Source organism: Bradyrhizobium sp. HKCCYLRH1034 (genome assembly GCF_051168375.1).
GTDB lineage: Bacteria > Pseudomonadota > Alphaproteobacteria > Rhizobiales > Xanthobacteraceae > Bradyrhizobium.
On record NZ_JBNPUW010000003.1, the window covers coordinates 340,458 to 398,128 of the forward strand.

Here is a 57,671-nt window from a genome sequence, read left to right on the forward strand (position 1 = left end):
CCGCTGGTGCGGGTCAGCGTGCCGCCGCAACAGCTGGTCGACGGCGGGACACTTCGCCTTGTTGTCATCGACGGCTTCATCGAAGCGATCGACGTCAATACGCTTCCTGAGCGCGTGCGAAACGTGGTCGCCGGCCGGACCAACTTGCTCCTGGGGCGGCCGCATCTCACGACCGAACAGATCGAGCGTGCGCTGCTGATCGCGGGCGACGTTCCCGGCTTGAGGCTGCGCAGCACCCTGGTGCGCGGCACGCGCGAAGGCGGGGTACGGCTCGTGCTCGAGGGCGAGCATCGGCTGATCTCGGGCTCGGCCGGAGCCGACGATCGCCTGTCGCGTTCGCTCGGCACTTGGCAGCTGCGCGGCACGCTGGCGCTCAACAGCGCGCTCGGCGCTGGCGAGCAGATCTACGGCACGGCCGGACTCAGCACGGATTTGCGTGCGGCCTCGGCAGGCGACGCGCCGGTCTCGCTCTACGGCGGCGGGGCCGTCGTGCCGATCGGAGCGGACGGCATCACGGTCAATCCGGAATACACGCATTCGCGGACGGTCACGAAGCAGACGCCCGGCGCCCCCGCTTCGCTCGGCAGCTTCGACCGGTTCGCGCTACGCCTGCGCGGGCCGATCGGGCTGTCGCGAAAGGCGTCGCTCTACGCCAACCTCGCCGTCGAGGATGTCGAGCAGCAGATCTCGGCGCCGGATTTCGGGGTGGCGCTCAGCCACGATCATTACCGCGTGCTTCGCGGCGGCATCGACTACGCCACGACGTTGCCGTCGCAGGCAGGGCTGCAGCTCGGAGCGCAGCTCTCGAAGGGGCTCGGCGGACGCAATGCCGAGGACGCGATCACCTCGCGCGTGCCGTTGTCGCGGATCGGCGCGACGCCCGACTTCGTCAAGCTTGCGGCCACCGCGCGCCTGTCGCAACCTTTGCCCGCCGGCTTCCGCTTCGATGTCATCGGCACCAGCCAGATCACCGGCGGCAAGGCCATGCTGCGCTCCGAGCAGCTGTCGCTCGACGGAAGCGACGCGCTGTCTGCCTTCGCGTCCGGCACGTTGAATGCCGATGAGGGCTTCACCTTGCGCGGAGAGCTGGCCTACCCGTTCGTGTTCAATGCGTTCGGCACGGGGGCCGCCGCATCGCCCTATCTGTTTGCAGCCGGCGGCCGGGGCTGGATCGCGAGTCCCTCGGCCGTCGAACAAGCCGCCCTCAACGCGGGAGCCGTGGGGACCGGCGTCCGCAGCAGCGTCAGCATTCCCGGCAGCTCCGCCGATGCGAGCCTTGCAGTCGAGATCGCGCGCGGCTTCACCGACGTCAGCGGCGTGCGGCAGGGCTGGCGGGCCAATGTCCTGGGCACGGTGAGCTTCTGATGCGCGCGTTCGACCACGCACGAAACGCGCGAGCGGCGAGCGGATGGCGCAGACGCGCTGCCCTCTTGCTCGGCTGCACCTCTCTGCTCGCCATATCATCGCGCGCGCTGGCGCAGGCCGGTCTGCCGCAGGGCGGCAGCGTCGTGTCAGGTCAGGCCACGATCGGCGCGCCGGCGGGCAATACCCTCACGATCAACCAGACATCCTCCAGGGCGATCGTCGACTGGAACAGCTTCTCTGTCAGTGCCGGAAACAGCGTCAACTTCGTCCAGCCGAACTCGAGCGCAGCCATCCTCAATCGGGTCACGGGGACGACGACCTCGACCATTGCCGGCCAGGTCAGCGCAAACGGGCAGGTGTTCCTGGTCAATCCCAACGGCATCGCAATCACGCCAACTGGGTCGGTGCAGGTTGGCGGCGGCTTCGTGGCCTCGACGCTCGACATCGGCAATGCCGATTTCAACGCCGGCCGCCTGATCTTCACCGGCAAGGGCGCTTCGGCCGCCGTCAGCAATGCCGGCGCGATTTCCGGCGCGAGCGGTGCATTTGTCGGGCTGATCGGCGGGACCGTGTCCAACAGCGGCACGATCACCGTGCCGCTCGGCCGCGTCGGGCTCGGCGCCGGAGAGGCGATCACGCTCAATCCGACAGGCGACGGCTTCCTGCAGGTCGCGCTTCCCACCAAGTCCACCACCGCCGATGGCAAGGCGATCATCGACATCGCCGGCAGGATCAAGGCGGCGGGCGGCGCGATCGAGATCAAGGCGGCGGCGGCCCAGCAGGCCGTGCGCGACGTGGTCAACGTGTCCGGCGTGCTCAGCGCCCGCTCGCTGTCGGGCCGCTCCGGCCGCATCGTGCTCGGCGGCGGAAGCGGCGCGGTGACCATATCAGGACGGCTTGCGGCCAATGGCGGCCGCAGCAATGCCGGCGGCACCATCGTGGTGACCGGGAAGAAGGTTGCGCTGACCGCGACCGCGAAGGTGAGCGCCGACGGCAAGAGCGGCGGCAAGGTGCTGATCGGCGGCGATATGCGCGGCGGCCGGGATCCGTCCGCGAAGCTGGTCGCCGATGACGTGCCGACGGCCGAGACCACTTCGGTCGCGCAGGGCGCGACCATCTCGGCGAAAGGCAGTGCCGGCGATGGCGGCAAGGTCGTGCTGTGGTCGGAGCAGACGACCGACTTCCGCGGCAGCGTCGTTGCGACCGGCGCTGATGGCGGCAATGGCGGCGGCGCCGAGGTCTCGAGCCACGGCCTGCTGGACTTCCGCGGCAGTGTCGACCTGACCGCCACGGGCGGCAAGACCGGCACGCTGCTGCTCGACCCCTATGACGTGACCATCTCGACCGCGGCCGATAGCAACATGTCGAGCAGCGGCAACACCTACTCGCCGACCGGCAACAGCTCGGTGCTGTCGGTCGCCACGCTGCAAGGCGCGCTGGCGACGGCAAATGTCACCGTCGACACCGGAAGCGGCGGGTCACAGAGCGGCGACATCACCGTGGCGAACGCCGTGACCTGGGCCAGCGGCCACTCGCTGACGTTGAACGCCGCGCGTGACGTCAACGTCAATGCGGGCATCAGCACCAGCGGCGGCGGGACATTCTCGGTGTCGGCCGGCCGCGACGTGAATGTCAGCAGCAGCATCACGGCCACCGGCGGAGCCCTCAACGTCAATCTGGCTGCGTCCGGAAGCTCGGGCTCGCTCGTTATCAACGGCGCAACCATCGACACGAATGGCGGCGCGCTGACCGGGTCCGCAGTTCAGGCGGGGAGCAACGCGGCTGTCTGGCTGGCCAATAGCACCCTCAACGTCGGCGCTCTGACGCTCACGGGCACCTCGGCCTCCGGCAACGGGGTCGTATTCGCCGGATCGAACGCCATCACCAACACCGGCGGCGGCACGTTGAGCATCAGCGGAAGCAGCCCCACGTTGCCGGCGTTCGTGTTGCAGGCCGGTGCGAGTCTGGATACCGCCGGCGCAGTCAGCATCACCGGAACGTCGAACAGCAGTGTCGGCGTCTATCTGCTGGGCAACAACACCATCACCGATCATTCCGGTGGTCTGACCCTGAGCGGGACGACGTCATCCAACGTCGGATTCTCGATCAACAGTGGCAACAACACCTTCACCAACTCTGGTGGCGGCACGCTCGCGCTGAACGGCACGGTCACGACCTCATCCGGATCCCAGGGCATCGCATTTAACTCAGGCGTGGGCCTGACCACGTCGGGCACGGTCACGCTCACCGGCACATCGATCACCTCCAACGGTGTCGAATTCCAAGGCTCGAACCTCGTCACCAACACCGCCGGAAACCTTACCGTCAGCGGAGCCAGTACCACCGGCATCGGCGTCTTCTTTACCGCCACACCAACAACGCTGACCAATTCCGGGACGGGAGCTCTTTCGATCTCAGGCAGTTCGGCTGCGGGCGCGGGAGGGGGATTTGGCGCGGCCATCAATTCCGACCTGACGACGTCGGGCAACATCTCGATCTCCGGCACCGACACCGGCACCTCCTACGGCCTGTACCTGAACGGCTCCGCGATCACCAGCAACTCGGGCAATCTCACGCTGAGCGGCTCCTCGACGGGTTCGAATGGCGTCTGGGATCAGGGCAACGGCACCTTGGCGCTGACCAACGCGGGGACCGGCACATTCCAGCTGATCGGCAGCACACCCAGCGCCAGTCGTGGCATCCGCTTCAATACCGGCAGCAATCTGACCACCCTGGGCTCCGTCTCACTGAACGGGTCGTCGGGAAGCGGTGAAGGCCTGTCGTTCAAAGGCAGCAACATCGTCACGATTCTGAACGGCACGCCGAGCTTTGCAGGCAGCTCGACCTCCGGCAGCGGCGTCTTCTTCCAGGGCGCCACGACCATCGATAACCAGGGGACCGGCACGGCGACGTTCTCGGGCACGTCAAACAGCGGCTTTGGCGTGAACTTCACCGGGACGAACACTGTGTCCGGCAACGTATCGTTCGCGGGCATCTCGACGGCGAGCGACGGCGTCAGCTTTGGATCAGCCTCGAGCCTCGCCGTAACGGGCGGGAACGTCGCCGTCAGCGGCATCTCCACCGCCACGAGCGGGTCGGGCTCGACGGTCGGCACTTACTTCTCCGGTGCGACGGTCAGTAACTCGGGCAGCGGATCGCTGACCATCACTGGAACCTCCAACGACACGGGGCCGACGAACAGCGGGAGCGCCGGCGTGCTCTTTGCCGGCACCGACGCCATCAGCAATTCCGGCGCTGGCACGCTGGCCATTTCGGGATTCAATCCGTCCGGCTACGGACTCCAGTTCCGGAATTTCTCTGCTGTAACTACATCTGGCACCATGTCGCTGGCTGGAACGTCGAGCACGGGTTATGGCGTGTTGGCATCGCTCGCCAGCTTCACCGCAACGGGAAGTGTGACGCTGACCGGCACCTCGAACAGCAATGTCGGCATGGTCGCCAACGGAGGCAACACGCTGACCGCGACGAGCGGCGCTTTGATCCTGCAAGGCACTTCGGTGTCCGCTGATGGCCTGCAACTGCGCGGGACGCTCGCCACCAGCGGCTCGGGGCTTGTGTCGATCAGCGGAACGAGTAGCGGCGGAAGCGGCGTCGCGGTCAACGCCAATGTGACCTCCTCCGGCACCACGTCGATCTCAGGCAGCTCGACCAGCGGCAACGGCATCTATTTGCGGGGCAGCACCACGATCGACAATCTGAGCGGAACCGCCGTGACGTTCGCCGGCACGAGCACCAGCGGGGCCGGAGTGACGATCGATCAAGGCAGCACGCTCACGACCTCAGGCGACCTGCAGCTGAGGGGGACGAGCAGCACCGCATCCGGCCTCGTCGCCAGCGGTAGCAACGCCATTACGGCCAACTCGGGCGCGGTCACCCTTGCAGGCAGCACCTCGTCCGCCTCGGCTGTCGGAATCGACACGTCTGCAGCCGGGGTTGCGATCACCAACAACGGCACCGGCACCCTCATCCTCGACGGTCGCGGCGGCGACCGGCTCGGCGCCACGATCACCTCAGGCGCGGCGCCGGTGGTGATCAGTGACACTGGTGCGGTGAGCCAGATCGGCGGCGCCATCGCTGCTACGGCGCTGCGGCTGTCGGGCGGAACGAGCTACGTGCTTGGCGCCAACAACACTGTCGGCACGCTTGCCGCCAGCGGCATCGGCGCGCTCACCTTCAACAACGCACAGAGTTTGACCATCGGTGCGGTACAGGGGATCAGCGGAATCAGCGCCAACGCCAACGCGACGATCCTCTCGGCCGGCGACCTGACGATCGCAAGCGGCAGCGCGGTGGTCGCCGCAAGCCCGGTCCTATCGGCAGCTCGTGCCTTCATCAACAATGCCGGCAGCGGCGCGGTGAGCGCGACGTCCGGCCGCTGGCTGATCTATTCGGCCGCACCCGGCGCCGACAGTTTCGGCGGATTGGACAGCGGCAATCCTGCGATCTGGAACGCGACCTACCAGTCGGTGCCGCCGGGGAGCGTGAGTGCGCCGGGCAATCGTTACCTGTTTGCGGCTGCCGCGCCCGGGACGGCCGGCAATGGCTCATCGTCCGCGAACACGGATCTCATTCCGGCCCCATCGACGCCCGCTCTGATTCCCCCCTCGCCGTCCTCCACGCCCGATTCCGGCGTCTTGAACGGCTTTGGAGCCGCAGCTGAGTCAGTGAACAATGGAAGGACCAGCGGCGGTGCTGGAGGTGGCCATGGCGGCTTGGGCGGTGCGGCCTCTGCCTCGAGCGCTTCCCAGGGTTCGGCAGGCCAAGGCCCTGCAGCCGGCCCGGCAAAGTCCGCAGCCGAGCATGCCGCTGCGGCTCCGCCGGCCGCCGCACCCGTGCCGCCGCCGAGCCAACCCGCCCAAGCTGCCCCCGAGCCACCGATCTTATCCGCGCCGCCCACCACGATCGCGCCTGCGCCAGCCCGAAGCATGGTCGATCTTGCGCTGTCGCGCCTCAATCGCGAAGCGCTCGCGACCACCATTGCCGAGGAAATTTCGCGTGTGGCCCGCTCCGCCGCGAGGTCATTGAGGGCCGCCGAATTCACCATTGCGGCCGCAAGCTCGGTCCTGACCGTCGGCTTCATCGCTTGGCTGCTGCGCGGCGGGACGCTGCTCGCCGCGTTCCTGGCCTCGGTCCCGCTGTGGCGCGGCTTCGATCCTTTGATGGTGGTGCTGCGGCCGCGGAGGACGGAAAGGACCCGCGCCACGTCCGAGGTTGATGCGATGTTCGAGGGCGGCCAGGGAGCCAGTCGATCGCTCGCGGACGTCACGTGATGAAGCGATGGCTGTCCCCCAAACTCCAGCTCAGCCTCGGTCTGGTATCCTTGACCGTCAGCCTAATTCTCGTCGCCGCCTCGCTTGGCTTGCTGCCAAACGAGGAGAGAGCCGAGCTGGAGCAGCGCGGCGTCACCGCAACCGCGATGGCGGTGCAACTCGCCGTCCTCGCCAGCCGCAATGACACGGCCGCGATCAAGGACACGATCGACGTCGTGGTCAGCCGCAGCCCAGCCATCCTCTCCATTGCCATCCGCGACGCGCATGGCAATATCCTCGCCGGATCCGATCGCCACCTGACCCACTGGCGCGAGCTGCCCGACGGCAAGTCGACCGCGACGCATATCCAGGTGCCGCTGTTCAATGATGACACGCCTGCCGGTCGGATCGAGATCGCCTTCAGGCCGCTCACCAGCGGAGCGAACCCGCTCGATCTGGGGCCGGCCCTGTTCGCGTTCGTGGGATTCATGGCGGTTACGGGCTTTGCCGGCTTCTACCTGGTGCTTGGCCGCGCCCTGCGCGAGCTCGATCCGAGTCGCACGATTCCGAAGCGGATTGAGGCGGCGTTCGATACCCTCGCTGAGGGCGTGCTGATCATTGACGACGACGAGCGCGTGCTGCTCGCAAACCGGGCCTTCAAACACAACGTTCTGACCGGTGGCGAACTTGAGCTCGGCTCTCCGGCCAGCGGATTGCCGTGGCTTTCGTCGGTGGCGGCTCCGGTTGCGCCAAGCGATCTGCCGTGGCGTGTCGCCCTGGATCATGAGCATCCGGTGCTCGGCGCGGAGCTGAGCATTCGCGATGCCGGCGGCGGCATGCACCGGCTCGTCGTCAACGCGACGCGCATCCTCGACGGCAGCGGGACGGCACGCGGCGCCATCGTCACGTTCACCGACGTGACGGCCTTGCATGAAACCAATATGCGGCTGAGCGCGTCGGTCGAGGAGCTGCGCAAGGCACAGCGGCATATCTCCGATCAGAATCTCGAGTTGCAATATCTTGCCTCGCGCGACCCACTGACCGGCTGTCTCAACCGTCGCACCTTTTTCGAACAGGCGGAAGCACTGCTGACCGAAGCAATCCGCACTCGGCGTCCGTTTGTCTTCATGATGGTCGACGCCGACCACTTCAAGCGGATCAACGATCGGTTCGGCCATGCCTTCGGCGACAAGGTGCTGGTCGGGCTCTCCGACCAGTTGCAGACATTCTGCGGCGCGCCGCATCTGGTCGGCCGTTACGGCGGTGAAGAGTTTTGCGTCGCGCTGATCGGCCTGAGCAAGACCTCGGCCGAACACGTGGCCGAGCAGGTGAGACGGTCGGTGTCGAACGTCGGGACTTGGCTGCCGGGCAGCGAACGCGTGACCGTCAGCATCGGGCTCGCGCCTCTCGACGATCCGCGCGACAAGCTCCTCGATCTGGTCAACCGCGCAGACAAGGCGCTCTACGCAGCCAAGACGGCGGGCCGAAATCGCGTGGTCGTGGAACGCACTAAGGATGCGGCGCCCACGTCGACCGTTGCGAGAGCGGCTTCCCGGGCCGGTTGGCGCTGTGATCCCTAACGAACGCCGCAGGCGGTCGGCCTTAGATGCCCTACCGTATCGGGGCGGACGCCGTCGCAGCGCTCGGCCAGCGGGCTCGCCGGACGACGGAATGCCAGCAATGGCTGATACGCAAGCCCTCGCGATCGCCGGTTCGTAGGTCGTGGGCCATGCTGCGCTCATCGGTACCCTTGATGGTGGTGACGCTCGGCGGAACGCCGACGCAGCGGGTCGGCATGGTCGACACCTCAACGACCCGATTTGCGAAATCAAGGTCGTCTTGGATGTTGCACGACGAGCAGTGACCGATGATCGTTCAGATCAAAGCGCTGGTTCTCAAAGAGCCGGGCCCGTCATGGATTAGGACGTTCCGGGATAACGTTCCCGTCCCGATACTACTTTCACATCCCGAGCGCACCAAGCAGGCGCGGCGGGGTCGCCGAAGAATATGCGAGCATGAGCGAGAACTGCAGCGCAAGCTTCGTCGTAAGGCGGACTGAGGTTGCCTCGACTGAAGGACCCTTGCGCCGGAGAGCTCCGTGCAAGCCTACGCCGCGCTTGCCACAACGACTCTCGGTCGAAGGAGTCGACGCAGTTAGTTCGGGTGGAGTTCTTGTAAGATGGCGTTACAGGGTCGTTCGTCAACATTGAACGGCACCAAGTTACGGTGGCCAGGACAGATTCTAGAAACACCGTCCCAATGGCGTTGGGCCGGCCCTGGAGCGCCTGGACCATCCCGAGATCGGCGGACGGCTCCTGAGCATCGTCTGCGCCAGGCGGCGCGCAGACGACTTGCCGATCTCAGCTCAGCCCGATCATCCGTGCGAAGCGGGTTGCTGTCCTCACCTCCGGCTGCTGTTCAATCTCCGGCTGTTCCGACCGGTTCAGCTCCGCCAGGGAGATCAGGACGATCTGGGCGACATATTCGATCACCATCGAGAACAGCTCACCGTCCGGGCTGTGATAGTCGATCCGCGTTGCCTGGCCATCCTGCACGGTCTTGACGACCGTCCAGCCCAGCGGATTGCTGGTATGTCGGATCAGTTCGCCGATGGTGTGAATCTGAAAACGTGATGGATCCGCAGGATCTCGCGCGCCTTTGCGTTCATCGTCAGGATGCGCGCGCTCTCGACCCTGTTCTGACCATCCATGACCGGCACGGCCGCGATGATCCCGAGCGGCGATCGGTCCGCAATCATCGCCGGTCAAGTCCACGACACGAGCCTTGACGACGAGGCCGCCGAGTTCAATGAGATGCCGCGTGCGCTTGCGGCGCTCGACCCGCCGCATATCATGCCGCACCCTTGCTGCCTGTTGACGGTTGCGCGCCGCCCGGTTGCGCCCGAGAGCCGCCAGCGAAGCGGTCGGCGCGGCGGCCCGAATCGATGCGCAGTTCGGTCTCGAGCTGGAGCGCGCGGCTGGCGCGGTTGACCCGGCTGCCAGCCGCTTCGCGGGCAAGCTCAGCGTTCTTGTAGGCGGCTTCGGCATCGAGCGAGCCATAAGGCCGCACCTCCTCGAATACCCGGCGGATCTTTTGGAGTTCATCAATACCGGCTTAGCTCCACTTCCTCATAGCGCTCCAGGGCCTGGATGCCCGGGACGCTGAGGTAGCCCTCAAACCGCGGCCGCTGCTCGTCGACCGTGAACGGTTCGAGCGCAACTATCAGGAGCGGCTCCTTGCGGTCGGCCGCACACGTCCGCAAACGTCGAGTTAGGTCGGCACGAGACTGCAGCTAAAGACCAGTTTGCCAGTCCACACGAACGCAAACGACCCACCAGCTCGATCGATGGCAACGATCGACCGTCGAACTTCGCGGGCGCCGTGAGTGCGAGACCACCAGGTGGGATGGTTCAGCCTGCAGCGGCGGCAATGGCCCAGCGCGATCTGGCCTCCCGTATCAATTCTGGCAAATTTGCGATCGTTCGGTGCATGTGGGCTTCCAGGCGCGCGCACGCGCGCGCGGCGTTCTGGCTGCGGACGCCGTCCGCGATATCAAGACAGTCACGGAGCTCGGAGTCCGGATCGGCGTCTTGGGAGATGACGAGGCATCGAATATACCGGCTGCGGTCGTTGAAGTTTTTTATCATTCGCAGCATCTCCTCGTTCCTCGATATCTGCGCGATCTGCTCGAACACACCCTCGATGGCGGCAGCATAATGCTTGGCGCGATTCCTTGCCGAATTCGCGGGCGGAAGCGCCGCCACTCCCATCGCGCTTCGGCCAAAGCGTACGGCCGACGACGACTCCAAAGCCTTCCTGAGATTATACGCGAGTACCAGCCGAGCAAACTCATAGAGGTCCTGCAGCTCCGCTGCGTCCGGGACCCTCGAGAAGAAGCCTCGCTTCGGAACGATATCAATCAGCCCCTCGCCATGAAGACGCTCGAGAGCTTGTCTCACCGGTGTCGCGCTCGCCCTGACATAGTCCGCAAGCTCGTCGATGCGCAGGTGCTCGCCTGGCAAAATGATCTTCGACTCCGACGTCAACTCGTAATGTGTGACCAATTCCTTGATTCGGGCGTAGGCAACATCGACTCGATTGAATTCGCTGTCCATATCGATACCTGCTGCGCGAGGATTGCTGATCCGGCGGGCTTGAGCCGAAGGCTGCGCGGCGCGTCGCGCGCTCATGCGACGCGCCGCTCATCTCGCTTTCTGCTCACGATCGATCGCCGAGTGCCGCCGGGTGTCGCGCATGGCGAGATAGACGACAAGAGAGGTCGCAATGCAGCCGGTGAGGTAGAAATAGAACCAGCTTTCGTGACCGATCGACTTGAACCAAAGCGCGATCGACTCTGCCGTGCCGCCGAAGATCGAGACGGTCAATGCATATGGCAAAGCTACGCCCGTTGCTCGAATTGCAGTTGGGAACAGTTCGGCCTTGACCACCGCATTGATCGAGGTATAGCCGGATACGATCAACCACGCCGCCGCGATCAGGAGGAATGCGGTAAACGGATCGTGGACTCCCTGCAGCGTGTTCAGAAGCGGAATCGTGAACAGAGTTCCGCCCAGTCCGAACCCGATCAACAGCCATTTGCGTCCGATGCGATCGGAAAGGGCGCCATAGAGCGGCTGCAGCACCATTGCGAAGATCAGGCTACAGGCCGTGACCATGGTCGTTTGATCATCGGTCAGCTTGACGGAGAGCTTCAAGTATTTCTGCATGTAGGTGGTATAGGTGTAGAAGGCCGCAGTTCCCCCCATTGTTAGTCCAACAACAAGCAGGACTTCACGTCGGAACTGCCCCAGCGCGCGCAGCGAACTCCCCTGTCTTGCCGACTTCGCGCGGGTGAATATATCCGTTTCGTGCAGGTTGCGGCGCATGACGGCGGCCACGACGGCCAGCAGCGCGCCGATGACGAACGGAATACGCCAGCCCCATCCCCGAAGCTGCTCCTCCGTCAGAAGCACCTTCTGCAAGACCAGGAGAACGACGATCGCGCAGAGCTGGCCTCCAATCAAAGTCACATACTGGAAGCTGGAATAGAATCCGCGGTTCTTTTCGTCCGCGACCTCGCTCAGGTAAGTTGCGCTGGCGCCATATTCACCGCCAAGGCTGATTCCCTGCACGATTCGCGCGAAACCGAGCAGGACCGGCGCCGCAAAGCCGATCGACGCATAGGTGGGCGTCACGGCGATGATCAGAGAGCCGAAGCACATCATCAAGACCGACAAGGTCAGGGCATTGCGGCGGCCATGATGATCGGCAAAATGGCCGAATAGCCAGCCTCCGAGCGGGCGGACAAGAAAGCCGGCGGCAAACAGCAGCGCGGCGTTCAACTGCTGCACCACCTCGTCGCCCTCAGGAAAGAACGATTTGGCGAAATACAACGCAAACGCAGCATAGGCGTAGAAGTCATACCATTCCACCAGATTTCCGATCGAGCCGACGAAGATCGCGCGCAAGCGGCTACCCATCCTAAGGCCGTCACGGCGTGCTTCATCGGCGGCCGCAACGAAGGTGGGGTTGATAGCTCGCTCAAAATTCATGGCGTCCTCCGAGTGCACGTTTTCTTAGGCTCTAAGGCCAATCGTGCTCATGCCTGAGCAACCCGCGTGCCAGCCGGCCGCGGCCGCCGACCGCGCCGGCAAACAAAGCCATTTCAGATGGTTGCATTGCGCCCCGCGTGAAACGGGCTCGCGGCGCTCAGCGGAATTCCGCCGATCCGCGTCGGCGTGTGAGCGGGAATCCGCCTCGTGCCTAGCAGGAGGTTCGGCTGGGTCGCAGCAAGCCGTACCTTGCCATTTTTTCGTTGAGCGTCCGCCGTGGCACGCCGAGACTTTCCATAACCGCCACAACCGACCAGTTGTGCTCCAGCAAAGACGCCTCGATCAGCATGCGCTCATAAGCTGCGACACGCTCGGAGAGCGAGCGCCTTGCGCCCGCTCCCTCGGCCCGCCGCAGAATTTCCGCGACGCGGCGACCCGTTGCGGCCAGGCCGAGCGCGTAGCGTTCAGCCACGTTCTTCAATTCCCGAACGTTGCCTGGCCAGTCATGGGTCAGCAGCGCATCGAAATCCTCGGCTCCGAGTGGGGTCAAGTCACGGCCGCTGCGCCGGGCGGCTTCCGCGGCGAAATGCTGGAATAGCAGCAGCACGTCGTTGCCCCGTTCGCGCAGCGGCGGCAGACGGATCTCCGCCGCGGCCAGGCGGAAGTAGAGATCGGCACGAAAGCGGCCGCTGCGGCTGTCGGCCGCGAGATCGGCCTTCGCGGCGGCGATCACACGGACGTCGATCGGGATCAGCCGGTTCGATCCCACCCGCTCGACCACGCGCTCCTGGAGAACGCGCAGGATCTTGACCTGAAACGCGTGTGGCATGCTTTCAATTTCATCGAGCAGGAGGGTTCCGCCGCTGGCATGTTCGAACTTCCCGATGCGAGCCCCGCGTGCGCCGGTGAACGCTCCCGCCTCGTGACCCAGCAACTCGCTCTCGAACAGCTCGGCGGGGACGGCCGCGCAATTCACCGCAACGAAAGGAGCTCGTGCCCGCGGACCAAGGTCGTGCAGTGCGCGAGCGACGACCTCCTTTCCCGTGCCGCTCTCGCCGAAGAGGATCACATCCCTGTCGTGCTCGGCGAGCTCGCCAACGGACTTTCGCAGCGTGGCCATCGCGGGCGATGTCCCGAGGAGACGTCGCTCCAGCTCACCTTCGGCGCCGAGCCGGCTCGTGAGTTGCCTGAGTTGACGCTTCAATCCTGACTGTTCTGCCGCCCGCGCCAGCACGGCAGACATATGATCCGGGTTGGCAGGCTTCTGCAAAAAGTCGTAGACGCCCTCGCGCATGGCCGCAACCGCGAGTGCAACGTCGCCGTGCGCAGTCAGCAGTATGACCGGAATGTCGGGATCGATGCGCTGCACGTCGCGCATCAGTTCGATGCCGGATCGATGCGGCATCCGGAAGTCGGTCAGTACCACGTCGGGCAGCTCGGCCTGAAGCATCGACAGCGCCTCGTCCGCATTTCGGGCGGTGCGCACGTCGAAGCCGCCCAGCTCCAGCCATTGTCTGATCGAGCTGCGAACGATCTCCTCGTCGTCGACGACAAGAATCGATTTGCTCATCCACATACCCCGATAGGTCTAGGTCGGCGCGGGCGGCGCCGGCAGGGTCACCCGAAACCGGCTTCCGATTTGCAGTTCACTCTCAACCGAAATCGTGCCTCCGAGCTCCCTCACGATTCCATAGCTGATTGAAAGACCGAGGCCGAGCCCTTCACCGATTTCCTTGGTGGTGAAGAACGGATCGAACAGCGACTTCATGTGATCCGCCGAGATTCCGCTGCCGGTGTCTGCGACCTCGATCGTAACCGTGCTCTCCGCACGCCGGATGCAAACGCTGAGAACTCGGCGCGGGCGGTCGCGCATCGACTGGACCGCGTTGGAGAGCAGGTTGACGAAGACCTGCTCGAGACGGATCGGGTTCGCTTCGACGTGAGCCGGCTCCGCGGGCAAGTCCAGGACAACCTCGATACCTTCATTTCTGATCCGGTACTGCAGAAGCCGCATCGCATTGCCAAGTGCCACACCGACATCGACTCTGCTGGTTGCCCCGGTCTCCTTGCGCGCGAACATGCGCAAGTGACCGATCAATGCCATCATTCGCTCGGCTATGGATGACATCAAGTCGAGGTTCAAGGCCGTCCGTTCGATCTCGTTGCGTTGCAACAAGACTCGGCTGCTTGCGATGTAAGTGGTGAGTGCCGCGAGTGGCTGGTTGATTTCATGCGCCACCCCCGCCAGCGCCTGTCCAAGACTGGCAAGCTTCGCACTCTGCACCAGGCTCTCGTGGGTTTGTCGCAGCTCCTGTTCGGTGCGCGTCCGTTCCAGGACTTCACTCGTCAGCTGACGATTGGCTTCGCGCAGCTCCATCGTGCGCTCCGCAACACTTCGTTCCAGCAGCTCGTTCGCTTCGCCCTTGGCTTTCATCGATTGCCGCCATTGATAGGCTACAAGTCCAAGCAGCTGTATTGTGAGAACGGCAAAACCGGCTGTGGCGGCGACCGTCATTGCATGCCGTCGCGCGTCTCCGATATCCGAGAAGATCAGGAGCTGCCACCCATGCGCCGGCAGATGCCGCGCACGCAGCGCATATTCGTGAACGTCATTGTCGTCGCCCAGTCCGACCGATACGTTGCCTGATGCCGCCGAGGAATGCAGGATCGGGGCATTCTCGATCGTGTCGCCGAACTGCCGGGACTTGTTGAGACGCGCGACCGCGCTCGAGGGCAGCGTTCGCAGCGGGTGATATTTCCACCGCGCGCGGCTGGCCAGGATCACCACACCTCCTTCATCTTCCATGGCCACCAGATCACCGGCCCTGACCCAATCGGCTTCCAGCGGCGTCAAATCGATCTTCACGACGGCGACCCCGATCGTAAGCTCGCCTTCCGTGATCCGTTGCGACAAGAAGTAACCAGGCAGGCCGGTCGTCACCCCGACGGCATAGAGCTGCCCTTCCCCGTCACGGATTGCGCTCTGGAAATAGGGGCGAAAGTCGTACGCATGCCCGACGAAGCTCTTTGCTCCATCATAATTGCTTGCTGCCAGCGCCACCCCTGCCGTGTCCAGCACGTAGAGCTCGGCCGATCCCGCGGCCTGATTTAGCGACTTGAGATACCGGTTGGCTGCTTCGACGACTGCCTCGTCGCCCGGTGTCCGGAACAGCCGGCGCACCGGGTCGGCGAGTGAAAGAACCGTGGGCAGATATCGGAAGCGGGCAACGGTTGCATCGAACGTGCTGCCGATCAACGTGAGCCGATCATCGGAATCGCGGCTCATCTGCGCGAGCCCAGCGCTCAGGGCCAATCGGTAGGACAGCAGCGCGACTCCCACGATTGCCAGGATGGCAATGGCCGCGATAACCGGCCAAGCCCTTGAGAGCTCACGCGGCAGTTCCAGTCGGCTCGAAAACCACGCCGACATTGATACACTCCCGCTCACGCCAGGGCTCGAATGATGGACCTGACCTACGCTTCGGTCACCTCGCGAATTCTCCCCGCGCATGCCGGATCCAGAGCTTCACCCGCAACCGGAGTCTTGGACCCTCTTACAGGTCGAAGGTCGATGTGCCCCAGGCATTACGGTCAAAATGAGATCTATATGGCCGCGGCCATCGTCCAGCGTGACCTAGCCTCCCTGATGAGCTCAGGCAGATCGACGATCATCCGGCACATGTGCGTTTCCAATTTGGCACACGCACCTTTCGGATCTTGATCGCGGAGCAATTCGATCAACTCGAGACATTCGCGTACCTGGGCGCCTTGATCCGGGCTTTGCAGGATCGAGAGGCATCGGACATACCGGCTGCGATCATTGAAGTTCCGCATCATTCTCAGCATCTGCTCGTTTCGCGACAGCTGCGTGATCTGTTCGAAAACGCTTTCGATGGTCATCGCATGATGTTTGACGCACTTCGTTGCCGAGTGGCCCACTGCAACGGCTTCCACTTTCATCAAACCCCGGCCGAGACGCGCGACCGAGGACGGATCGAGTGGCCTCGTGATATTGTGCTCAAGAACCAGCCGGGCAAATTCATACAGGTCCTGCAGCTCGGACGCGTTCGGAACCTTGGAAAAGAAGCCTCGCTTCGCGATGCTGTCGATCAGTCCCTCGCCTTGCAGGCGCTCCAGCGCTTGGCGCACAGGCGTTGCGCTCGCATTGACGCGATCCGCCAGATCGTCAATGTGCAGATGCTCTCCCGGAAGCACCCGGACCTTGCTGTCAGGGACCAGATCATAGTGGATGACGAGGTCCTTGAGCTTAGTGTAAGCGGTGTCTACCTTGCTGATATCCCCGTCTGTATCACGCATGCCACGTCCCCTTGAACCACCCTAGGCGGACGCAACTTGCCGGCCGCGGACGTAGCACCGGAGAGGCGTATGCCTTGTTCCCGGATTGCTCCGACCGCGCCGACGAGCACGCATGAACGGGTTCGGCGACGCCCGACGTCGAACCCTTGCCCTGCTACTCGTTGTCCGCCCATGACTGTCATTTTTTTACACACTGTAAGCTTACGCACTCATTGCAGCCGTCACCATCATAAAAACTATGCAATCGATGTGTACTGGTTCACTGGAGCATGCTGAGACGGTGTCTCATCGCGTAAGCGGTTGCAGCGGCGCGCGAGCTCACGCCGATCTTCATATATATGTTCGCAATGTGTCTGTTGACGGTCGGCACACTAAGGCGTAGTTCCGCGGCAATGGCCTTGGAGCGGCTGCCGGCAGCGAGCTTGCTGAGGATCTCCATTTCTCGCGGCGAAAGATCATCAGGGCCTCGCGCGTATAAGTTGCGCGGCCCGACCTCGACTCCCTCTATCCGTGCTCGATCGACACGCTCCTGCCAGCTTCGCATGCCGAGTGCTACGAACTGCTCGCGTCCCCGCTGCAGCAGCGCATGCGAGGACGGCTTGTCGCCTGAGGTTCCCGTCACGATCGCCTCGTCAAGATCGACGAGCGCTCGGAGGCAGACCTGGCCTGCCCGCTCAAGGTCGCCGCGGGCCTTTGCGAAGTGTGTGCATGCCGCAACCGTGTGACCCTGAAGGGCGGCCAGACGTCCGAGGATGAATTCACGGCATTCACCGGCTGCACCGATCGTGCTTCCGTGTTTTGGAGTGCGGACCAACGCTTCGAACCGGCGCGCGCGCTTGACGTCCTCACGCTGCCAGGCGGCGCAGACCCCGAGCCCAAGTGCATCATCCGACAGTTGTCTGTCGCAATTTGTGTTCTCCAAGGATCGGAGCAGCGCCTCGATGCGAACGTCATATTCGTTTTCGCCAGGCAAGAACGCTTCAGTCAGAGCGGCGAAGCCGAGCACGATCTGTCCAAGGCGCACCGGATGATCCTTGACGATCTGCAGCGCACGCGAAGCGATTCTGCCGATTGCCGTCCAGTCGCCACCATACAAATAGGCCCGCCATGCGACCGCGGAAAGCTCCAGGGCGAGATGCAACCGGTGCCACGGTCCCAGTCGGACAGCCAGCGCACGCGCGTCGCGCAGCGCCGCGTCGGAGCTTGTCAAATGGCCCAGGCTCGCCTCGGCAATCGCGAGAGAGGTTAAGGCCTCGATCTGGCCAGGAAGCGACCCGAAACACTTGGCATCCCGCAACAGGTCGTGCGCAGTTTCGACCCCCATGGCGAGTTGTCCATGCCGATAGATCCAATCATGGGTGACGACCTCTCGAGCCCGGATGATGGCCGCCGGACTCTGCCATTCGGCGGCCCAACGTTGCACCTGCTCTGTCTGTTCGATTGATCGAGGAGCATACAGGTCGAGCGCCGAGGCACGGTCCTCTTCGTCTCCAAGCTGATGAACGAGATCGAGCGCACGCGGATCCGGCGCGTGGTAGATCGTCTCAAACGTCCCGTCATTCCATCGGCATCGCCAGTGCTGTCGGAGCACCTCCAATCGGGCCCAGTGCAAATCTCGGCGAGCACCGCAGGCCTCCAGTCCGCGCTCCACCAGAGGCTGCCACATCTCGGTGGGAGCGCCGGCGTCGCGCAGCCTGCGGGCAATCGTCACCAAGAAACTCATGATCCATGATGGCTGCCGCTCCCAGCATCGGCCGAACAGAAGGCGCGACGTCGCGTCGGCGGCTTCGACATCGAGTGATGCGGCCTGGGCAAGCGCGAGATCACGAAGCATCTCGTCCGAGACAGCATCGCCTGCGAGATCGCAAGCGATCCGAAGGAATGCAGCTTCGTGCTCGCTGATATAGTTCGCTCGCGCGCGCTCGGCTGCCTTCAGTGCGAAGACCCGGCCGATCTCGGCACCCGCGATGCGCTGTGAAGCGTGATACTGATGTGCAATCTCTCCGGGATCGGCATCGAGCTCGGCGAGACGCGTCGCCGCGCGCCGATGCAAGATCGCTCGCCGGTCGGGGTTCAGTTCGTCGTACATGGCACGCCGCAGCAACGCATGCGCAAAGACGTAGCCATCACCTCGCACGACGAGGACCCCGGCCCTCATCGCCTCGTCGATATGGTCGAGAATCGTCTCTTCGGAATCCGATATCAGAAGCTGCAATCGGCCGAGATCGAAGCCTTCCGGAAATATCGCAGCGATCCGTAGCATCCCCAGGGTCGGCCCCGAGAGCCGCGCGAACCGTCGCGACAGCAGCGGACGCAATCCGGCCGGGATGCCGACACCGTTGGTCACGAGATCGGCGGGCCATTGGCCCTGGCGCCCCGGAAATCTTCCCTCCTCGACGAGGTGGTTGAAGAGCTCGCGCACATAGAACGGATTGCCGCCAGTCTCACGATGAATTGCCGTCGCAAGCGATGCGGGAAGCCGCTCGCCAGCCAACGACTCAAGCATGCGCATCGTGTCCGCAGGCTCGAGCGGCCGAACCGCGATCCGGTGAAGTTCGCTCTCACGCGCCATCGCACTGAGTTCCAGCGGCTCGCCACCGGTCTCGTCGGGACGGAGGGTCATGACGGTTAGCAAGGGGAGAGATCGCGTCGAGCGTAAGCAATGCAGCAACATCGACCAGGATTCGCGATCGGCCCAGTGCAAGTCCTCCAGCACGAGCAACAGTGGAGATTCGACTGCAACCGCATGAAGCAGATGAACGGCGGATTCGAACAGCCGAAACCGCTCGTCCGGTCCGGAGAGTCCTTTGAGAGCAGGAAGATCCGCAGCGGCCGCGAACGCCGGCACCAGGCGAGACAGCGGCCGAATCATATCATTGCGAGCATGGTTGAGGAGTGTCGGCTGCTCGCGAGCCCATTGGGAGAACGTGTCGGCGAACAATCCATAGGGCAGAGGTTCGGCCATCTCGTAGGCGGCCCCCCTCGCGACACAGAAACCGCGCTGCTTCGCAGTTAGGGCCAGTGCCTCGACCAGACGGCTCTTGCCGATACCAGCCTCTCCTATCAGGACCGCGCCGACAGCGCGTCCATTCGTGCTCGGGAGAAGCTCGCGAAGCCGGTTCGACTCCTGGTCCCTTCCTATAAGCGGAACACCGCTATCCTTCATGCGCTAACCAATGGCCAACCTACACGATACTCTTTCATGGCTGCGGCACGACGCACTGCCGCCCGTGCGATTCAACCGTCTTCGACAACTTAAGATTGCTTTGAGAAAATATCAGCTCGGCACGATAATACCAAGCGTCAAATCAATGTTGCGCTGCGCATATGGGACTCATCTCGCGAAGACTGTCGCGCAATCGCGACCGGCGAGACCCGAAGGACTCAGATCGATCACGATCTCCATGGCCAGTTCAGCCAATGATTGCTTGCCCTAAAAGACACACAACCATCATGAGGTGCAACTACAAAACTCAACCGAAGCATGAAGCATCATTGAGTCGTTTTCTTGACGAAATTCCCCTGGCCCAACGAGCTGGCGATCGAGGAATCGCGGCGACGCCGTTCTCGACTACTCGGCGTCGGAGGCGACGCACACATGGGCCAAGCATCTGCTGCAACGCCGGAGAGAACCATGCGTTCGCATACAGGCTCAGGAGATAGCGATGGCCTCAGGAGATCGCGGGTCCTTCATATCGTCCAACAACGCACCTTCAGCATTCGGCGGCTTGGTGCCGAACCCCGACGCGCGAATCATTTCGGAGCGTCGGATTGCGCGCATCGGAGCCGCGGCAAACCAGTGACGAGTGCGGCTTGGCACATGACATCCGGCACGCAGATCTACTGAACCGAATGTCAGAACCGTTCCTTAGGGCCGGAACGATTCGATGTACTTGATCAAACCCTTGGCGCCGAAAGAAAGTCCGGAGGTCCACGCGTCGCGGGGACGGGCCCTCGCCCATTTCTTTGCTGCACCACTCTTCGCAACGGACCCGACCGCTGAACGCGTTGCAGCAAGGCCGACCCCGACAGCGACACCGACATCGGGACCAATGAGCGCCCAGTTCCCCGCGTGAGCGTGTACATCAGCCGCTACCAGATTGCCCGGAACGAGCCCGATCGCGCCGACAAATTGAAGGCCTTTTCCGGATTTGGTTGATGTTTCCCAACTTGACTTGGTGGGAATATTTACAGTTGGAGGAGCCAAGTCCTTCTTGTTTGCAGAGCTGGCCTTATTGTAGCTCATCAATTCTTTCGTCGTGCGCCCCGTTCTCCGCGCCACCTGCACCCATGTCAGCCTGCCCTTCGACGGATCTTGGACGTCACGATTATCGTAGACGCGGTCGACCGAGAGCTTGTCACCGACCCAAGCCCCGGCCCGCGGAAGCTCGTAAGTCTGGGGGATCCAAGTCCGGTTCTCGGACACGATCTTTCTGACTGTTGTGCCATGCTCCTTTGCGAGATCTCTCAGAGATTGTCCCGGCTGGAGATCGACGGCTTGCTTTTGCCCGGGAACGTGCAGATTCTGGCCGCTCATCGACAACAGACGTCGGAGAGGCACACCGGTTTTTTTGGCGATCTGTTCCCATGTCACGGCTGTTGGGTTGCTGGCCGACGAGGCTTGGCCCGGAACGTCAATCCGCAAAGGTGCACGACTGTCCTTGTTTGCCGTGATCAGCTTCTTGATCCCGACACCATGCCTGCGAGCGAAACTCTCCAGTGACTCGCCTGGTTGCAAGCGATCGGTCGTTGCCCCGCGAAGCACGCGGCCACCGCTCGCTGCATCATAAACCCGTCGTGGTGGGATGGACAAACCACGGTGCCCGTTCGCCTCCAACAGCCGCTTCAGGCTGAGTCCCTGATCGGTTGCAAATTCCCCGTAGGTCACGCCATTCGTGACCTGACGAAGCCGCTGAGGAACCAGGATCTCGGCGGGCGCTACATTCTTGGCGTTGGCCTTGGCGATCGATCGCAGCGAGGTGCTGTGGCTGTCGAGAAACTCCTGCGGGCTTTGACCGGCTTGCACGCGTGCGTCATCGACTGCCGGAACGGATGCGCCTGCGGAATCCTTCCGAGCGGGGATCGACCATCCATGCCGATCCAGGTTCAGCGCCACGAGCGTCTTGACATCGACCCCCTCGCGCTTCGCAATCTCGGCCCATGTCGCACCAGAACTGTTGAGAGCGGTAACTGTCGGATTGATGTCTTGAACGCTAGGATTGCTTCGCGTGAGGTCGCGCGGTATGAGGCCAAGCCTTTGGGCAATGCTGACCATCGTATCGCCTGGCAGAACGTCGACTTTCGTCCCGCGCGAGCGCATCAGCGCTTGGGAGCTCACACCATTGCGCAAGGCGAAAGCTGCCTGCCCAAGACCGAGCAAACCGTCCGATATGGCGGCGGCCCTGTCTGTATGCCATCCACTCGCAGCCTTCATGAAATTGATCGAGGCGTTGGTCCCGAAACTCGAGGCGACGACGGCGCGAGCCGCCGCTTCACGAGACGACCCGAGCCACGTCCTAACCCGCGCATGCGCCAGGGGACTGTTGAAAAACGCGCGACCTACTGGATTAAGATCAGCGATGGCCTCGCCCAATGCCGGCGCACCATGCGTGGCCAACACCAGTTCGCCGGCAACGGCTGCCGATGCTGCGGCGGGCGGAGCGGCAGCGACCCATTCTCTCAATCGATTCGCGATGCGCTTGGCGCCGCCTCCCGCCTGAGGTGTCGTCGAGGCGGCCAGAGCCCAATCGGCCGCGTGATCTTGGCTGATTGGCGTATCCTGCAACCCCAAAGCGGTCTGCCGGAACGATGCGAGTGCCGCTGGATCGCCTCCGAAAACCGCCTTGTGGAAGTCGGTCTCCCCCATCCGGTCGCGAATGGCCTCCGCGATCTTTGCCTCCGTCGCATAGGGCGATGTGCCGCGGCGCGGCACGACCTGCGAGGCGAGAAACTCGGTCACACCTTCGTTCAAGTTCGAATGCGGCCGGCTTGAATCAACGACCAAGGTGCTTGCGAGCTTCTTGAACGATTCCGAGGTCAGTGCATGCACGGCCTCGTGTGCGACCACGTCCGGGCTCAATCTGTCGGTCCGCACATAGACGCGATGCCCCTGATCCGATGCGATGCTGAAAGCATCGACGGCCGCCGGATCGTGCTGGCCGCCGGCTTTTTGATATGCACGGGCGAAATCGGCAGGATCCATGGCCTGCAGCCGGATGCCATTCGGCGCTGAGCCGCTCGTCCGACCTTGATAGGCGTCAAACACCTTCCTTCCCGCGTCGAGCGCAGCGGGCTGTCCGGCAAGGCCCGCTTCGGTCGCGGTGCGGGATCTGCTCTGCTGATAGTGATGAGAAGCCACACCGGAAACTGTATTGAGTCCGATGGACAGATAGTCTTGCGTGGTCGGCGCCTTGCCTGACAGGAGGCCGGGACCCGCAGTCAGCATGGTGTTCGCGCCCAGCTGGGAGGCTGTCTGATAAAGCGGGTTCGACACGAGGCCATTCGGCCGTGCCGCGCTTGCGGTCCGCACGGCGACCTTGCCGTCGACGAACTTCGTCAGACCGCCAGTCACCCCGGCCATCGCGACATTCTTGAAGTATCCCGAGAACGCATCCTTCATCTGCGCGTTGGCTTCGTCCTGCGTGAGCCGTCCCTCGGAGAGCTGATACTGGGACTCGACATAGGTCCCCGCGACGTTGCCGAGGCCCATGACCCCCTGATTGGCGACCATGACCGTTGATCCGGTTGCCAGCTTCGAGACGACCGAGCTTGCGGCCTGGTCGAGGCCGCGCGTAATGAAGGCCTCCGTCGCTCCGCCCGTCAACGCCCCGCCTGCTGCGCCCAGGGACTGCACGCCCGATACGGTCGCATCGACGCCCGCCTGCTTCACCTCATCCCAGCTGCCGCCACCCTTGAAGAAGTTGTTGGTCAGCGCCGCATCGAGTGAGATGTGAGAATTGCTGTGAATGTCGCCGCCACCGAACACAGTTGCTGCATTCTGGGCCGTGTCGATGGCTTCGGCCGTTCCCGTTCCCACCAATGTGCCCGCCGCGAGGGCGGCCAAGACCGGCGCGCCGGCTCCGGCCGTGGCCATCGTAACCGCGGTCGCAGCCGCGGCGATCGCGACGTCGCGCACGACTTCCTGTGCACTCGACCAATTGGCGTCGGTCTTGCGCTCGTTCTCGAACATCCGGTCATTCTGGGTGGCCAGATTACCCATGATGTTCAGATACTGGGCATTGACCTCCTGGGCAGTCATCCCTCCCTGATTTTTCTGCAGGGCCGTGAGCGCCTCTTTTTTGTCCTGCAGATCCGACTCGAGCTCAGACCGGTTGGCACCGAACAGTCCCCCGACCCAATCGCCGCCCTTCTGCAGAAGGCTGCGGTTGCCGAGCGCTTTGTCTTCCCTGTCGATGGCATCCTGCAGCTCATGCAGCCCTTGACCGATATCCACTCGCGCGTTCGCGTCCTTGAGGCTCGCAAGCTGCTCAGCGACCGCGCCATCGCTCAAGGCGCCCGGATGCTGCGCAAAGAATGTATTGTACGCATGCGAGAGCGCGCTCTGGTCAGCGGCCGTTTGCGGATCGAGTAGATTTTGCGGCAACGTCAGCCGAAACTGAGAGTCCAGCAGCTGATATTGAGCCAGCTTCTGTTGAAGCTGTGCATATTGAAGCGATTGCTGAGCCGTCGTCAGGGCGCTGCCCGCTTTGGTGAAACCTACAGCCTGTACATTGCCAGCTTGTACCAAATCAGTGTTGGCGGACTGCTGCGCGGTCGCGACCGCCGCCTCGCTCTGTGTGACACGATAATCCTGAACCAGCCTGTTGGTCGTTGCAGCCAGCTCTTTCGTGATCAGGCCGGCCGATGCCGCATCAGTTCTTGCCTGCGCTATCTGCTGCAACACCGGCGAGTTTGAGGGCAAGGGAACATGGCTATAGGTCTGCTCCAGATTAGCCAATGTCGTATTGCGCCGGTCGGCGTAGGCAAGCCCGGTTGCCGACTTGAAGCCCGCCGTCGCAATGTCGGACATTGTCGAGAGCTCGCGCAACTGATGCTGCGCTTGGTTCAGCTTGAGCTCCGTGGCGGCCGTCGGATTCTTGATATAGGCGGCCTGCGCATCCGAGACGGCCTGGTGGCCCTTGATCAGGGCGAGGTCGGTCCCGACTTTGTTCTGATAGGCGCTTGCCTGATCGTAGTCGATCTTCGCCGTGGTAGCGGTCTGCCGGGCTTGCGGGGACAATTTGGCAAGATCGGAGTCCTGCGCTGCCTCAAGATCGGTCTGCGCTGCCGCCGCAAATGCCACTCGGTGCTGAGCCGCGGCCCAGCCTGCATTCTGGTAATCAGCATTCCCGTTCGCGAGCTTGAGATCGAGCGATGCCTGCTGCGGATCGCTGCCGCGCGTTGCACGTACGGTGTACCCCAATGGATGCAGAGCGTCGTTCACCCGATCCTGGGCATCCTTCGCAACCGTCCCGTATTTCTCGTAATTCGAAGCATAATACTGGAGCTGGGCCTTGCCCTGCGCGACCATGCCGACATCGGCGTTGAGCTTGCTCCGCGCCACGGTGAAGTCGTCATAGGCGCGCAGCTGCGATGGCGTCAAATTCGCCTGGGTCGGATTTTCGTTCTGGTCGATCGTGACACCGGCTTTCTTCAGCGCTGTGGAAGCGCTCTCGAGCTCTTTCTTGTCCGCCGCGGCCTGCTGCCCGTAGACGACGCTTTTCCCTGCCGCAAGGTCGGCGCTCGCGGCATCAAGCTTGCGCTGGTCCGTCGCCAGCTTGTGTTGCTGCGCATCCTGCTGCTGATTCAGCAACGACAGACGGTGCAATGTTCCGGCGCTGATCCCCCGGTCCATCTCGGTGTCCAGACGGCCGAGCTGCGATTTGGTCTGCTCGAGAGCAGCCGTATCGGCGGTGACCTTGGCCTTTCCCGCGGAAACCTGGGCCGAGGCCGCGTCGACGAGCGGGGCAACTTTCCGCGCGACTGGATCTTTCACGGTGACCGGCGGCGGTGCCGGCTTGTAGTTCGCTGCGGCGGCGTCGATGCGTTGTGCAGCACTCAGATTGCTCTTGGCCGAACTCAACACCGCCTGGTCGGCGGTGACTTGCTGCTGAGCGGCCGCAACCTGCTTCTTCAGATCGCTGATATGGGCTTGATGCGCAGCCGCCGCGGCGCCCGCGCCGCGACCGTACCCGATCGGAGCCTTCGTTCCCTGTGCATCATTCAGTTCGGTCTGCAGTTTATGCAGCTTTCCAGCATCACCATCGAGTGTCGTCTGCGCCTTTGTCTGAACCGCTTTTGCCTGCGAAACGGCGTCTGGGACCGGCGCCGCCGACGCCGGGGCGGGGACCCCCGGACACGCGGCCACCGCCTTCGGCGGAACAGGGGGACCAAACAACACAGGCGTCGGTTGCAGAACCGGACCCATGAATGGCCGAGCGGGCTGAAAGAGCGGCAAAGGTGCCGTCGATGACGATCCAACGCTGTGCGTCGAATTGCGATCGAGCATGCCCGAAGACGACGCCGTGGACTTCGGCCGCGGAGGTGGCGGCGGCGGAGGAGGTGGTGGCGGGGGTGGCGGCGGAGGCGGAGGAGGCGGCGGGCTGGCGACGACCGAACCACCACCTGCGTCATCTATCCGCATTCGCGCGTCTCCCCGTCAATGGCGACAGTGCTGCTTTGGCCGGCGCATATCGTCAGCCGTGCAGCCCATTCGGTGAACTCCGAGCGGCATTGTAGGACGTCAGCCAGCCGCTGATCCGGAATATATTATGAAAATACTGTTGGGCGGCGCAGCGACAGTCAGGACATGCCGCTCGCGCGCAACGCCGACGCCACTGGCTGGAAAAACTCCTCAGTGATGTAATGGTCCTGGGCGATGCGGCGATCGAGTTCCGCTGCAAGGTCTGGATTGCGCAGACGAGGAATGCCGAGCTCAGTGGCAGCTTCGGTGAGGTTGTGCGCGCGGACGGAACGTCCCTTGCACACAAGCCTTGGGACCTGTGTCTCACCCGGAACATAGCGCAACCCGACCATCACATCGTCGCCCTCAATGACCAGTGTTGCGCTTTCGATTCCTCCCCGCCCTCCCCCGTGCGCCAGCGATTGACGCTGACGGCGTTGTGCGGAGCGCACCTCCGGCAGGCCCTCCTGGTCTCTCCGCTCGCGCTTCGCCTCGCTTCGTGTCATCCGCATCTCGCGCATGAACAGTCCGCGCTGCAAGAGAACGTCGATAAGGCCGCCCACCATCAGCACGACGATTGCCGCGACGACGAGCGGTGCCATCACCGCCCCGATCACCGGCGCGAGGCACGAAAGGCCGCATCCTGGCGTGTGAACCAAGGAGTTGAGCGACATCGCGAGGACGAAAACCGAGATCGTGACGAGCAGGGTCGTCTTGACCAGACTCTTCACCAGCTCGATCAGGCTCTTGAGCGCGAAAATTCGCTTCAAACCCTTTGCGGGATGCAAGCGCTCTGCGCGGGGCTTGATAGGGTCAAGGCTGAAGACGATCCCCTTGGTGACGGCGACGTTGACGACGAGGGACATTAGGACGACGATGGCCGCCCCCCTTGCAAGGTATGGCACGGCGGCTTCGTACATCATCGTTCCGATCGTGCCCGCAGCTTCCCGAAACGGTTGCCCGCCCGCATCGCCCACGAGCATCATGGCTCCCCGTAGCCGCGCGAAAAGCTCCGGCAAGATCAGCCAGAGATAGAGCAGCATGGACGACAGGCATGCACCGGCGACCATATCGGTGCTGCGAAAGACCTGTCCCTTTTCGCGCGCCTTACGTAACTTCCGCTCGCTCGGAGGCAGCGTCCGCTCCTCAGTGCCGCCATCCTCACTCATCGCAGGAACTGCCCTAGCTGGTCCAGGATTCCGGTCAACTCTCCAAGCTGAGTACCGAAGTGATCGAGCAGAACGGCCGCATAGGGCGGCAGAACCAGGAAATAGACCAAGTTGCGCGCCGCCATCGAAAGATCGAACACATTCAACTGCGGTGCGAAACGGGCGATCACCATCAGCGCGAACATCGCAACGAACATGGCCGCCAGCACTGGGAATGCCAGGATCAATGCCAACTGCAGCACGCGGACGAGCATTTCCAGCGCCAATAGGCCGCTCTCCGCGCGTAGCAACGGCGCGAGCTCAATGACCGGCCAGAGCCTGTAGCTGCCATAAAGGGCTTCGACGACGCTATGAAAGCCGTCGGCTGCGACGAACAGAACCACCGCAGCGAGCATAAAAAGCGTGCCAGACGCGGTGGACTCGGTCATGGCGTTGGGATCCTGAAGCTGGGCATCGGGGGCCTGACGTTCGTAGTCGAGCAGGTCGCCCGCGACCTCGGCGGCCCAGAACGGGATCCCAAGCAGCAGACCAAGGAGCCCTCCGATGATCGCTTCCTTGAACCCGACCGCGACCAATCGCAATGTTTGCGTGCCGATCGGAGGAAGCACCTCAACAAGTCCGGTCATGACCGGTAGCGAGATCGCGACCACGAAGGCACCACGAATCAAGCCGGTCAGCCCGAGGCGAACAAACACCGGAAAGGTCATGACGAAGGCGCTGGGACGCGCGATGGCGAGCGCCAACGAAAGAAGATGACGGAAGACGAGATTGGCCCCCGCCTCGATGCTGTCCAACGGCATGAGGTCAAGCCCCATCGCCACTCCGCGTCGCCCATGTCCCTCCGAGCGCTATGAAGGGAAGGCCCGTCAACGCGTCAGTGCAGGAAAATCCGCAAGGATCTGATCGGCATATTGGATCAGCGGTGCCGCCAACACTGCGCCGAACACCGCCAGCGTGGCCACGACGGCAATCAGTTTGATCGTCTGCGGCAGCACCTGATCCTGAATCTGGGTTGCGGCCTGAAGAATTGAGACGAAGAGGCCAACAACCATCGCCACACCCAGGGGAGGCATGGCAAATATGAGAACGACCGTCAGACCCCTGACCAGATGATCGACGATCGTTGCTTGGCCCATTGCTTCCCCTCCCCATCTCGCAGGCTATCCGTAACTCAACACCAGGCCATGCATCAGCTTGGACCAGCCCTCGACCATCACGAACAAGAGCAACTTGAATGGGACGGAGATCGTCGATGGCGGCACCATCGACATGCCCAGGGACATCAAAACCGCGGACACCACGAGATCAATCGCGATGAAGGGCAGATAGAGCAGGAATCCGATCTCGAAGGCGCGCTTGAGCTCCGAGCTCATGAAGGAGGGAACGAGGATAACGAGATCTTCGCTCGATAGCTTGGCCCTGCTGCTATCGGGCCATAAGCTGCCGGTGGCGGTGACGAAAAACTCTCGCTCCGCGACCGTCGTGAACCGGCTCAGATGTTCGCGAATTGGCTGGCCTGCCCGCTCAGCAGCATCTTTCCAGTCGGTAAAGGTTTGAAACTCGCTGGGACGATCATTGACGCGCTCATACACGGTCTCCACTAGCGGCGCGCTGACATAGGCCGTCAGAACCAGCGCAATGGCATAGAGCACGAGGTTTGGAGGCGTCTGCTGCACTCCCAGCGCGTTCCGGATCAGGAACAGGACCACGGCGATCTTGACGAACGATGTCATCGTCACGACGACAAAGATGACAAGGCCAAGTCCGGCGATGACCGCGAGAACAGCGAACAAATTGAACTGGGTCACGGCTTCAGCTCATTCGTGATTGAACAATCTGTTGATCCGCACGCCGATTGCCTCGCCGATCCTGACGATCTCGCCCTGCCCGATCCGCCGATTCCCCGCGTGTATCTCAATTGCATGTCGCGGATCCCGACCGAGATTGAAGACATAGCCGGGCGCAATCATGCGCAACTCGCCGAGAGGTATCTCGAGCTGGCCGATCTCAAATAGGAGCTTGATCTGGAGGTCGTCCAGGCTCACATCGTCTGCGCCTGTATCGACGCTTTCATGTGCCGTCATGTCCACAGCCGTCCAATGATGATGAAGATCGCCTCTGATCTGGTGCAACGTGTCCACCACTGTCGCGTCGCTTCCCTCGAAGCGGCATGAGGTGAGACGACGCTCGCCGAAGACGGCGGCGACGCGTCCATCCGGCATCGCGTGTTCGATGATCACGATGTCTCCCGGCCGTAAGCTCGCAAGCAAGCGGGCGCTAACGCGCGTAACACCAAGCCGGAAGGCCGCGCAGATCGGAACTCCGGCGGCGGCAGCCGGACCCAATGCTTGAACTTGATTTGCCAAACGGGATTCGTATGGCTCTGGTAAAGACAGGTAAGCACTGAACGATCGTTCGCCAAACCTGCCGCGACACAGGATTCCGATCGAGTCCGGAACGCTGCCATCGAAGGAAGCATGCGTGAGGATGACGGGGAGGCCGAGCGTCTCCTCGATTGCATCAAGTATGGCGGCGCAGGCGAACTCGATCAGAAGCAGCAGATCGGGCTCGGCGAGCGTAGTTCGAGGCGGACCATCAATCGCCTGCAGCGTTGCATCGATCACCTCGACAGGCAGACTTACGGCGCATGGATCACCGCCGATCGTAAAATGCAGACGACACGCCGGCCGGCTCCAAACGCCCGAGGAGGCGCCCGAGAAGGAAATCCGCAGCGGCAGACCCGCCAACTCGCAGGTGAGTTCAGCCAGTCGCCGACACCAACGACGGGCACGTAGAACATCAGCGATGGATAGCACGTCCGGATGAAATTCGGTGATCTCACCGTCAGGCGCTCCGCGCCTGCGAGCGGGGAATGGCGCGTTCATGCTTGCCGCCCCGCCGCCCTGCCGTCCGAATTAGCCATCTCCTCTAGCAACGTCTCACGGCCCTCGCGACGGCGACGTGATTGCTGCGATAACTCATCCCACTTGCGACGCCTCCGATGAGCCTTCACGAATTCGAGGCGTAGACCCTGAACTTCGTTACGCGCATGGTCGAGCGTACGGATGCTCGCAAGGCGCTGCTCGGCAAGCGCCATTGCCAGCGACTCGAGGCGCCTGAGTTGCGCGTCAAGTTGGGTGATCTCCCGCGCGGAAATTGGACGCCCTACCATCTGCTGGTAGATCTGACGTTCGCGTGCGCCACGCGCCGCTGCTTGCAACGCGAGCGCATGATTGATCTGCGTCAGTTCTGCAGCCGCTTCGACCTGTGCCTCCACGCCGCGCTGAAGCGCGGAATTCGCCCGCCGCTCCCTCTCTCCGAGAACGATCCGCATCCTGCGTATGCGCGTGAGCAGTGGATCGTACCTCATGACGCGAGCTGCTCGAGTTGATGGATCGTGCGATCCCACGGAACGACCTCGCCGAGGCCCTGCCGCAGAAAGGACTTGATAGCATCCTGCTTGGCGATCGCCTCATCGGCGATCGGATCGGATCCGGCCTTGTACTCCCCAACCTGCAGCAGGAACTCAAGCTCTGCATAGCGAGCTATGAGTTCACGCACCCTCCTGGCTGCAGAGCGATGACGGCTCGTCACGACCTGATCCATGACGCGGCTGAGGCTGGACACGACGTCAATCGCAGGGAAATGCGCCGACTGTGCGAGCTTAGGTGACAACGCGATGTGCCCGTCCAGAATGCTGCGCGTCTCCTCCGCGATCGGATCCGCGGTACCATCCCCCTCAACCAGCACGGTGTAAAATGCGGTGATTGAGCCGGCGACTCCGGGACCGGACCGCTCGAGCAACTCGGGCAATGCCGCAAACACCGACGGCGGAAAGCCCCGGCGCGTCGGCGGCTCGCCCGCGGCCAGTCCGATCTCACGCAATGCCCTCGCAAAGCGAGTGACACTGTCCTGCACTAGGAGCACGCGTGCGTTGCAATCCCGGAAGTACTCCGCGATCGTCACGGCGACATAGGCAGCCGTGACGCGCTCCGTCGGCGGCCGGTCGGAGGTTGCGACAATCACGACTGATCGCGCCCGAGCCGCTCCAGCCAGGCAGCGCTCGACCATTTCTCGAACTTCGCGCCCACGCTCGCCAATCAGTGCGACAACGCAGACGTCGACGTCCGCGTTCTGGACGATCTGGGCGACAAGCGACGATTTGCCCGCGCCGGGTTCGCCATAGATGCCGATCCGCTGCCCCTCGCCGCAGCTGAGCAGACCATCGATCGCCCGGATACCAAGTGACAAAGGGCCGTCAACGAGCCGCCGTGCCAAGGGCGCCGGCGCAGCTCCGCGGACTCGTCGAATCTGGTCGAACTCGGGCCATCCTCGTTCCTGAACGTCGAGAGGGCGCCCGAGCCCGTCGACGACGCGGCCGAGCAGCGCTGGCCCAACCATGATGCCGAGGGCCTGCCTTGTCGAGACGACTTCCGTTCTTGTTGAGAGACCCGCCACGTCTCCGAGAGGCGTCAGCAACGCGACTCCGCCTTCGATGCCCACGATCTCGGCCCGCAGATCAGCCGAGGCATGGGCAGAACGGAGCAAACAGATATCGCCAACACGCGCATCGGGAACGATCGCCCTGATGAGGGTCCCTGACACCTGAATCACGCGCCCGCGGATCGGGCGCAGTTGCGAACGGCCTGCAGCTTCACGCAACTGCGGCAGGATTCGCGCGAGTCGGTGCGTGGCAGAGCCTGCCGGCATCATGGCTCCACCCCCTCGAAACCGGCACGCAGCGCCAAGGCGAGCTGCTCCAGTTGGGCGTCAACGGAAACATCGATCTGCCCGAACTCGCTCCAAAGCATACAGCGCCCCGGCGCAAACTGCGGGTCCGACACGATGGTGAGCTGGTCGGCACCATCCTCCAGCAGCGTCGCCACTCGTACACGGATGGACTCCATCTCCTGCGGCGCAGTCATCAGCACGAGGGCCGTACCGGAACGCATCTCTTCGAGTGCTCTGGTGATGGCGCGCGCGGCGAGATCGTCCGGCTCAAAACTTCCGAGGATCTCCCTGATGATCTCGACGACGAGCGTGATAAGTTCGTCTTGCAGATCGGCGACGAAATCATCAACCGTGACCTTCGTTTCCGCAATCAGGCGGGCCGCCTCCTCAACTCCCGCGAGACGACCATCCTCGAAGCCTCTCATGCGCTGCTCTTCGAACGCGAGCCGGGCCTGCGCGGCGATCTGCTCGCATTGCCGCCGGGCGTCGGCAAGAGAGGCAGCCGCGGAAAACCAGGTCTCCGCCTCTTCGGCTCGAACCACGGGTCCGAGCGGATGGAACGTGCCGACAGGCTTGTCACTCTCGGGGGCTTTCACGGCACCATCCCATCGGCTAGAACGCGATCAACAATCTCCGGACCAAGCTGTTGGTGTCGCCGCGAGACCGAGGAGCCCAGCGGCGAGTTAATCGGAAATCGAAGAAGGATGCGGCTGCGCAAGGTGGCGGGGAGTCGCCAGATTGCGGCATTGAGACATTGCATCCCATCACCTCGGATGAGGTCCGCAAGCGCAGATGGATTCGGGGGGCGATCGGGTTTGGGCGACAGATCGATATTGGCGAGCGCGACCTTGTGGAGTCGGGAATCGAATTCTCCGAGATGCTCCCGGAGCGTAGTCTTGAGGACCGTGGAACGAATTGCGTGGGCATGCCAAACACCGCCGGCCAGCTCACCGACGCGGCATAGCTGCTCACAGTCGAGAAGCGCAATGCGACTGCGCGTGTCAGCGACGTCGGCTGCCGTGCAGCAATCAAGCTCATAATGCACAACGATCCGCTCTGAGATATCTCGGTGGAGTCGGTCGCAGGCGAGTATCCGTGCGGCAAGCCCGGGCGAAACGCCCGGTACGCACGCGAGAAATCGTTCAACGTGGATGTAGCGTGCCGGCAATCGACAAAACGTGTCCATATCGATCACCGGCCAATGCCCCACCGGCGCGCCGGGTTCGCAGCCACCGCCGACCTTCGGAGCACGCAAACCAAGGGATGCTCCAGGTTGCACAAGCCTACTCATTTGCCGGCCAAGCCCACTTCAATCGCACTAGGATACGACACGCAGCGGATCACGCGCCGGCCTTCGCGCCTCACGACGCGGCGCGTTGCGTTGCGCATATCCCACGCGTGCCCGGCGCCAGAGCTGGAAGATTCCGATCGATCCCAGCAGCCCCACCCCTACAGCGGCTGACACCTGCAGGATGAGCGGACCGTCACGCAGGGCAGATCCGTCGTGAGATAGAACGGATGCCGTCGTCTCGATCGACGTGGAGGGGCTGACTTCGACGGGATCCGAACTGCCACGCACGAAAACCACGGCCACCCTGTCGTACGTCAGTCCTTCGACACTGTTGGCAATGAGGGTCTTGATCTGCGGTAGGAGCACGGCGATTTCGGCGCGCGCGTCGTGCTTGATGAACACCGATGCCGCCGACGACGGAACCTGATCGTGACGCAACGGGTCTATCTTAGGCAGCACCACGTGGACTCGGGCAGAGATGACTCCGTCGATCTCCATGATCGTCCTTGCCAACTCTTGATTGAGCGCGTGAATCAACCTGACTCGCTCCTCTGTGGGTGACGACACCAGACCATTGCTTGAGAATATGCTGCCCATGTCTTCGAACTTCGCATGCGGCAACCCGGACGCATTCAGCAGCGTCACAGCGTCGGCAAATCGCTCCTGCTCGACCCTGACAGTATTGCTACCGTCCTTTGCCTGGAGTCGGTCGGCGGCGATGCCGTGGTGCAGCAGAAGGGCCACCATCAGATTAGCCTCCTTCTCGCTCAAGCGGCTATAGAGCTCACCCTTGCAACCGCTCAGCATGAACGCCAAGCCCAGCACCAGCGCCAAATTCAATCCGCGCCCTCGAGCGGCCAGCCATTGTTTGCCGCAACCGGCCATTCTCATTGTCCCTTCAAGAACGTGTTGAAGATCCGGGTCGACTCGGTCGAGATTTTCGACATCAGCGTCGCCTCAATGGCAAACGAGAATGCGTGCTCCAGCATTTGCAGGGCCTGACGGCCCGCGTCTGGCTTGTCCGCTCCCAGGGCCGTTCCGCCAATGTTGGAAGACGCTGGACCGGATGCTGCCGGCTCCGGCATGAGATTGAGCTCGGGCGCGACATTGCGCTGGACCCGCTCGTACGAACTCTCCATCCACTCCATCACCTTGCCGCCGAGTTGGTCGACGGCGTGCTCAGGCTCCATAGGCAGTTTAGTGACCGATCTATGCAGAGCGTCCTGAAACGACTGCTGGGCGGCCGCTCCGGGCTCAACGGCTCCGAAACTGACACCAACTGTTCCGGAAGCTGTGACGCCACCCAACGGCGCAATCGTCGTCATGTCACCGCTCCATGCCGTCTCAGGACCCCTCGTGCTCTCGCCATTGCTCACTCCAAACAAATAATGACTCACAAGGACAGCCGGACCATGGCTTGCACAACGGATCAGACAGAGCTTTGCACGGCGCCCAGCGGGGCAGAGCATAATATTTTCCTAATATATTCTCCGACGCACCCGCGACCGCTGTGATTGAATGAGATGAGCTGATAGCAACAAGTACATGTGAGTCTGCTCGTGGGTACGCGCGATCAACTACACGATTGCCACGATTGTTCCGCGACAAGGCCGCACGAAGGCCACGTTTTCCCATGCGACCCTTTGGCATCTCGGGTTCTGGTCCCATTGCGCAGCGGGGCTGCGATCGCGACCGTCTGCCTGACGCTCTCGGCGGCTGCAATCCACACCACGTCCGCAGACGCGGGTGAACCTGCTTGGCCGACCGAGTCCTACAGGTACACCATCGTCGACCAAGACCTTGGCAACGTTCTTCAGGAATTCGGACGAAATACCGGCCTGCGGTTAGAGGTGAGCCCGGAAGTACGGGGACGTGTGCGCGGGCCTCTGCCTGAACTCAAGGCCAGAGAATTCATCGAGCATCTATCCCGGAACTACGGACTCGACTGGTATTTCGACGGCTTCCGGATTTATGTCACTAGCAACAAGGAAGCTTCGAGCAGGCTCGTTCAACTCGGTGCCGTGCCGCTCCAGCGTCTCGAAGCCGCACTTCGCGATCTCGCGCTCTCCGACGCGCGATTCTCACTCAGATCCATCAAGCAGGGCGACATGGCCCTGGTCTCGGGTCCCCCGCAATACATCCAAGCGGTGGAGCGTACGCTCGCAGCACTGAAGCCTCGAGCTGACCAGCCATCGTCGGTCACCGTCTATCGCGGGGAGCACGTCCAAGTGGTCAAGCTCAACGCCCCAGGCGACGTGCCATGACGCAGATCAACGGGTTCGCAAGTCCTGCCAGATCGACCGGACGGATCAAAGGAGTGTCAGAATGGCCGTAGAAGCATCGAGCATGACGACCGCGATGGCAAGCGCCTCGAGCAGCAGCGAGGCAGTCTCGGCTGAGGATCAAGCAAAGTTCGAGGAGGCGTTTCTCAGCGCAATGCCGCAGGCGGCCGCGTTCATGCTCATGACTGTTGCTCAGGACGGTATTCAGGAGATGGCATCCGTTGGCGACGAGAATAGTGCAACCCGGGATCCGTGACGGAGCCTGCCGACTGACGCCTCGTTAGACCCTTTGCTCAGAACAAGACAGATAAGACATCGGATCGCAAACAAGGAGAGAGTTGCATGTCTAGGGTCAGCTCCCACGCATCATCCTCACGTGAAGCTCACACCGGTCACATGATGGGTCCGCACGGACACGCGTCGTCCTGGCCCGGCTTTGCAGGATTTCAGCCCACGCCCGGCGGGTCGTCAGCTCATCCAGCTCATCGCTGTGATACGGGGGATTGGTGGCAGTCGTCGATGCCGCCCGCTTCGCAGCAGCAAGATCCGCGGACGTCTTCCATAGCATCGGACGTTCTTGGATTGGTCGCGGACGCAAAGACACCTGCAGACAAGGCGGCTCTGATCTCGGCGGCCATCAGCATCCTGAGGGGCGGACCGAGCCAGTGCGACGCGCGGAACAACGGCCGCGTTGCCAAGATCCTTGGTGACCTGACCCATCAGATCACGAATTCCACTGGGCCCAGCGATCCCGCCAAAGGTCAGCTGCTCGACGGGATCGCGAAGATCCTGAAGCAACTCGTGTCCGGCCCATCCCATCAACCCGGCGCGAACAGCTCGATACTCAAGACGCTGAATCAGCTCGTCAGCCAAGTCTCAGAGGCAAAGGGCCTTGACCAAGCGACGAAGAACAACATCCTCGACAAGCTTTCCTCGATCATTCTGCAACTCGCGGATTCAAGCTCGGGATCGCCATGCGACCGCTCCGCGGGACACCTCTCGGCCGACAACCATATCACCGACAGAGCTGAGTAAAGCAACGAGGCCTCATTCTCGCAACGCGACGAGAGCGATGAGACCAGGACGTTGAAGGAAGCGCGAGAGGCGTACCTCACAAGGTGCGCCTCGGGACGGGATCCAAGCCGCCGCTTCAGCCGAGAGGTGATCAGCGTGGACAACGTGAACGATCACTTCCCGGCTGGAGGGCATTCCCCGACAGCCCAATCCTCAACGCAACACGAACATAGAGAGATAAAGCGATGTCCCATTCAACAGGCTCCGTTTCTTCGACGACGTCATCGAACTCGAGCATCGATAGCGCGATCGCGAAGATGAAGAGTGCCTTCGACGAAGCGATCAAGACGAATGCCGAGATCACGACCAAGAAGACGCACTGGGGATCGATCGAGACGGTCGCGCAGCAGCGCCCGAACGTCGGCTGATCCAGCGATCGCCCTCGGACAGCTACCAACCGCTTACGGCACGGGGCGTTCGTACCGAGCGCTCCGCTGCCAACATGGCTGCTAGGCCCTGATGGAGAGGCAGAGAATGCCGGCATCACCGTCCCCATTCGAACTCACAATCCGATCGGGCCTTCATGCCGGGGTCCGGCAAGAACTCGACGCCGGGACCTATCTGGTGGGTCACTCGATGGACGCCGATGTCGTTCTCATGGATGACTGTCTGGCTCCTTTGCACGCGCGGTTCGCGCTAGAGGCGGACTGTTGCGAAATCGAAGGCACCGCAGATAATGTTCTGCTGAACGGCACCCTGCTCGGTGCCGGAGAAGCACGGATCAGTCGTTATCCGGCCGATGTCGTTCTGAATGGAATTCGGCTCCGCTTCACCCGCAAGCGCAGAACGACCCGCTATACCTTCTTGAGGTATGGACTCGGCACCGCCGCGATCCTGGTCTGTCTAGCCCTGCTTCTGCAGGGATTTCCCGCTGGTGCGGACAAGGTGCCCGGCGATGGCGGCTATGCCACAGCTGAGCGGCTGAGATCCCCCCGCTGCGACTCCGACTGTTCGACGAAATATCCGAGCAGGCACGCGCCCAATTCGCCCGCCCCCACCCTTACCCCCGCACGACTGCCCGGCCAGGACAGAACGGGACGGGCCGGCGCGGAGCCCGGCGCGCCGGTGGCGGATTTGAACAGCGCGGCGGACGCGCTGCGCCAGCGATTGCTGACTGCGGGCCTCACGACCGTCGAGATTGTCAGCGACTCAAACGCCATCACGGCGAGAGGAAACATCGAACCCGCGGCGTTAGGCAGGTGGCGCGACATTGAGCGATGGTTCGACGGCACGTTCGGCATTGCCATCGTGTTGACGAGCCAGGTCGAGGCGAAATCTGTAAAGCGTAGCGCCCCTTTGACCGTTCAGGCGATTTGGGCCGGAAATGGGCCGTATGTCATTGATGGACGCGGTCAGAAGCTGTTCGCAGGCGCCGTTATCAGCGAAGGGTGGATCGTCGATCGAATCGAACAAGACCGGGTCGTATTGCGTCGCGGCGCAGACCTGCTCGCCGTGAGCTTGTAAGACCATGCCGCTCTGCGTTTCGATCAATGTGACGAAGGTTTCGATCCCGCTTGGATGGAACCGCAAACTATGACGGCCATTGTCGAGAGCTTGACCCGCTGGTCGAACGACAAGCGCGAGCTTCTCGTCGTCATCCTGATCGTCACCACGATCACGGCGATGATCCTGCCGATTCCGACGGCGCTCGTCGACGTCATGGTGTCCGTCAACATCGGCGCGTCGATTCTGCTGCTGATGGTGGCGTTCTACTTGAACGCCGCGGTCGAATTCTCCGCACTTCCGGCAATCATTCTCATATCCACGGTGTTCCGGCTCTCGATTTCCATCACCATTACGCGCCTAGTGCTCAGCCAGGCCGATGCCGGGTCCATCGTTCAGACCTTTGGCGAGTTCGTCGTTTCCAGCAATGTCGTGGTTGGGCTCGTGGTGTTCCTGATCATCACGATCGTCCAGTTCGTCGTCATCACCAAAGGATCTGAACGGGTCGCCGAAGTTGCTGCCCGATTCACGCTCGATGCGCTGCCGGGTAAGCAGATGAGCATCGATGCCGACCTTCGCAATGGCGACATCAACCAGGCCGAGGCCCGGCGCCGCCGACGCCGGCTGGAGCGCGAGAGCCAGCTCTACGGAGCGATGGACGGCGCCATGAAGTTCGTCAAAGGTGATGCGATCGCCGGTCTCATCATCATCGCCGTCAACCTCGTTGGCGGCATCGTTGTCGGCACCGTGCAGCATAGGCTGCGCATCAGCGAAGCGATCCAGCTCTACTCGTTGTTGACGATCGGCGACGGCTTGGTCTCCCAAGTCCCGGCGCTGTTCGTGTCGATGGCGGCGGGAACGGTCGTGACCCGGGTTGCGACAGAAGCGCCGAGCAATCTTGGTTCCGAGATCATGGAGCAGATCACGTCGCAGCCGCAATCCCTGCAGCTGGCCGGTCTCATGATGCTCGGGCTGGCGTTCGTACCGGGTTTTCCGGCGCCGATTTTCCTTTTTATGGCCACCGTGTTCGGCGGCTCCGGCGTTGCGATGCTCTTGGCTCGACGGCGAGCCCAACGAACCTCCGGCACGGCGCAACCGTCCGACCCGTCAGAGCCCACGAGAAGTTCGCGGATCGCTATCCCGGCGGCCAAGTCTGCACCGATCATGATCCTCGCGGAAGCCGCCTTGTGCGATGAACTGCGGAGAGCCGGCATTCATGATCGGATCAGGCGGACGCGACAGGACGTGGCAGACTGGCTCGGATGCGCCTGTCCAGGGGCGGCAGTCGACGAAAGCAGCGCCCTGGCGCCCGGTCATTTCAGGATCGAGCTGCATGGCGTGCCTCTTCTGCTCTCGTCCGGTGAACTGGATCAGCCGGCAACCCGAACGGCGGGGGGAGCGGCCATCTCCGCAGTCGATGCCGAGCTGCGGCGCGTTCTTGTCCGCTATGCGCCGGAGTTCCTCGGCATACAGGAGACCAAGCGCCTGCTCAACCAGTTAGAGGCTGACTACGCCGACTTGGTGCGCGAGGCCTTGCGTGTGGTCCCTACACAGCGCATCACCGATGTCCTTCGCCGGCTGCTCGACGAGCGGGTGTCCATCCGCAATCTGCGGCTGATTCTTGAGACGCTGGCCGAGTGGGGAATGCGGGAGCAGAGCAGCGTCATGCTGGTCGAGCACGTGCGGCTGGCGCTGCGCCGGCAGATCTGCTTCGAAAGCTCAGGATTTGATCGGACCTTGCGCTGCTTCGTGCTTGATCGACAGACAGAGGAAGCGATCCGAACGGCCGTGCACGCCCTCGATGAAAACGCTCAGACGTCTCTCGATCCTGCCGTCAGCACGCGCCTGCTTGATGCGTTGACCCGGCAGCTTGCCGACGTCGATCATCTTGCCGCATCGCCGAGTATTGTACTGGCCTCCGCCGACCTGCGCCGGGTGGTCTGGACGCTGCTTGCGCCGTCCGGTCTCGATGTGGTCGTGCTCTCCTATCAGGAAATCTCAAAGGACTTTCGGGTCGAGCCGATCGCCGTCCTTGGATTGGATGAATCACGCGAGCAGGCTGAACCGTCCCCGATCCCGGCGATGCAATGAACCAGTCAACCCGCGACGACACCTGCGAGGTTTCGAGACTTGAACTATAAGACAGTGCAATATCCGTAGGAAGTACATGCGTAGCTCTGAAGGCCGGGAAACCGCGTTCAACGACCATCTGAAACCAAGTGCCGGTGTTTGCAGGCGAATGGCGCTGGCTGGCAGCATCGCCGGTCTGCTCTGCGCCTGTTCGTCGCTGAGCCCAGACATTGGCGGACCGGTGCCGACGCCCACGACCGCACCCGCCTCGGTCGAGGGTCGCAATCTCCCGGCCTCCACGGCAGCCGCAGCAGCTCCCGCCAACCAAGTCGCCGGGATGGAAGACAAGGACGATCGAATCAGAAAAGCGCGAAGCGAGCTCGCCAAACATCAAGCCGAGCCCGCCCTGGCAATCTTCACCAGCGTGCTCACCTCGGACCCCGAGAACATTCCGGCGCTCAACGGCCTCGGAGTGGCTCTCGACATGCTCGGCCGCCATGACGAAGCTCAGACAGCCTATCGTCAGGTGCTCGCAATCGCTCCCGCCGACATGATCGCAAGCAACAATCTGGGCCTGTCGCTTACCTTGACGGGCCGGTACGCCGACGCGATGACGGTTCTGCGGCCGATCGCGCTCGGTGAGAGCGCCTCGCCTCGTGCACGCCAGAACCTCGTGATCGCTATGGCGCTGAGCGGAGATCGCGATGGCGCCGCCAAGCTTGCGCGGGTCGACCTTCGGGAAGAGGACGTGAGGCTCAATCTCGAGATGCTCTCGGCGATGCGGCGCTGACGATGGGACCGTTTCGAATTTCGCCATCCGCCTGGCTGACCTCGATCGTGGTGATCCTTACGATGCTGGTTCATTGCGCGCCGGCATCATCCAACGCGCGGCAACAGGTGCGGATCTACGCGTCTCAGGGCGAGATGCTGACCTTGCCCCGTCCGGCTTCCAAGGTCTTCGTCGCCGAGCCGGCTGTTGCGGACGTCCAGGTCGCGGCTGCCAACCGCGTCTTCGTTTTCGGCAAAAAGCCCGGCCGTACGACGCTCTTCGCGCTCGACGATTCCGGCGCGACCGTCGCGACGTTCCGGATTGCGATTGCCTATGACGAGAGTGATCTACGGCAGCTGCTGCGAGCTCAATTCGCAGACCTCGACGTCAGGCTCTCGCGGACGCCGCGCGGCGCGGTGCTGAGCGGGCTGGTGCCCAACGCCGACATCGCCGAGAAGGTCCGCTCCACCTGCGCGCAGTTCCTCGGCGAGGACGAGGTGCTGCTCAATCAGTTGAAGATCGGCGGTAGCACGCAGGTGAACCTGCGGGTCCGTATTGCCGAGGTCTCGCGCAACGCGGTGAAGCAACTCGGCGTCAACTGGGAGGCCGCAGGCTCGGCCGGTGGCTTCAGCTTTGGGCTCTCGTCGGCGGCCTCAGGGAGGATCAATACGCCGGCAAACGGCAGCTACAGTGTGACTGCCATCGTGGATGCGCTCGCTCAGGAGGGACTGGTTTCAATCCTGGCAGAACCGACGCTCACCGCTGTTTCGGGTCAGAAGGCGAACTTCCTGGCAGGCGGCGAATTTCCGATCCCCGTCGCCCAAGGGCTGGACCGCATCTCGATCGACTTTCGTCGCTACGGCGTGGGACTGGAGTTCACACCGACGGTACTCTCCGATCGTCTGGTCAACCTGCAGGTCAAGCCCGAGGTCAGCGAGCTCTCGAACGAAGGCGCCCTGATCATGAACGGCGCCCGCGTCCCGAGCCTGATTACCCGGCGGGCGGAGACCACAGTCGAGCTCGGCAGCGGGGAGAGCTTCGTAATCGCCGGACTGCTGCAGAACAAGTTCAACACCGGCCTGGACATGTTGCCGGGGCTGGGCGACCTACCGGTACTGGGGGCTCTGTTCAGGTCGACACAGTTCCGGAAGAACGAATCCGAACTGATCATCATCGTCACGCCGACAATCGTTCGCCCGATCAGCGAATCGGCACGCATACCGGTCCCGACCGACTTCGTCGGGCCGCCTTCCGAGCTTGAGCGCATCATATTCGGCCGTCTTGGAACGACCCGCCCCGGGGCAGGCCCGATCGAGGTGCCGGTGCCGGGCCGGAGATTGCGTGGCGATGCCGGCTTCCTGATCGAATGACGGTCCTCCAAGGAGCGATAAACATGGCACCGATCAGAAGCGGCCTCGCCATCGCCCTCGCGGTGCTGGCTGCAGGCTGCGCTGTGGACCGGACGGCACCGCCACCGCAGCTCGCAGGTGAGACCGTTCATTACGTCTACGATGTACCTGCAGGACGCTGTTCTGCGGCGAGCTCCGGCGTCGAACACTTCGTGGCCGCGACGGCGAATGGCCGCCCTGAAAGCGTCCGTGCCTGGATCGAAGGACCGCCGGGGCCATGCACGGCGGCGATCGAGCATTCCATCATCCGAGCCGGCGTGGATCGCTCCCACGTCAGGCACGACGTTGCCTCGGCAATGCACCACGCGACGCGTGTTCACATCGATCGCCTGCTCATCAGCTCCGTTCGCTGCCATCTGTCGGATGGCTTCAATCGCGGCATCTTCGCCGACAATGCTGCCGATCCGGCCCTCGGCTGCAGCACGGCTGCGGCCTTTGGCGGCATGGTTGCGGATCCGGAGGATCTTCAAGCCGGAAAAGGACGCAGCCGCGCCGAAGGGGAACCGGCCACCCGCGCGGTCGCGAATTTGCGCGGGGAGCAGCCAACCCGTGCCGAACCAACCGGCGAGGACCGCCCGCAGACCACGGCTCATCCCGCGCAATGATTGTTCAAGCCGAAGAGCTCAGCCGTCGCCATTCCGACCTGGAGAGACCTCAGCGTCGCACGTTGCTCAAGGATAAAGCGGAAGCGATGGTGCCGTTGATCCGCAGATTTCTTGATCGCAAGCCCTCGGAGAGCTCAAATATTTTCCTGCGAAAGAGGTCGGGAGCGAAGTATCCAGAGGAGGTACGCCTCCGACTTCCACTTGAAGACGCGGTCGGGTTCGAGACAGCGGATCTCGACGTCGCAGCGTCACGGCGCTGGCTCAGCTACCAAGTTGTCCGTGTTGGACTACGCGGCTAAGTCACTCTCTCCCTCGGTCTCTTCGAGTTCACTGCACGAAGACGTCGCTCCCCCCCAAAGGACTCTTTTTCGAGCCTGTCCGCGGCGACATAGATGACATCGGCTTTTGCAGCGGCCTGGATCGGGCTTTGACGCAGCGACCGCCGCGCCACGACATCGTCCCTTACAATCGCATGTGTTCGGACCGCTTCTTCTCTTTTCGGCCGGACGAGAGCGGCAGCGCACTGGGCAGCGTCGAGGTGAAGGAGGCACTGGTCTACGATCAGTACATGCGCGGCGACATCGACTTCACGGGCTTCAGGGTGACCATCTCGCTACGAGAGCAGGCCTACCAAGCCTATCTGAGTCACGTCGGCATGCGGCAACCTGAGCTGCGCGATCGCGAGTCCTGGGATGGCCGCCTTCTCTTCCGCATCCCCTCGCGTCCTTTCGCGTTTCCCATGCCGCGCGGAAACTCCGATCCGTGGACGTTCGGAAAACGGGTGGTCGCCCCATTGCAGGCGATCGCTCGGTTCGCCTTCGACGAGATCGAAATCCAACTGCTGCGTGACGACCGAGGCCGCCGCGTGACCATGGGCGAGGCTGCGTGCGACTGAGATCCCGGCTGGCAGGCGCCCTTGCGTCTGCGGGCCTGACGCGCAGCGCGCCTCAGCCACGCACCACGCCGGCCCGCGCCTTCAGGAACTCGCGCGCGACGATCAGCTTCTGCACTTCGGTCGCGCCTTCATAGATGCGCAGCGCGCGGATCTCGCGGTAGAGGCTCTCCACGATCTCGCCCTTGCGGACGCCGCGGCCGCCGAACATCTGCAGGGCACGGTCGATGACGCGCTGGGCGGTCTCGGTGGCCGTGAGCTTGGCCATCGCCGCCTCGCGCGTGGTCGGCAGCTTCTGCACGTCGCGGCGCCAGGCCGCGCGGTAGGTCAGGAGCGCGGCGGCGTCGGTCTCGGTCGCCATCTCGCCGAACGCCGCCTGCGTCATCTGCAAGTCCGACAACGTGGCGCCGAACATCTTGCGGCTCTGCGCATGCGCCTGCGCCTCGTCGAGCGCGCGACGGCCGAAGCCGAGGGCGGCGGCCGCCACCGAGGCGCGGAAGATGTCGAGCGTCTGCATCGCCAGCTTGAAGCCGCCGCCGGGCACGCCGAGCCGGCGGTTGGCCGGGATGCGGCAATTCTGCAGGCGGAGCGTCGCCAGGGGATGCGGTGCGATCACCTCGATGCGCTCGGCCACGGAGAACCCCGGATCGTCGGGAAACACGACGAAGGCGGAGATGCCGCGCGCGCCGGGCGCCTCGCCGGTGCGGGCGAACAGCGTGTAGACGTCGGCGATGCCGCCGTTGGAAATCCAGGTCTTCTCGCCATCGAGCACGTAAGTATCGCCGTCCAGCCGCGCCGCGCAGGCCATCGCGGCGACATCGGAGCCCGCCTCCTTCTCCGACAGCGCGAAGGCCGCGAGCCATTCGCCGGCGCGCACCTTGGGCAGCACACTGGCGCGCAGCTCCGGCGAGCCGCCGAGCGCGATGGCGCCGGAGCCCAGTCCCTGCATGGCGAAGGCGAAATCGGCGAGGCCGTCGGCATAAGCGAGCGTTTCGCGCGACAGGCAGATCGCGCGCGAGTCGATCGCGCCGGCATCCGCGTCGGGCGCCACGACGGCGCTGTCGAGCAAGCCTGCGGCACCAAGCGCGCGAACGATCTTGCGGCAGGCGGTGTCGACATCGCCGTGATCGACGTCGTCGAGAACGCCCGAGCCGACGAAGCGGTCGAGCTGGTCGCACAGAGCGCGGTGACGCGACTCGAAGAACGGCCAGTCGAGCCAGTCGCGGGGGATCACCTTCGCCGAAACACTCATGACAAGACCTGTCCGCCAATTATTTTAAGTATAAAATAATTGGCGGAGGATCGATCTGTCAAGCTTGCGGCGGCTGGGCGCGCCGCCGCATTCGCTCACTCCGCCGCCCTGCCGAGCTTGCCGAAGGCGCGTGTCGGGGCCGGGAAGCCGCAGGAGGTGCCGTCGGTGACCTTGACCTGGTCCTCCCACGGCAGCCGGTAGGTGCCGGCGACCATGTCGTGCATGAAGGTGTAGGGACAATCCATCGCGCCGCCCTTCACTGCGACATAGCCGCGATGCCAGAGCTGATAGATGTTGTTCTCGACGCCCCAGTTGATGCGGGCCTCGCGCACGAGATCGGGGCGCACCTCGGCGGTGATGATCTCGTCGGCGCGCCCCGTCGTGCCGTGCGCGATGATGCTGCCGTCGAAATTGACGATCATGCCCTCGCCCATCGAATCGAACGAGCCGTCGGAGCCGCACATGCAGACATTGGCCGTCACCATCAGGTTCTGGAACGCATTGGCTTGGTTGGTGAAGCGCCAGCTGTCGCGGATCGGCGCGGTGTAGCCGGCGGTGCGAATCATGATTTCGGCGCCCTTGTAGGCGCATTCCCGCGCCATCTCCGGGAACATGCCGTCATGGCAGATGATGAGCGCGATCTTGGCGCCGCGCGGTCCCTCGATCACGGGTATGCCGAGATCGCCGGGCTCCCACGGCTCGACCGGAATCCACGGATGCAGCTTGCGGTAATACAGCTTGATGTCGCCGTGGTCGTCGATGATCAGACCCGAATTGTAGGGGTTGCCGTCGGGGTTGTGCTCCATGATCGAGAAGCAGCCCCAGATCTTGTTGTCGATGCAGGCCTGCCTGAACGCGGCGACCTCCGGCCCGTCGAGCCGGCACATGATCTCGGGATTGGTGTCCATCGACAGCCCGTGTAGCGAGTATTCCGGGAACACCACGAGATCCATGGTGCCGAGATTCCGCCGGGCCTTGCCGACCATCCAGACGATCTTCTCGGTCTGCCGCGCGAGGTCGTCCTTGCTCACAACGACCGGCAGCTGCAGCTGCACCAGGCCGATGACCACGCCGTTGTCGGATTTATTGAGACCGCCTAACCCGTTCATGCCGGACCTCCCTGGATGTCGCCGCTGCTCGAGACGTTGCTCGAGACAACCACGATTTCACGAGGGCCGCGCGCCGATATTTCAGCCCGCCATTTGCCGCTTGCTGAGGCAGCGGTCGCCGGCGCTTCGGGAGTCAGACGCCGGATGATCGTTGCAGGCGCGCTTGGAACCGCGTCAGCGCGCGGCCGAAAACGGCCGCCTCACCGGTTGCGCGCGCCAGCACCAGTGCACCCTGGATGCCGAGCACCACCTCCTCGGCGCCGTCGGCGGCCTGTGCCGCCGGCCAGCCGTCGCGGATCAGCGCATCGCGCAAGGCCTCGATCCAGCGTGTGAAGTAGCTGGCGATGGCGGCGGCGAAGCGATCCCGCGTCTCGTCGAGCGCGAACGCCCCGACGAGGCAGACGCGTCGGCCGGAACGGAAGTAGTCGTCGACGCCACGCCACATCCGCGCGATCGACTGCTCCGGCGGATCATCGCGCAGCGGCGCATAGATCTCGCGCTCGAACCAGGCGTCGACATGCGCCAGCACCGCCCGCCCCATCTCGTCCTTCCCGCCTGGAAAGAAGTGATAGAGGCTGCCTTTGCCCAATCCCGTCATCTCGGTGATCCGGCTGAGCGAGGTGCCCTCGAAGCCGAACTCGCGGAACACCTCGGCAATCAGCGGGATGACGTCGGCGCGCTCGTTGAGCGTCCGCATGGCTCTCCCTGCGTCAAAGTCCCAAGTCGGTCAGTCCGGGATGATCGTCCGGCCGGCGCCCGAGAGGCCAGTGGAATTTGCGATCGACCGCCTTGATCGGCAGGTCATTGATGCAGGCGTAACGGCGCTGCATCAGCCCCTGCGCGTCGAACTCCCAGTTCTCGTTGCCGTAGGAGCGAAACCAGTTGCCGCTGTCGTCGTGCCACTCATAGGCGAAGCGCACCGCGATCCGGTCATCGCTGTGGGCCCAGATCTCCTTGATCAGGCGGTAGTCGAGCTCCTTGGCCCATTTGCGGGAGAGGAAGGCGACGATCTCGGCGCGGCCGGTGATGAACTCGGCCCGATTCCGCCACCGGCTGTCGGGGGTGTAGACCAGCGACACGCGCTCGGGGTCGCGGCTGTTCCAGCCATCCTCGGCCATGCGCACCTTCTGGGTGGCTGTCTGCAGCGTGAACGGCGGGGCGAGAGAGCTCACGGAACATCTCCTTGTGTACTGTATAGTACAGACTATACCGATCGGTACACATCGTCAAGCCTCAGATGTCGAGCGGAGCTCCAGGCACAGGCTCGGCCGTGCGCAATCCGCGTCGACGCGCGAGGGCCTACTATCCCTGCGGTGCCCCTCTACCAAATGTGCGCGTCGCGACAGTCAGGACCCTTGTGTGCTCAACGGAAATTCGATGATCTGCTAAGGGAACCGACCGCGCCGCGGGGGCGACACGGTCCGTCGGCCACACTTTTGGGGATATCGGACATGTCGATGCTCACGCCGCATGGCGAGTGCCTGCTGTGGACACCTGAGCTGATCTGGGTGAACACGGTGTCCGACATCCTCATCTCCTTCGCCTTCTTCACCATCGCGTTCGTGCTCGCCTTCATCGTCTATCGCCGCCGCGACTTTCAGTTCAGCTACATCTTCTGGGCCTTTGCGCTGTGGGTGTCCGTCTGCGGGCTGACACGGCTGATCGAGGTGCTCACGATCTGGGTTCCGGCCTACAGCCTGGAGGCGGCGACCAAGGGCTTCCTGGCCTTCCTGTCGGTCGGCATCGCCGCCGCGCTGTTGCTGCTGCTGCCGCGGGTGCTGACGATGCCGTCCCGCGCCGAGCTGCGGAACGCCTATGCGCAGCTCGAGGAGGAGACGCGGCAACGGCGCAGTGCGGAAGCCATGGTCCGGCGGTTCCAGGAGATCGAGGCCACCGAGGCGCAGGTGCGGCAGGCGCAGAAGATGGAGGCGATCGGCCAGCTCACCGGCGGCGTCGCCCACGACTTCAACAACATCCTCACCGTGATCACCGGCACCATCGAGATCCTGGCCGAGGCGGTGAAGGACCGGCCGCAGCTGGTGCAGATCACCAGCCTGATCAACTCGGCGGCGGCGCGCGGCGCCGACCTGACGAAACACCTGTTGGCGTTCGCCCGCCGCCAACCGCTGCAGCCGCGCAGCGTCGACATCAACGGCATGGTGGTCGACACCGCCCGCCTGCTGCGCCGGACGCTCGGCGAGCAGATCGAGATCGAATCCATGCTGGCGCACGATTCAGCACCGGCCATGATCGACCCCAGCCAGCTGTCGACCGCGATCCTGAACCTCGCGCTCAACGCGCGCGATGCCATGCCGAACGGCGGCAAGCTCACGCTGGAAACCAAGAACGTGCTGCTCGACGCCGCCTATGCGCGCATGAACCCGGAGGTGATCCCCGGCAACTACGTGATGATCGCGGTCAGCGACACCGGCGAGGGCATTCCCGCCAACCTGCTCGACAAGGTGTTCGAGCCGTTCTTCACCACCAAGGACGTCGGCAAGGGCGTCGGCCTCGGCCTCAGCATGGTCTACGGCTTCGTCAAGCAGTCCAACGGTCACATCAAGATCTACAGCGAGCCGGGGCACGGAACCTCGGTCAAGCTGTACCTGCCGCAGGCCAATGCCGATGCCGATGCGGCACTGTCGACCATCGGCGCCGAGGGCATGGAGCGCGGCGACGAGACGATCCTGATCGTCGAGGACGATTCGCTGGTGCGCGAATATGTCATCGCCCAGATCAAGCGGCTCGGTTACACGACGCTCGCGGCCAGCAAGGCCGACGAGGCGCTGGCGCTGATCGACAGCGCGACGCGGATCGATCTTTTGTTCACCGACATCATCATGCCTGGCGGAATGAACGGCCGCCAGCTCGCGATCGAGGCGCTGAAGCGGCGTCCCAGCCTCAAGGTGCTGTACACGTCGGGCTATACGGAGAACGCGATCGTTCACCACGGCCGCCTCGATGCCGGTGTGCTGCTGCTCACCAAGCCGTATCAGAGCGCCGATCTCGCACGCATGCTGCGGACCGCACTGAACTCTTGACCGTGCGATGCGCGACGCATGATCCGGCCTGCGGGCGCGCGCGTTTCCGGGCCGGTGATGCGCACCTTCTTGCGGAGCTGAGGGACTTGAATGGCTGAGATGTTTTCACGCGGGCTGGCCGCCGTGCAGGCCTATGCGTCGGCCGATGACCCGCAGTCCGACATCGCCGCCAAGGTCGCGCTGATCATCGTCTCCAACCAGCCGTTCTATCCGCTCTATCTCCATGCTATCGTGGGCGCGGCGGCGTGGCCGGCCTGGCTGACGCTGCTCACGACGCCATTGTTCGCCAGCGTGCCGATGCTCGCGCGGCGCAGTCCGTTCGCCGGCCGCGCCTTGATGGTCCTGACCGGCACGGCCAACACGGTGTTCTCCGTCAAGCTGTTCGGCGCGCAGAGCGGCGTCGAGCTGTTCCTGCTGCCTTGCGCCCTGCTCGGCGCGCTGCTGTTCCGGCCAGCGGAGCGCCTGATGTCGTTGCCTTTGCTGGGACTGCCATTCGTGTCCTATCTGCTGATCGATGCCCGCCTTGGCGCGCCGCTGATGAAGGTCGCCAACTCCAATTACGGGTCGCTCGTCGCAATCAACGCGACCAGCGTCGGCGCGCTGACGGCCCTGATCGGGATCCTCGCTGCCGGACGCATGGCGACGCAGTAAGGCGCAGCAGGCCCGCCTCGTCCCTGCTCAAGACTTCGACGCCCAGATCGGCCCTGGCGCGCCGCCGCTGCGGCGGCGGTGCCACATCTGGTCGTAGAGATCCTGCAGCGACCGGGCATAGGCGGCAGCGTCGAACAGCGGCGCGGCCAGCCGGTTGCGCCAGAGCCTGGCCTTGGCCGCCTGCAGCAGATCCGGCTCGGCGGCGAGCGTCAGCGCCACCGCCAGATAGTCGGCCTCGTCCGATGCAATGAGCTCGGGACATCCGACCGCATGTAACAGGCTGCCAGCCACCCGCGAGGCAAACGTATCCCCGGCGCAGCTCACGATCGGCACGCCGGCCCACAGCGCGTCGCTCGCCGTGGTGTGGGCGCCATAGGGCGCGGTGTCGAGCACGAGATCGGCGAGCTGGAGCCGGCGCAGATGCTCGCCTTGCGTCGTTTCCGGCGCGAACACCAGGCGACCGGGCGCCACGCCGCGCCGAAGCGCCTCGCCGCGCAGATTGCCCTCGGCCGGATCGGACGCCAGCAGCCACAGCACGCTGTCCGGCGTCGCGTCGAGCAGGCGGCACCACAGGTCGAACACCGCGGGCGTGAACTTGTAGGCCTGGTTGAAGCAGCAGAACACGATGCCGGCGTCCGGCAGGCCGACCTCGGCACGGGTCGGCGCCGGGCCCAGCGCCGCCCGGCCGTGCGGCTGGTACGAATGCGGCATGTAGGCAAAACTCTCCGAATAATCGGCCGCAACGGCCAGCGGCGTCATGAACGGATCGGTGATGATGTAGTCGCAGATGTCGCCGCCCAGCGTCCCGGGATAGCCGAGGAAATTCACCTGGACCGGCGCCGGATGCAGCATCAGGATTCCGGTCCGGGCGCCGCGCGTATAGCCCTTGAGGTCGACCAGAATATCGATCTGCGCGGCATGCACCGCGGCCGCGGCGGCGCTGTCGCTCAGCGCGGTCACATCATGGAAGCCGTCGAAGACGGCGTGCAGCCGGCCCCGCATGGCGCCGCGATCGTCGGCGCCGAACGAGAACGCATGCAGCTCGCAGCGATCGCGGTCATGCGCCTCGAGCGCTTCGATCAGCAGATGCGCCGTGGCGTGGTCGTGGAAGTCGTTTGAAAGGTATCCGACACGAAGCTTGTCGCGGAATGTCAGATCGAAGCCAAAATCCAGCCGCGCCCGCTCGGCGCTGCTGGCTGCGATCCGGTCGCGGGTCCACAGCTCGGAGCAAAGGCGATGCTCGCCGGCGCTCATGCCGGGTACCGATAGCAGCAGGAATGGCGGAATTTGCCCCGACCGCGCCTGCGCCAGCGACAGCCGGGCGTCGGTCGACGACCGGGCGAAATCGTCCCAGGCACACATGCCGCGGTCGCGCCCGAGCGATCTCATTCAGGTCCATCCATGGCGGAGCTGACATCAGACCCAGCAAGTCCTGCGCCAGACCCCGGCCTGCAGATGAAATGGAGACGCGCTGTGACAACTCCCTCACTGTCGCTCTGGCGCCGATCGCGCCGCGGGAATGACGCGCTGTGCCCGAAGAACTACGCGGCCGCCATCTGCCGGTGCGACGGCCGGTAGGAGGCCCCGTGATGGCCAATATTGTAGTTGATGTTCGCCGGCGGTTGCGACGGTGCCTGGCGAGCGACGAAATAATCCTCGAGCTCGGCGACCGCACGGCTTTCCCATTCGGCCGCCTGCGCCAGCAGCGAGTCGCGCTGATGTGGGCGAAATGCCGCAGTCTGGCGGTACAAGGAGGCGATGGTCCGATAGCGCCGCACGTTCTCGAGAACCGCTTCCCCATTCATCATCATGATGCTCTCCCCTCTCCGTCCCCCAGGACGCGCCGAAGGTGCACGCGCCCGATTTGCGAAATCGTTAGCGGGCAAGACCGCGTGCCCGGATGGTTGGCGAATCCTTGACTAACGCGGTGCGGCCGATTGTCCGCTTCGTCGAAACGGCTCGGTATCAGTTGACCGCCTCGTCGGATTTACAATGACTTAAGGTTAAGACCACACGCGCGGAAAGTGACGTCGTCACAGATACTTACGCTCACGAGTGTTGTAGTTGAACTACAGCCTAATCGGCCGAATTGTGAGAAAAGCTTGTCTCAATGTTGCTGATTTTGATTGAGGATTGTGACCGATGAAGACTCTTGCCTCAGCCGTCTCTTTGCTCCTCGCCAGCTCGCTCGGCGCATTCGCCGCGGATCTGCCGGCCCGCTACACCAAGGCTCCCCCTCCGGTCGCGATCTACAACTGGACCGGCTTCTACTTCGGCGGCAGCGTCGGCTACGGCTGGGGCCGGTCGAACTTGAACACGACGCTGGACCAGACCAGCAGCTGGGCGGTCGAGGGCGCCGCCTTCCAGAATGAGTTCGTCAACATCAGCAACAACCGGCTCAATCCGGCCGGCGTGCTCGGCGGTCTCCAGGCCGGCTACAACTGGCAGAGCGGCGCCGGCGTCTTCGGCATCGAGGCCGACATCAACGGATCGGACCTCAACAAGCGGACTGTCTACACGGCGGCCAACCCGCCCACGACCCGCACCTTCAACGAGAGCATCCGGAACGACTGGTTCATGACCCTGCGCGGCCGCGCCGGTTACGCGGTCGATACGACGCTGTTCTACGTCACTGGCGGTCTCGCGGTCGGCAATGTCAAGGGCAGCTGGGATCTGACCTCGGCAAACGGCTACACCAAGACCGCCTCGGCCAACGAGACCCGGGTCGGCTGGACCGTCGGCGCGGGTGTCGAGCATGCGTTCGCACCGAACTGGACCGTCAAGGCAGAGTATCTCTACACCGACCTCGGCAGCATCAACTACACCTCGGCCTACGTCCCGGGCAGCACCTTCGCCCCGCCCGGCTCGAACTACGTCGAGCGCCTGTCCCAGGACTTCTCATTCCACACGGTCCGGGTCGGCGTGAACTACAAGTTTGGCGGCCCGGCGGCCGCGCGCTACTGATCGCCGTCATCCATAGCGACGCCATTCAAGGAAGAGCCTCGGCCCAGTGCCGAGGCTTTTTTGTTAGGGTCGAGGGCGGGCTCAGGCCGCCGCGATCGCCGCCCGGAAGCGGCGCAAGGTCAACGCCAGGACCACCGCGCCGATCGCCGCCACCGCTACGAATTGCGGCCAGACGACATCGATGCCGGCGCCGCGATAGAGGATCGACTGGGCGAACGACACGAAATGCGTCGACGGCGACGCCTTCATGATGGTGGCGAGCCACACCGGCTGGCTTTCCACCGGCGTCATCCCGCCCGACAACAGGTTCATCGGCACGGCGACGAGGATATAGAGCAGACCGAGCTGGGGCATCGACCGCGCGATGGTGCCGAGAAACAGCCCGACGGCGGTCGCGAAGAACAGATACAGCACGGTGCCCACCATGAACAGCGGGATCGAGCCCATGATGGGCACGCGCAGATACCACCGCACGACGGCGTAGAGCGCGATGGCGACGGCGACCGCGATCACCAGCGCATTGGCCCAGATCTTCGACATCGCGATCTCGAAGGGCGACAGCGGCATGACCAGCAGATGATCCATGGTGCCATGTTCGCGCTCACGCACCAGCGCCGCGCCGGCCAGGATGATCGCGAGCATGGTGACGCTGTTGATGATGCCCATCACGCCTTCGAACCAGGCCGTCGTGACGTTGGGATTGAACGCGATCCGCGTCACCAGGTTGACCGGGGCGGACGAGGATGTCTCGGAGCGGGCGACGAACCAGGCGACCTCCGTATTGATGATCTGCAGCGCATAGCCGGATCCGATTCCCGCCTGGATCATCGCGGTCGCATCGACGTTCACCTGCACCGACGGCTTGCGCCCGGCAAGGACGTCACGCTGGAAATTCGGCGGGATGTCGAGCACGAACGTGAAGCGGCCGCTGTTCATGAGCCGCTCCACCTCGCCTTGGCTGATGTAGACAGGCGGCTGGAAGTAAGGCAGCTGGAATACGCTGGCGATCCGGCGCGACAGCTCGGAGCTGTCCTCGTCGACGACGGCGATCGAGGCGCGATGCAGCTCCTGCGAACTGCTCTGCGCCTGGCTGATCACCGCCACGGTGAACGAATAGATCACGAGCCCGATCAGCACGACGTCGCCGAACAGGCTACGCAGCTCCTTGGTTCCGAGCCAGAACACGTTGGAGAGCGAGCGCATCATGGCTCACGCCTCCTGCTTCGGCAGCATCGCCAGGCTGAACCCGGTCAGGACGGGAATGAAGATCAAAAGGATCAGGATGTCGGCGCCGACATCGGCAAAGCCCAGCCCCTTGGTGAAGGTGCCGACCGCGATCGGGCGGTAGTACGTCATCGGGAAGACCATGCCGATCAGCTTGGCCACGCCGGACAGCGACGACACCGGGACCAGCATGCCCGAGAATTGCGTGGCCGGCAGCACGGTCAGGATCGCGGTCCCGAACAGGGCCGCGATCTGGGTGCGGCAGAAGGTCGAGATCAGCATGCCGAAGCCGGTCGTGGTGACGACGTAGACCAAGGTGCCGACCATCAGCGGCAGAAAGGCGCCCTTGAGCGGGACTCGGAACAGGACCATCGCCATCACGTACATCAGCGCGAAATTCACCAGCGCGACGGCGATGTAAGGCAGCTGCTTGCCAAGCAGGAATTCGAGCCGCGTCACCGGCGTGACATAGAGATTGGTGATCGACCCCAGCTCCTTCTCGCGCACGACCGCGAGCGCCATCAGGATGGCCGGAAACAGCGCGAGCAGCAGTGCGATCGTGCTTGGGGCCATCGCGTAGATGCTGTCGAAGGACTGGTTGTACTTGAACCTGATCTCGACATTGACCGGCGAGGCCGGCAACGGCTGCGTCGTCTTGACGGCGGGATCGGAGAGATAGAGCTGATGCGTGCCTTCGAGGTAGCCTCGGATGGTCTCGGCGCGGAACGGCATCGCGCCGTCGATCCAGGCCGACACGAAGGCCGGCCGGCCGCGCTTGATGTCGACACCGAAGTTCGGCGGGATCTCGATCGAGGCCTTGATGTCGCCGCTCTTCATCCGCCGTTCGAGCTCGGCATAGTTGGCGAGCGGTGGCCTTTCGACGAAATAGCGCGAGCCTCTGAGCTCCGACAGATAGGCGCGACTCTCCGGCGACTGATCGCGGTCGAGCGCGGCGAAGGTCAGGTTGTTGACGTCCGTGGAGATGCCGAAGCCGATCACGATCATCAGGAACGCCGTTCCGAACAGCGCGAACATCAGCCGGATCGGGTCACGGATCAGCTCGAGACCTTCGCGGATCGTATAGGCGAGCAGCCGCCGCGGGCTGACGGCGGCCTGCCGTTGCTCGTCCCGCGGCCGATCGGCGGGGCGTGGATAGGGTCGCGCCTGGGTCAGCGTGACCGGCGGATCGGCGACGCCGGCATCCTGCTCGAGGAAGGCGATGAACGCCTGCTCCAGCGTCTGCGCGCCCTTGGCGCGGATCAGGCCGTCCGGCGTGTCGGTCGCCAGCACCCGCCCCTCATGCATCAGCGACAGCCGGTCGCAACGCGCCGCCTCGTTCATGAAATGCGTCGAGACGAAGATCGTCATCTCATCTTGACGCGAAAGTTCGATCAGCAGGCGCCAGAACTGATTGCGCGCGACCGGATCGACGCCCGACGTCGGCTCGTCCAGGATCAGCAGATCGGGTCCGTGGACGATCGCCACCGCGAGCGACAGGCGCTGGCGGATGCCGAGGGGAAGATCGGCCGCGAGGCTGTCGATATGGTCGGTGAGGTCGCAGCGCTCGACCAGTTCGGCAATCCGCTTCCCGGCAGCGGCCAGCGGCAGATGGAACAGCCGCGCATGCAGCACCAGGTTCTGCCGCACGGTGAGCTCGCCATACAGCGAGAACGCCTGCGACATGTAGCCGACGCGGCTGCGCGATTCATGATTGCCGGCCTCCATGGAGCGGCCGAAGATCAGCGCCTCGCCGGCGCTAGGAGGCAGCAGCCCCGTCAGCATCTTCATCGTCGTGGTCTTACCGCAGCCGTTGGAGCCGACGAAGCCGAAGATCTCGCCCTTGCGGATCTGGAAGTTCACGCCGTCGACCGCGGTGAAATCACCGAAGCGGCAGGTCAGGTCGCGCGCGACGATCACGGTCTCGTGGCTGCCGTCGAGCTCGGACTTGGCCGGCATCTCGGCGCGGTCGCGCGCCGGCCGGTCGGGCAGCAGCGCGACGAACGCGTCCTCGATCGACGCCGCGTGGGTCTGCGCCTTGAGCTCCGTCGGCGTGCCGGTCGCGAGGATGCGCCCGTCGTTCATCGCGATCAGCCAGTCGAAACGCTCCGCCTCCTCCATATAGGCGGTGGCGACGATGACGCTCATGCCCGCCGCGCTGCGCGCGCGCAGACGGTCGATCAGGTCCCAGAACTGCCGGCGCGACAGCGGATCGACGCCGGTGGTCGGCTCGTCGAGGATGAGCAGATCGGGATCATGGATCAGCGAGCAGCACAGGCCGAGCTTCTGCTTCATGCCGCCGGACAGCTTTTTTGCCGGCCGGTCGGCGAAATCGGACAGCGCCGTCGCCTCCATCAGCTCGGCGATGCGCCAGTCGCGCTCGGACCTCGACTGGCCGAACAGCCGGGCAAAGAACGCGATGTTCTCGCGCACGCTGAGATCGGGATAGAGATTCTTGCCGAGACCCTGCGGCATGTAGGCGATCCGCGGACACACCTGCGTGCGGGCGCGCCGGTCCGCCATGTCGGCCCCGAGCACGCGCGCCTGCCCGTCCTGGATCGCGCGCGCGCCGGCCAGGATCGACAGCAGCGACGACTTGCCGACGCCGTCCGGGCCGATGAGCCCGACCACGCGGCCGGCGGGAATGTCGATCGAGACGTTGTCGAGCGCGATCACGCCGCGATAGCGCTGCGAGACGTTCCTGACCATCGCGACCGGAGACGCATCGCCGATCATGTCGGCCATCATGGCGAGACTTGCAGACGCGCCGGCCATGCGACGTCGGGATTCCACCTGACATACGCCACGCCCGGCAATCCGCTCCTCACGGCATCGGCATGCGCAGCCAGTCTATCCGGATCGACGCGTACACGGATGCGAAACATCAGCTTGTCACGCTCGCTGCGGGTCTCGACCGTCTTCGGCGTGAACTGCGCCTGGCTCGCCACGAACGCAACTTTCGCCGGGATCGGACGATCCGGATAGGCATCGAGCACGATCCGCGCTTCGGTGCCGATCTTGACCTTGCCGACCTCCTCGGTCGGCAGGAACACGTCCATGTAGACATAGCCGATGTCCAGCATGGTGAAGACCTTGCCGCCGGCGGCGAGAACTTCGCCGACATTGGCGAGACGATATTGAATGCGGCCGGGCTTCGGCGCGATCAAGGAATTGTCGGCGATCTGAACGGTGTAGAGCGCCACGTCGTGACGAACCGCTTCGAGCCCGCGTTCGGCTTCGAAAATCCGCGCCTGCGCGCCGGCAAGGCCGGCGGTCGCATTGTCGAGCGCCTGCTGGCGCTGATCGGCCAGCTCACGCGTGGTCCAGCCGCTCTGCAGCAGGCTGCGGGTGCGCTCCATCTCCTGCTCGGCGAGCGTCTTCTGCGCCTGCAGTTGCGCGAGATTGGCACGGGCCTGGTCGACGACGTGCTGCGCCTGCTCGGCCTGGGCCTGCGCCTTCGACAGCGATTGCTGCAGCTCCTTCGTGTCCATCCGCGCCACGATCTGCCCGGC

Annotated in this window: 42 protein-coding genes and 2 pseudogenes (2 of these 44 cut by a window edge); 15 read left to right on the forward strand and 29 right to left on the reverse strand. The window is 63.6% G+C overall.

Features of this window, described 5'->3' with window-relative positions; translation table 11 throughout:
• The 3 genes in view from ACQR0W_RS08610 to ACQR0W_RS08620 are tightly spaced (each overlapping or abutting the next) and all read left to right on the forward strand, a layout consistent with a single transcriptional unit that may run on beyond the window.
• Nucleotides 1–1,365, forward strand: partial view of a ShlB/FhaC/HecB family hemolysin secretion/activation protein gene (locus tag ACQR0W_RS08610; RefSeq protein ID WP_316166307.1) — the 3' portion only. 183 nt of this gene lie to the left of the window's left edge; only the last 1,365 of its 1,548 coding nucleotides appear in the window; its start codon lies off the left edge, out of view; it ends in the stop codon at nucleotides 1,363–1,365.
• Complete coding sequence (locus ACQR0W_RS08615; RefSeq protein WP_316186540.1) at nucleotides 1,365–6,656, forward strand: filamentous hemagglutinin N-terminal domain-containing protein; 5,292 nt, start codon at nucleotides 1,365–1,367, stop codon at nucleotides 6,654–6,656. Before ACQR0W_RS08610 ends, ACQR0W_RS08615 begins: the two co-directional genes overlap by 1 nt.
• Nucleotides 6,656–8,215 (forward strand): sensor domain-containing diguanylate cyclase, encoded by a 1,560-nt coding sequence (locus ACQR0W_RS08620; RefSeq protein ID WP_316186539.1) that lies wholly within the window; start codon nucleotides 6,656–6,658, stop codon nucleotides 8,213–8,215. Before ACQR0W_RS08615 ends, ACQR0W_RS08620 begins: the two co-directional genes overlap by 1 nt.
• A 1,173-nt stretch (nucleotides 8,216–9,388) precedes the next feature.
• On the opposite strand, the pseudogene traD reads toward ACQR0W_RS08620, so the two are convergent.
• From traD to ACQR0W_RS08720, 20 genes and pseudogenes are all read right to left on the reverse strand, one after another.
• Nucleotides 9,389–9,484: pseudogene (gene traD / locus ACQR0W_RS08625) on the reverse strand (conjugal transfer protein TraD); the annotation flags it as partial.
• Between the two features lie 67 nt (nucleotides 9,485–9,551).
• Nucleotides 9,552–9,743 (reverse strand): annotated as a pseudogene (locus ACQR0W_RS08630) (conjugal transfer protein TraA); the annotation flags it as partial.
• A 302-nt stretch (nucleotides 9,744–10,045) separates the two neighbouring features.
• Nucleotides 10,046–10,825 carry a GntR family transcriptional regulator gene (locus ACQR0W_RS08635; protein ID WP_315825598.1) on the reverse strand — a complete coding sequence of 260 codons (780 nt, stop codon included), beginning with the start codon at nucleotides 10,823–10,825 and terminating at the stop codon, nucleotides 10,046–10,048.
• 12 nt (nucleotides 10,826–10,837) lie between these two features.
• Nucleotides 10,838–12,115 carry an MFS transporter gene (locus ACQR0W_RS08640; RefSeq protein ID WP_315751954.1) on the reverse strand — a complete coding sequence of 426 codons (1,278 nt, stop codon included), beginning with the start codon at nucleotides 12,113–12,115 and terminating at the stop codon, nucleotides 10,838–10,840.
• A 283-nt stretch (nucleotides 12,116–12,398) separates the two neighbouring features.
• On the reverse strand, nucleotides 12,399–13,757 hold the full coding sequence (locus ACQR0W_RS08645; RefSeq protein ID WP_315715081.1) for a sigma-54-dependent transcriptional regulator: 1,359 nt from the start codon (nucleotides 13,755–13,757) through the stop codon (nucleotides 12,399–12,401).
• 18 nt (nucleotides 13,758–13,775) lie between these two features.
• The gene (locus tag ACQR0W_RS08650; RefSeq protein ID WP_316186537.1) at nucleotides 13,776–15,617 is read right to left on the reverse strand and encodes an ATP-binding protein; all 1,842 of its coding nucleotides are present in this window, start codon (nucleotides 15,615–15,617) and stop codon (nucleotides 13,776–13,778) included.
• Between the two features lie 173 nt (nucleotides 15,618–15,790).
• Nucleotides 15,791–16,504 carry a GntR family transcriptional regulator gene (locus tag ACQR0W_RS08655; protein ID WP_315825600.1) on the reverse strand — a complete coding sequence of 238 codons (714 nt, stop codon included), beginning with the start codon at nucleotides 16,502–16,504 and terminating at the stop codon, nucleotides 15,791–15,793.
• A 259-nt stretch (nucleotides 16,505–16,763) separates the two neighbouring features.
• Nucleotides 16,764–19,670 (reverse strand): helix-turn-helix transcriptional regulator, encoded by a 2,907-nt coding sequence (locus tag ACQR0W_RS08660; protein ID WP_316170070.1) that lies wholly within the window; start codon nucleotides 19,668–19,670, stop codon nucleotides 16,764–16,766.
• Between the two features lie 702 nt (nucleotides 19,671–20,372).
• Nucleotides 20,373–26,012 (reverse strand): LysM peptidoglycan-binding domain-containing protein, encoded by a 5,640-nt coding sequence (locus ACQR0W_RS08665; RefSeq protein WP_316166310.1) that lies wholly within the window; start codon nucleotides 26,010–26,012, stop codon nucleotides 20,373–20,375.
• Nucleotides 26,013–26,305: 293 nt separating this feature from the next.
• On the reverse strand, nucleotides 26,306–27,355 hold the full coding sequence (locus tag ACQR0W_RS08670; protein ID WP_315715076.1) for an EscU/YscU/HrcU family type III secretion system export apparatus switch protein: 1,050 nt from the start codon (nucleotides 27,353–27,355) through the stop codon (nucleotides 26,306–26,308).
• Entirely contained in the window at nucleotides 27,352–28,170 is an 819-nt protein-coding gene (gene sctT / locus ACQR0W_RS08675; protein WP_315715075.1) for a type III secretion system export apparatus subunit SctT, read from the reverse strand. Before sctT ends, ACQR0W_RS08670 begins: the two co-directional genes overlap by 4 nt.
• A gap of 51 nt (nucleotides 28,171–28,221) precedes the next feature.
• Nucleotides 28,222–28,491 (reverse strand): type III secretion system export apparatus subunit SctS, encoded by a 270-nt coding sequence (sctS, locus tag ACQR0W_RS08680; RefSeq protein WP_315715074.1) that lies wholly within the window; start codon nucleotides 28,489–28,491, stop codon nucleotides 28,222–28,224.
• Between the two features lie 24 nt (nucleotides 28,492–28,515).
• Nucleotides 28,516–29,163: a type III secretion system export apparatus subunit SctR gene (sctR, locus tag ACQR0W_RS08685; protein ID WP_434840627.1), complete on the reverse strand. Its 648-nt coding sequence runs from the start codon at nucleotides 29,161–29,163 to the stop codon at nucleotides 28,516–28,518.
• A gap of 9 nt (nucleotides 29,164–29,172) precedes the next feature.
• Nucleotides 29,173–30,240 (reverse strand): type III secretion system cytoplasmic ring protein SctQ, encoded by a 1,068-nt coding sequence (gene sctQ, locus ACQR0W_RS08690; RefSeq protein WP_315825605.1) that lies wholly within the window; start codon nucleotides 30,238–30,240, stop codon nucleotides 29,173–29,175.
• Nucleotides 30,237–30,689 carry a hypothetical protein gene (locus ACQR0W_RS08695; protein ID WP_315825606.1) on the reverse strand — a complete coding sequence of 151 codons (453 nt, stop codon included), beginning with the start codon at nucleotides 30,687–30,689 and terminating at the stop codon, nucleotides 30,237–30,239. Before ACQR0W_RS08695 ends, sctQ begins: the two co-directional genes overlap by 4 nt.
• A gap of 32 nt (nucleotides 30,690–30,721) precedes the next feature.
• Complete coding sequence (locus tag ACQR0W_RS08700) at nucleotides 30,722–32,065, reverse strand: FliI/YscN family ATPase (RefSeq protein ID WP_410051221.1); 1,344 nt, start codon at nucleotides 32,063–32,065, stop codon at nucleotides 30,722–30,724.
• Entirely contained in the window at nucleotides 32,065–32,682 is a 618-nt protein-coding gene (gene sctL / locus ACQR0W_RS08705) for a type III secretion system stator protein SctL (RefSeq protein WP_315825608.1), read from the reverse strand. Before sctL ends, ACQR0W_RS08700 begins: the two co-directional genes overlap by 1 nt.
• On the reverse strand, nucleotides 32,679–33,272 hold the full coding sequence (locus tag ACQR0W_RS08710) for a SctK family type III secretion system sorting platform protein (RefSeq protein WP_316205700.1): 594 nt from the start codon (nucleotides 33,270–33,272) through the stop codon (nucleotides 32,679–32,681). Before ACQR0W_RS08710 ends, sctL begins: the two co-directional genes overlap by 4 nt.
• A 132-nt stretch (nucleotides 33,273–33,404) precedes the next feature.
• A complete protein-coding gene (sctJ, locus tag ACQR0W_RS08715) occupies nucleotides 33,405–34,262 on the reverse strand; it encodes a type III secretion system inner membrane ring lipoprotein SctJ (protein ID WP_316170068.1) in 858 nt (285 codons plus the stop codon).
• A gap of 2 nt (nucleotides 34,263–34,264) precedes the next feature.
• Nucleotides 34,265–34,702: a hypothetical protein gene (locus ACQR0W_RS08720; protein WP_315751845.1), complete on the reverse strand. Its 438-nt coding sequence runs from the start codon at nucleotides 34,700–34,702 to the stop codon at nucleotides 34,265–34,267.
• A 342-nt stretch (nucleotides 34,703–35,044) separates the two neighbouring features.
• Between ACQR0W_RS08720 and ACQR0W_RS08725 the strand changes: the two genes are divergently transcribed.
• The 9 genes from ACQR0W_RS08725 to ACQR0W_RS08765 all read left to right on the forward strand — a co-directional run bounded on the left by ACQR0W_RS08725 (nucleotide 35,045) and on the right by ACQR0W_RS08765 (nucleotide 43,924).
• The gene (locus ACQR0W_RS08725) at nucleotides 35,045–35,641 is read left to right on the forward strand and encodes a nodulation protein NolW (RefSeq protein ID WP_316170067.1); all 597 of its coding nucleotides are present in this window, start codon (nucleotides 35,045–35,047) and stop codon (nucleotides 35,639–35,641) included.
• Between the two features lie 61 nt (nucleotides 35,642–35,702).
• Complete coding sequence (locus ACQR0W_RS08730; RefSeq protein ID WP_316170066.1) at nucleotides 35,703–35,915, forward strand: hypothetical protein; 213 nt, start codon at nucleotides 35,703–35,705, stop codon at nucleotides 35,913–35,915.
• Nucleotides 35,916–36,178: 263 nt separating this feature from the next.
• Nucleotides 36,179–36,694, forward strand: coding sequence for a hypothetical protein (locus ACQR0W_RS08735; RefSeq protein WP_316186535.1), 516 nt, complete (start codon nucleotides 36,179–36,181; stop codon nucleotides 36,692–36,694).
• A gap of 513 nt (nucleotides 36,695–37,207) precedes the next feature.
• Complete coding sequence (locus ACQR0W_RS08740) at nucleotides 37,208–38,197, forward strand: SctD/MshK family protein (protein ID WP_410051825.1); 990 nt, start codon at nucleotides 37,208–37,210, stop codon at nucleotides 38,195–38,197.
• A gap of 69 nt (nucleotides 38,198–38,266) precedes the next feature.
• Nucleotides 38,267–40,267: a flagellar biosynthesis protein FlhA gene (locus tag ACQR0W_RS08745; RefSeq protein ID WP_316170064.1), complete on the forward strand. Its 2,001-nt coding sequence runs from the start codon at nucleotides 38,267–38,269 to the stop codon at nucleotides 40,265–40,267.
• Nucleotides 40,268–40,343: 76 nt separating this feature from the next.
• Nucleotides 40,344–41,036: a tetratricopeptide repeat protein gene (locus ACQR0W_RS08750; protein WP_316170063.1), complete on the forward strand. Its 693-nt coding sequence runs from the start codon at nucleotides 40,344–40,346 to the stop codon at nucleotides 41,034–41,036.
• Between the two features lie 62 nt (nucleotides 41,037–41,098).
• Nucleotides 41,099–42,385 (forward strand): type II and III secretion system protein family protein, encoded by a 1,287-nt coding sequence (locus tag ACQR0W_RS08755; RefSeq protein ID WP_316166315.1) that lies wholly within the window; start codon nucleotides 41,099–41,101, stop codon nucleotides 42,383–42,385.
• Nucleotides 42,382–43,029 carry a hypothetical protein gene (locus ACQR0W_RS08760; RefSeq protein ID WP_315751837.1) on the forward strand — a complete coding sequence of 216 codons (648 nt, stop codon included), beginning with the start codon at nucleotides 42,382–42,384 and terminating at the stop codon, nucleotides 43,027–43,029. The genes ACQR0W_RS08755 and ACQR0W_RS08760 overlap by 4 nt, the downstream gene beginning before the upstream one ends.
• Nucleotides 43,030–43,456: 427 nt before the next feature.
• A complete protein-coding gene (locus tag ACQR0W_RS08765) occupies nucleotides 43,457–43,924 on the forward strand; it encodes a hypothetical protein (RefSeq protein WP_315825616.1) in 468 nt (155 codons plus the stop codon).
• 52 nt (nucleotides 43,925–43,976) lie between these two features.
• Here ACQR0W_RS08765 and ACQR0W_RS08770 read toward each other — a convergent pair whose 3' ends face one another.
• The 4 genes from ACQR0W_RS08770 to ACQR0W_RS08785 all read right to left on the reverse strand — a co-directional run bounded on the left by ACQR0W_RS08770 (nucleotide 43,977) and on the right by ACQR0W_RS08785 (nucleotide 47,454).
• Nucleotides 43,977–45,173, reverse strand: coding sequence for an acyl-CoA dehydrogenase family protein (locus ACQR0W_RS08770; RefSeq protein WP_315825617.1), 1,197 nt, complete (start codon nucleotides 45,171–45,173; stop codon nucleotides 43,977–43,979).
• 95 nt (nucleotides 45,174–45,268) lie between these two features.
• Nucleotides 45,269–46,282 carry a formamidase gene (locus ACQR0W_RS08775; RefSeq protein WP_315751834.1) on the reverse strand — a complete coding sequence of 338 codons (1,014 nt, stop codon included), beginning with the start codon at nucleotides 46,280–46,282 and terminating at the stop codon, nucleotides 45,269–45,271.
• Between the two features lie 133 nt (nucleotides 46,283–46,415).
• Entirely contained in the window at nucleotides 46,416–46,979 is a 564-nt protein-coding gene (locus ACQR0W_RS08780) for a TetR/AcrR family transcriptional regulator (RefSeq protein ID WP_316170062.1), read from the reverse strand.
• Between the two features lie 13 nt (nucleotides 46,980–46,992).
• Nucleotides 46,993–47,454: a nuclear transport factor 2 family protein gene (locus tag ACQR0W_RS08785; protein ID WP_315715053.1), complete on the reverse strand. Its 462-nt coding sequence runs from the start codon at nucleotides 47,452–47,454 to the stop codon at nucleotides 46,993–46,995.
• Nucleotides 47,455–47,733: 279 nt separating this feature from the next.
• Between ACQR0W_RS08785 and ACQR0W_RS08790 the strand changes: the two genes are divergently transcribed.
• Together ACQR0W_RS08790 and ACQR0W_RS08795 are read left to right on the forward strand one after the other, a co-directional pair.
• Nucleotides 47,734–49,323: an ATP-binding protein gene (locus tag ACQR0W_RS08790; RefSeq protein WP_315715052.1), complete on the forward strand. Its 1,590-nt coding sequence runs from the start codon at nucleotides 47,734–47,736 to the stop codon at nucleotides 49,321–49,323.
• Between the two features lie 90 nt (nucleotides 49,324–49,413).
• On the forward strand, nucleotides 49,414–49,974 hold the full coding sequence (locus tag ACQR0W_RS08795) for a hypothetical protein (protein WP_315751831.1): 561 nt from the start codon (nucleotides 49,414–49,416) through the stop codon (nucleotides 49,972–49,974).
• 27 nt (nucleotides 49,975–50,001) lie between these two features.
• On the opposite strand, the gene ACQR0W_RS08800 is transcribed toward ACQR0W_RS08795, so the two are convergent.
• Together ACQR0W_RS08800 and ACQR0W_RS08805 are read right to left on the reverse strand one after the other, a co-directional pair.
• Complete coding sequence (locus ACQR0W_RS08800; RefSeq protein ID WP_316170061.1) at nucleotides 50,002–51,363, reverse strand: UDP-N-acetylglucosamine-peptide N-acetylglucosaminyltransferase; 1,362 nt, start codon at nucleotides 51,361–51,363, stop codon at nucleotides 50,002–50,004.
• A 152-nt stretch (nucleotides 51,364–51,515) separates the two neighbouring features.
• Nucleotides 51,516–51,785 carry a hypothetical protein gene (locus ACQR0W_RS08805; protein ID WP_316166325.1) on the reverse strand — a complete coding sequence of 90 codons (270 nt, stop codon included), beginning with the start codon at nucleotides 51,783–51,785 and terminating at the stop codon, nucleotides 51,516–51,518.
• Between the two features lie 331 nt (nucleotides 51,786–52,116).
• Between ACQR0W_RS08805 and ACQR0W_RS08810 the strand changes: the two genes are divergently transcribed.
• Nucleotides 52,117–52,938 (forward strand): outer membrane protein, encoded by an 822-nt coding sequence (locus tag ACQR0W_RS08810; RefSeq protein WP_315715048.1) that lies wholly within the window; start codon nucleotides 52,117–52,119, stop codon nucleotides 52,936–52,938.
• An 81-nt stretch (nucleotides 52,939–53,019) separates the two neighbouring features.
• Here ACQR0W_RS08810 and ACQR0W_RS08815 read toward each other — a convergent pair whose 3' ends face one another.
• The 3 genes in view from ACQR0W_RS08815 to ACQR0W_RS08825 are tightly spaced (at most 8 nt apart) and all read right to left on the reverse strand, a layout consistent with a single transcriptional unit that may run on beyond the window.
• Nucleotides 53,020–54,144 carry an ABC transporter permease gene (locus ACQR0W_RS08815; RefSeq protein WP_315751829.1) on the reverse strand — a complete coding sequence of 375 codons (1,125 nt, stop codon included), beginning with the start codon at nucleotides 54,142–54,144 and terminating at the stop codon, nucleotides 53,020–53,022.
• Between the two features lie 3 nt (nucleotides 54,145–54,147).
• Complete coding sequence (gene rbbA / locus ACQR0W_RS08820; protein ID WP_315825822.1) at nucleotides 54,148–56,895, reverse strand: ribosome-associated ATPase/putative transporter RbbA; 2,748 nt, start codon at nucleotides 56,893–56,895, stop codon at nucleotides 54,148–54,150.
• 8 nt (nucleotides 56,896–56,903) lie between these two features.
• Nucleotides 56,904–57,671: the 3' portion of an HlyD family secretion protein gene (locus ACQR0W_RS08825; RefSeq protein WP_316186534.1), read on the reverse strand. It continues 330 nt past the right edge of the window; the window shows 768 of its 1,098 coding nt (coding positions 331–1,098); its start codon lies off the right edge, out of view; the stop codon is at nucleotides 56,904–56,906.

Bases quoted from the DNA above. Each gene is read 5' to 3' on its own strand.
- ACQR0W_RS08615 (WP_316186540.1), top strand. From the start codon at position 1,365: ATGCGCGCGTTCGACCACGCACGAAACGCGCGAGCGGCGAGCGGATGG.
- ACQR0W_RS08620 (WP_316186539.1), top strand. From the start codon at position 6,656: ATGAAGCGATGGCTGTCCCCCAAACTCCAGCTCAGCCTCGGTCTGGTA.
- ACQR0W_RS08635 (WP_315825598.1), bottom strand. From the start codon at position 10,825: ATGAGCGCGCGACGCGCCGCGCAGCCTTCGGCTCAAGCCCGCCGGATC.
- ACQR0W_RS08640 (WP_315751954.1), bottom strand. From the start codon at position 12,115: ATGGGTAGCCGCTTGCGCGCGATCTTCGTCGGCTCGATCGGAAATCTG.
- ACQR0W_RS08645 (WP_315715081.1), bottom strand. From the start codon at position 13,757: ATGAGCAAATCGATTCTTGTCGTCGACGACGAGGAGATCGTTCGCAGC.
- ACQR0W_RS08650 (WP_316186537.1), bottom strand. From the start codon at position 15,617: ATGTCGGCGTGGTTTTCGAGCCGACTGGAACTGCCGCGTGAGCTCTCA.
- ACQR0W_RS08655 (WP_315825600.1), bottom strand. From the start codon at position 16,504: ATGCGTGATACAGACGGGGATATCAGCAAGGTAGACACCGCTTACACT.
- ACQR0W_RS08660 (WP_316170070.1), bottom strand. From the start codon at position 19,670: ATGAAGGATAGCGGTGTTCCGCTTATAGGAAGGGACCAGGAGTCGAAC.
- ACQR0W_RS08665 (WP_316166310.1), bottom strand. From the start codon at position 26,012: ATGCTCGATCGCAATTCGACGCACAGCGTTGGATCGTCATCGACGGCA.
- ACQR0W_RS08670 (WP_315715076.1), bottom strand. From the start codon at position 27,355: ATGAGTGAGGATGGCGGCACTGAGGAGCGGACGCTGCCTCCGAGCGAG.
- sctT (WP_315715075.1), bottom strand. From the start codon at position 28,170: ATGGGGCTTGACCTCATGCCGTTGGACAGCATCGAGGCGGGGGCCAAT.
- sctS (WP_315715074.1), bottom strand. From the start codon at position 28,491: ATGGGCCAAGCAACGATCGTCGATCATCTGGTCAGGGGTCTGACGGTC.
- sctQ (WP_315825605.1), bottom strand. From the start codon at position 30,240: ATGAACGCGCCATTCCCCGCTCGCAGGCGCGGAGCGCCTGACGGTGAG.
- ACQR0W_RS08695 (WP_315825606.1), bottom strand. From the start codon at position 30,689: ATGCGGATCGTTCTCGGAGAGAGGGAGCGGCGGGCGAATTCCGCGCTT.
- ACQR0W_RS08700 (WP_410051221.1), bottom strand. From the start codon at position 32,065: ATGCCGGCAGGCTCTGCCACGCACCGACTCGCGCGAATCCTGCCGCAG.
- ACQR0W_RS08710 (WP_316205700.1), bottom strand. From the start codon at position 33,272: ATGGACACGTTTTGTCGATTGCCGGCACGCTACATCCACGTTGAACGA.
- sctJ (WP_316170068.1), bottom strand. From the start codon at position 34,262: ATGGCCGGTTGCGGCAAACAATGGCTGGCCGCTCGAGGGCGCGGATTG.
- ACQR0W_RS08720 (WP_315751845.1), bottom strand. From the start codon at position 34,702: ATGACGACGATTGCGCCGTTGGGTGGCGTCACAGCTTCCGGAACAGTT.
- ACQR0W_RS08730 (WP_316170066.1), top strand. From the start codon at position 35,703: ATGGCCGTAGAAGCATCGAGCATGACGACCGCGATGGCAAGCGCCTCG.
- ACQR0W_RS08735 (WP_316186535.1), top strand. From the start codon at position 36,179: ATGCCGCCCGCTTCGCAGCAGCAAGATCCGCGGACGTCTTCCATAGCA.
- ACQR0W_RS08740 (WP_410051825.1), top strand. From the start codon at position 37,208: ATGCCGGCATCACCGTCCCCATTCGAACTCACAATCCGATCGGGCCTT.
- ACQR0W_RS08745 (WP_316170064.1), top strand. From the start codon at position 38,267: ATGACGGCCATTGTCGAGAGCTTGACCCGCTGGTCGAACGACAAGCGC.
- ACQR0W_RS08750 (WP_316170063.1), top strand. From the start codon at position 40,344: ATGCGTAGCTCTGAAGGCCGGGAAACCGCGTTCAACGACCATCTGAAA.
- ACQR0W_RS08755 (WP_316166315.1), top strand. From the start codon at position 41,099: ATGCTGGTTCATTGCGCGCCGGCATCATCCAACGCGCGGCAACAGGTG.
- ACQR0W_RS08760 (WP_315751837.1), top strand. From the start codon at position 42,382: ATGACGGTCCTCCAAGGAGCGATAAACATGGCACCGATCAGAAGCGGC.
- ACQR0W_RS08770 (WP_315825617.1), bottom strand. From the start codon at position 45,173: ATGAGTGTTTCGGCGAAGGTGATCCCCCGCGACTGGCTCGACTGGCCG.
- ACQR0W_RS08775 (WP_315751834.1), bottom strand. From the start codon at position 46,282: ATGAACGGGTTAGGCGGTCTCAATAAATCCGACAACGGCGTGGTCATC.
- ACQR0W_RS08780 (WP_316170062.1), bottom strand. From the start codon at position 46,979: ATGCGGACGCTCAACGAGCGCGCCGACGTCATCCCGCTGATTGCCGAG.
- ACQR0W_RS08790 (WP_315715052.1), top strand. From the start codon at position 47,734: ATGTCGATGCTCACGCCGCATGGCGAGTGCCTGCTGTGGACACCTGAG.
- ACQR0W_RS08795 (WP_315751831.1), top strand. From the start codon at position 49,414: ATGGCTGAGATGTTTTCACGCGGGCTGGCCGCCGTGCAGGCCTATGCG.
- ACQR0W_RS08800 (WP_316170061.1), bottom strand. From the start codon at position 51,363: ATGAGATCGCTCGGGCGCGACCGCGGCATGTGTGCCTGGGACGATTTC.
- ACQR0W_RS08805 (WP_316166325.1), bottom strand. From the start codon at position 51,785: ATGATGATGAATGGGGAAGCGGTTCTCGAGAACGTGCGGCGCTATCGG.
- ACQR0W_RS08810 (WP_315715048.1), top strand. From the start codon at position 52,117: ATGAAGACTCTTGCCTCAGCCGTCTCTTTGCTCCTCGCCAGCTCGCTC.
- ACQR0W_RS08815 (WP_315751829.1), bottom strand. From the start codon at position 54,144: ATGATGCGCTCGCTCTCCAACGTGTTCTGGCTCGGAACCAAGGAGCTG.
- rbbA (WP_315825822.1), bottom strand. From the start codon at position 56,895: ATGATCGGCGATGCGTCTCCGGTCGCGATGGTCAGGAACGTCTCGCAG.